The 57,671-nt window shown below is 55.6% G+C and carries 50 protein-coding genes and 5 pseudogenes (2 of these 55 running past the window's edge); 29 read left to right on the forward strand and 26 right to left on the reverse strand.

Going from position 1 to position 57,671, the window contains the following annotated elements; translation table 11 throughout:
• Together G6L01_RS23720 and G6L01_RS23725 are read left to right on the forward strand one after the other, a co-directional pair.
• Nucleotides 1-2,121 carry the 3' portion of a putative bifunctional diguanylate cyclase/phosphodiesterase gene (locus G6L01_RS23720; protein ID WP_071205523.1) on the forward strand. Its footprint begins 51 nt before the window's first position, so 2,121 of the gene's 2,172 nt are visible here — the last part of the coding sequence; its start codon lies off the left edge, out of view; its stop codon occupies nucleotides 2,119-2,121.
• Nucleotides 2,122-2,181: 60 nt separating this feature from the next.
• Nucleotides 2,182-2,355 carry an ArsR family transcriptional regulator gene (locus tag G6L01_RS23725; RefSeq protein WP_081088925.1) on the forward strand — a complete coding sequence of 58 codons (174 nt, stop codon included), beginning with the start codon at nucleotides 2,182-2,184 and terminating at the stop codon, nucleotides 2,353-2,355.
• Nucleotides 2,356-2,721: 366 nt separating this feature from the next.
• Here G6L01_RS23725 and G6L01_RS23730 read toward each other — a convergent pair.
• Nucleotides 2,722-4,492 (reverse strand): annotated as a pseudogene (locus G6L01_RS23730) (methyl-accepting chemotaxis protein).
• Nucleotides 4,493-4,575: 83 nt separating this feature from the next.
• On the opposite strand from G6L01_RS23730, the gene G6L01_RS23735 reads away from it, so the two are divergent.
• The gene (locus G6L01_RS23735) at nucleotides 4,576-5,466 is read left to right on the forward strand and encodes a LuxR C-terminal-related transcriptional regulator (protein WP_060716649.1); all 891 of its coding nucleotides are present in this window, start codon (nucleotides 4,576-4,578) and stop codon (nucleotides 5,464-5,466) included.
• 225 nt (nucleotides 5,467-5,691) lie between these two features.
• Here the strand turns inward: G6L01_RS23735 and G6L01_RS23740 are convergent.
• Nucleotides 5,692-5,804 (reverse strand): annotated as a pseudogene (locus tag G6L01_RS23740) (fatty acid desaturase); the annotation flags it as partial.
• Between the two features lie 221 nt (nucleotides 5,805-6,025).
• Here G6L01_RS23740 and G6L01_RS23745 point away from each other — a divergent pair.
• Nucleotides 6,026-6,220, forward strand: a pseudogene (locus G6L01_RS23745) (hypothetical protein); the annotation flags it as partial.
• Nucleotides 6,221-6,273: 53 nt separating this feature from the next.
• Here the strand turns inward: G6L01_RS23745 and G6L01_RS23750 are convergent.
• Nucleotides 6,274-6,855, reverse strand: coding sequence for a recombinase family protein (locus G6L01_RS23750; RefSeq protein WP_060716698.1), 582 nt, complete (start codon nucleotides 6,853-6,855; stop codon nucleotides 6,274-6,276).
• 137 nt (nucleotides 6,856-6,992) lie between these two features.
• On the opposite strand from G6L01_RS23750, the gene G6L01_RS23755 reads away from it, so the two are divergent.
• Together G6L01_RS23755 and G6L01_RS23760 are read left to right on the forward strand one after the other, a co-directional pair.
• On the forward strand, nucleotides 6,993-9,959 hold the full coding sequence (locus G6L01_RS23755) for a Tn3 family transposase (protein ID WP_070167330.1): 2,967 nt from the start codon (nucleotides 6,993-6,995) through the stop codon (nucleotides 9,957-9,959).
• Nucleotides 9,960-10,027: 68 nt separating this feature from the next.
• Nucleotides 10,028-10,612 carry a hypothetical protein gene (locus tag G6L01_RS23760; protein ID WP_070167331.1) on the forward strand — a complete coding sequence of 195 codons (585 nt, stop codon included), beginning with the start codon at nucleotides 10,028-10,030 and terminating at the stop codon, nucleotides 10,610-10,612.
• Nucleotides 10,613-10,707: 95 nt separating this feature from the next.
• On the opposite strand, the gene G6L01_RS23765 is transcribed toward G6L01_RS23760, so the two are convergent.
• Nucleotides 10,708-11,535 carry an oxidoreductase gene (locus G6L01_RS23765; protein ID WP_070167332.1) on the reverse strand — a complete coding sequence of 276 codons (828 nt, stop codon included), beginning with the start codon at nucleotides 11,533-11,535 and terminating at the stop codon, nucleotides 10,708-10,710.
• An 81-nt stretch (nucleotides 11,536-11,616) separates the two neighbouring features.
• Between G6L01_RS23765 and G6L01_RS23770 the strand changes: the two genes are divergently transcribed.
• Nucleotides 11,617-12,543: an AraC family transcriptional regulator gene (locus G6L01_RS23770; RefSeq protein WP_070167337.1), complete on the forward strand. Its 927-nt coding sequence runs from the start codon at nucleotides 11,617-11,619 to the stop codon at nucleotides 12,541-12,543.
• Between the two features lie 544 nt (nucleotides 12,544-13,087).
• Here the strand turns inward: G6L01_RS23770 and G6L01_RS23775 are convergent.
• The gene (locus G6L01_RS23775; RefSeq protein ID WP_060718548.1) at nucleotides 13,088-14,116 is read right to left on the reverse strand and encodes an IS110 family RNA-guided transposase; all 1,029 of its coding nucleotides are present in this window, start codon (nucleotides 14,114-14,116) and stop codon (nucleotides 13,088-13,090) included.
• 205 nt (nucleotides 14,117-14,321) lie between these two features.
• Between G6L01_RS23775 and G6L01_RS23780 the strand changes: the two genes are divergently transcribed.
• Nucleotides 14,322-14,633: a DUF736 domain-containing protein gene (locus tag G6L01_RS23780; protein WP_041699667.1), complete on the forward strand. Its 312-nt coding sequence runs from the start codon at nucleotides 14,322-14,324 to the stop codon at nucleotides 14,631-14,633.
• Nucleotides 14,634-14,678: 45 nt separating this feature from the next.
• Here G6L01_RS23780 and G6L01_RS23785 read toward each other — a convergent pair whose 3' ends face one another.
• Nucleotides 14,679-14,957, reverse strand: a complete 279-nt coding sequence (locus G6L01_RS23785) for an HU family DNA-binding protein (protein ID WP_012648969.1) — start codon at nucleotides 14,955-14,957, stop codon at nucleotides 14,679-14,681.
• 83 nt (nucleotides 14,958-15,040) lie between these two features.
• A complete protein-coding gene (locus G6L01_RS23790) occupies nucleotides 15,041-15,253 on the reverse strand; it encodes a WGR domain-containing protein (protein WP_070166150.1) in 213 nt (70 codons plus the stop codon).
• Nucleotides 15,254-15,368: 115 nt separating this feature from the next.
• Here G6L01_RS23790 and G6L01_RS23795 point away from each other — a divergent pair.
• Nucleotides 15,369-15,502: pseudogene (locus tag G6L01_RS23795) on the forward strand (IS5/IS1182 family transposase); the annotation flags it as partial.
• Between the two features lie 378 nt (nucleotides 15,503-15,880).
• On the opposite strand, the gene G6L01_RS23800 reads toward G6L01_RS23795, so the two are convergent.
• The 8 genes from G6L01_RS23800 to G6L01_RS23835 all read right to left on the reverse strand — a co-directional run bounded on the left by G6L01_RS23800 (nucleotide 15,881) and on the right by G6L01_RS23835 (nucleotide 24,464).
• Nucleotides 15,881-16,468, reverse strand: coding sequence for an AP2 domain-containing protein (locus G6L01_RS23800; RefSeq protein WP_234892440.1), 588 nt, complete (start codon nucleotides 16,466-16,468; stop codon nucleotides 15,881-15,883).
• Nucleotides 16,469-16,510: 42 nt separating this feature from the next.
• Nucleotides 16,511-16,984 (reverse strand): hypothetical protein, encoded by a 474-nt coding sequence (locus tag G6L01_RS23805; protein ID WP_070165767.1) that lies wholly within the window; start codon nucleotides 16,982-16,984, stop codon nucleotides 16,511-16,513.
• A gap of 4 nt (nucleotides 16,985-16,988) precedes the next feature.
• Nucleotides 16,989-18,041: a hypothetical protein gene (locus tag G6L01_RS23810; RefSeq protein WP_070165769.1), complete on the reverse strand. Its 1,053-nt coding sequence runs from the start codon at nucleotides 18,039-18,041 to the stop codon at nucleotides 16,989-16,991.
• 4 nt (nucleotides 18,042-18,045) lie between these two features.
• Entirely contained in the window at nucleotides 18,046-19,107 is a 1,062-nt protein-coding gene (locus G6L01_RS23815) for a hypothetical protein (RefSeq protein WP_081344102.1), read from the reverse strand.
• Nucleotides 19,108-19,118: 11 nt separating this feature from the next.
• Nucleotides 19,119-20,513: a DUF4150 domain-containing protein gene (locus G6L01_RS23820; RefSeq protein ID WP_070165777.1), complete on the reverse strand. Its 1,395-nt coding sequence runs from the start codon at nucleotides 20,511-20,513 to the stop codon at nucleotides 19,119-19,121.
• Entirely contained in the window at nucleotides 20,510-21,580 is a 1,071-nt protein-coding gene (locus G6L01_RS23825; RefSeq protein WP_070165779.1) for a DUF2169 family type VI secretion system accessory protein, read from the reverse strand. The genes G6L01_RS23820 and G6L01_RS23825 overlap by 4 nt, the downstream gene beginning before the upstream one ends.
• 10 nt (nucleotides 21,581-21,590) lie before the next feature.
• Entirely contained in the window at nucleotides 21,591-23,816 is a 2,226-nt protein-coding gene (gene tssI / locus G6L01_RS23830; RefSeq protein WP_070165781.1) for a type VI secretion system tip protein TssI/VgrG, read from the reverse strand.
• A 390-nt stretch (nucleotides 23,817-24,206) separates the two neighbouring features.
• Nucleotides 24,207-24,464 carry a WGR domain-containing protein gene (locus G6L01_RS23835; protein WP_070165783.1) on the reverse strand — a complete coding sequence of 86 codons (258 nt, stop codon included), beginning with the start codon at nucleotides 24,462-24,464 and terminating at the stop codon, nucleotides 24,207-24,209.
• 357 nt (nucleotides 24,465-24,821) lie between these two features.
• Between G6L01_RS23835 and G6L01_RS23840 the strand changes: the two genes are divergently transcribed.
• Complete coding sequence (locus G6L01_RS23840) at nucleotides 24,822-25,031, forward strand: hypothetical protein (RefSeq protein ID WP_070165788.1); 210 nt, start codon at nucleotides 24,822-24,824, stop codon at nucleotides 25,029-25,031.
• Nucleotides 25,032-25,333: 302 nt separating this feature from the next.
• Here the strand turns inward: G6L01_RS23840 and traG are convergent, their stop codons facing one another.
• Genes traG through traC form a run of 3 tightly spaced genes read right to left on the reverse strand, consistent with a single transcriptional unit; the run spans nucleotide 25,334 to nucleotide 27,783 of the window.
• Nucleotides 25,334-27,280 carry a Ti-type conjugative transfer system protein TraG gene (traG, locus tag G6L01_RS23845; protein WP_070165791.1) on the reverse strand — a complete coding sequence of 649 codons (1,947 nt, stop codon included), beginning with the start codon at nucleotides 27,278-27,280 and terminating at the stop codon, nucleotides 25,334-25,336.
• Entirely contained in the window at nucleotides 27,267-27,482 is a 216-nt protein-coding gene (gene traD, locus G6L01_RS23850; protein ID WP_070165793.1) for a type IV conjugative transfer system coupling protein TraD, read from the reverse strand. Before traD ends, traG begins: the two co-directional genes overlap by 14 nt.
• A gap of 4 nt (nucleotides 27,483-27,486) precedes the next feature.
• Nucleotides 27,487-27,783: a conjugal transfer protein TraC gene (gene traC, locus G6L01_RS23855; RefSeq protein ID WP_070165795.1), complete on the reverse strand. Its 297-nt coding sequence runs from the start codon at nucleotides 27,781-27,783 to the stop codon at nucleotides 27,487-27,489.
• Nucleotides 27,784-28,038: 255 nt separating this feature from the next.
• Here traC and traA point away from each other — a divergent pair, with 255 nt between their 5' ends.
• The 8 genes from traA to G6L01_RS23895 all read left to right on the forward strand — a co-directional run bounded on the left by traA (nucleotide 28,039) and on the right by G6L01_RS23895 (nucleotide 37,825).
• Nucleotides 28,039-31,341 carry a Ti-type conjugative transfer relaxase TraA gene (gene traA / locus G6L01_RS23860; protein WP_070165797.1) on the forward strand — a complete coding sequence of 1,101 codons (3,303 nt, stop codon included), beginning with the start codon at nucleotides 28,039-28,041 and terminating at the stop codon, nucleotides 31,339-31,341.
• On the forward strand, nucleotides 31,338-31,868 hold the full coding sequence (gene traF / locus G6L01_RS23865; RefSeq protein WP_070165799.1) for a conjugative transfer signal peptidase TraF: 531 nt from the start codon (nucleotides 31,338-31,340) through the stop codon (nucleotides 31,866-31,868). The genes traA and traF overlap by 4 nt, the downstream gene beginning before the upstream one ends.
• A 37-nt stretch (nucleotides 31,869-31,905) precedes the next feature.
• Nucleotides 31,906-33,024, forward strand: coding sequence for a conjugal transfer protein TraB (locus tag G6L01_RS23870; protein WP_070166151.1), 1,119 nt, complete (start codon nucleotides 31,906-31,908; stop codon nucleotides 33,022-33,024).
• Nucleotides 33,025-33,035: 11 nt separating this feature from the next.
• A complete protein-coding gene (locus G6L01_RS23875; RefSeq protein ID WP_070165801.1) occupies nucleotides 33,036-33,668 on the forward strand; it encodes a TraH family protein in 633 nt (210 codons plus the stop codon).
• Nucleotides 33,669-33,707: 39 nt separating this feature from the next.
• On the forward strand, nucleotides 33,708-34,448 hold the full coding sequence (locus G6L01_RS23880; protein ID WP_081344105.1) for a helix-turn-helix transcriptional regulator: 741 nt from the start codon (nucleotides 33,708-33,710) through the stop codon (nucleotides 34,446-34,448).
• Between the two features lie 224 nt (nucleotides 34,449-34,672).
• Nucleotides 34,673-35,752, forward strand: a complete 1,080-nt coding sequence (locus G6L01_RS23885) for a class I SAM-dependent methyltransferase (RefSeq protein WP_070165803.1) — start codon at nucleotides 34,673-34,675, stop codon at nucleotides 35,750-35,752.
• A complete protein-coding gene (locus G6L01_RS23890; protein ID WP_070165805.1) occupies nucleotides 35,749-37,161 on the forward strand; it encodes a hypothetical protein in 1,413 nt (470 codons plus the stop codon). Before G6L01_RS23885 ends, G6L01_RS23890 begins: the two co-directional genes overlap by 4 nt.
• Before the next feature lie 121 nt (nucleotides 37,162-37,282).
• Complete coding sequence (locus G6L01_RS23895; RefSeq protein ID WP_070165807.1) at nucleotides 37,283-37,825, forward strand: GNAT family N-acetyltransferase; 543 nt, start codon at nucleotides 37,283-37,285, stop codon at nucleotides 37,823-37,825.
• 80 nt (nucleotides 37,826-37,905) lie between these two features.
• On the opposite strand, the gene fic is transcribed toward G6L01_RS23895, so the two are convergent.
• The 4 genes from fic to G6L01_RS23915 form a co-directional block, all read right to left on the reverse strand.
• The gene (gene fic / locus G6L01_RS23900; protein ID WP_070166153.1) at nucleotides 37,906-39,006 is read right to left on the reverse strand and encodes a protein adenylyltransferase Fic; all 1,101 of its coding nucleotides are present in this window, start codon (nucleotides 39,004-39,006) and stop codon (nucleotides 37,906-37,908) included.
• Between the two features lie 465 nt (nucleotides 39,007-39,471).
• Nucleotides 39,472-40,551 (reverse strand): nucleotidyltransferase family protein, encoded by a 1,080-nt coding sequence (locus G6L01_RS23905; RefSeq protein WP_070165809.1) that lies wholly within the window; start codon nucleotides 40,549-40,551, stop codon nucleotides 39,472-39,474.
• A gap of 122 nt (nucleotides 40,552-40,673) precedes the next feature.
• Entirely contained in the window at nucleotides 40,674-40,889 is a 216-nt protein-coding gene (locus tag G6L01_RS23910; protein WP_337692744.1) for a type II toxin-antitoxin system ParD family antitoxin, read from the reverse strand.
• 187 nt (nucleotides 40,890-41,076) lie between these two features.
• A complete protein-coding gene (locus G6L01_RS23915) occupies nucleotides 41,077-41,319 on the reverse strand; it encodes a helix-turn-helix transcriptional regulator (protein WP_272951069.1) in 243 nt (80 codons plus the stop codon).
• A 116-nt stretch (nucleotides 41,320-41,435) separates the two neighbouring features.
• Between G6L01_RS23915 and G6L01_RS23920 the strand changes: the two genes are divergently transcribed.
• The 8 genes from G6L01_RS23920 to G6L01_RS23955 all read left to right on the forward strand — a co-directional run bounded on the left by G6L01_RS23920 (nucleotide 41,436) and on the right by G6L01_RS23955 (nucleotide 50,433).
• Nucleotides 41,436-41,669, forward strand: a complete 234-nt coding sequence (locus tag G6L01_RS23920; protein WP_139190377.1) for a hypothetical protein — start codon at nucleotides 41,436-41,438, stop codon at nucleotides 41,667-41,669.
• A 183-nt stretch (nucleotides 41,670-41,852) separates the two neighbouring features.
• Complete coding sequence (locus tag G6L01_RS23925) at nucleotides 41,853-43,448, forward strand: ABC transporter substrate-binding protein (RefSeq protein WP_070166154.1); 1,596 nt, start codon at nucleotides 41,853-41,855, stop codon at nucleotides 43,446-43,448.
• Nucleotides 43,449-43,453: 5 nt separating this feature from the next.
• A complete protein-coding gene (locus tag G6L01_RS23930; RefSeq protein ID WP_070165817.1) occupies nucleotides 43,454-44,431 on the forward strand; it encodes an ABC transporter permease in 978 nt (325 codons plus the stop codon).
• A 12-nt stretch (nucleotides 44,432-44,443) separates the two neighbouring features.
• Complete coding sequence (locus tag G6L01_RS23935) at nucleotides 44,444-45,331, forward strand: ABC transporter permease (RefSeq protein ID WP_070165818.1); 888 nt, start codon at nucleotides 44,444-44,446, stop codon at nucleotides 45,329-45,331.
• Complete coding sequence (locus tag G6L01_RS23940) at nucleotides 45,328-46,992, forward strand: dipeptide ABC transporter ATP-binding protein (RefSeq protein ID WP_070165820.1); 1,665 nt, start codon at nucleotides 45,328-45,330, stop codon at nucleotides 46,990-46,992. The genes G6L01_RS23935 and G6L01_RS23940 overlap by 4 nt, the downstream gene beginning before the upstream one ends.
• An 89-nt stretch (nucleotides 46,993-47,081) precedes the next feature.
• Entirely contained in the window at nucleotides 47,082-48,314 is a 1,233-nt protein-coding gene (locus G6L01_RS23945) for a CapA family protein (protein ID WP_070165823.1), read from the forward strand.
• Nucleotides 48,315-48,431: 117 nt separating this feature from the next.
• Nucleotides 48,432-49,676 (forward strand): peptidase T, encoded by a 1,245-nt coding sequence (gene pepT / locus G6L01_RS23950; RefSeq protein ID WP_174376627.1) that lies wholly within the window; start codon nucleotides 48,432-48,434, stop codon nucleotides 49,674-49,676.
• Between the two features lie 448 nt (nucleotides 49,677-50,124).
• Complete coding sequence (locus G6L01_RS23955; RefSeq protein ID WP_070165825.1) at nucleotides 50,125-50,433, forward strand: transcriptional repressor TraM; 309 nt, start codon at nucleotides 50,125-50,127, stop codon at nucleotides 50,431-50,433.
• A 3-nt stretch (nucleotides 50,434-50,436) separates the two neighbouring features.
• On the opposite strand, the gene traR is transcribed toward G6L01_RS23955, so the two are convergent.
• Entirely contained in the window at nucleotides 50,437-51,141 is a 705-nt protein-coding gene (gene traR, locus G6L01_RS23960; RefSeq protein ID WP_070165827.1) for an autoinducer-binding transcriptional regulator TraR, read from the reverse strand.
• Between the two features lie 675 nt (nucleotides 51,142-51,816).
• On the opposite strand from traR, the pseudogene G6L01_RS23970 reads away from it, so the two are divergent.
• Nucleotides 51,817-52,770 (forward strand): annotated as a pseudogene (locus tag G6L01_RS23970) (IS30 family transposase).
• Nucleotides 52,771-53,265: 495 nt separating this feature from the next.
• Here G6L01_RS23970 and G6L01_RS23975 read toward each other — a convergent pair.
• The 3 genes from G6L01_RS23975 to dsbD are packed head-to-tail and all read right to left on the reverse strand — an operon-like array spanning nucleotide 53,266 to nucleotide 56,378.
• Nucleotides 53,266-53,949, reverse strand: coding sequence for a L,D-transpeptidase (locus tag G6L01_RS23975; RefSeq protein ID WP_070165831.1), 684 nt, complete (start codon nucleotides 53,947-53,949; stop codon nucleotides 53,266-53,268).
• On the reverse strand, nucleotides 53,946-54,590 hold the full coding sequence (locus G6L01_RS23980; RefSeq protein WP_070165833.1) for a DsbA family protein: 645 nt from the start codon (nucleotides 54,588-54,590) through the stop codon (nucleotides 53,946-53,948). Before G6L01_RS23980 ends, G6L01_RS23975 begins: the two co-directional genes overlap by 4 nt.
• Before the next feature lie 24 nt (nucleotides 54,591-54,614).
• Nucleotides 54,615-56,378: a protein-disulfide reductase DsbD gene (dsbD, locus tag G6L01_RS23985; protein ID WP_070165834.1), complete on the reverse strand. Its 1,764-nt coding sequence runs from the start codon at nucleotides 56,376-56,378 to the stop codon at nucleotides 54,615-54,617.
• A gap of 113 nt (nucleotides 56,379-56,491) precedes the next feature.
• Here dsbD and G6L01_RS23990 point away from each other — a divergent pair, with 113 nt between their 5' ends.
• On the forward strand, nucleotides 56,492-57,154 hold the full coding sequence (locus tag G6L01_RS23990) for a response regulator (RefSeq protein ID WP_070150107.1): 663 nt from the start codon (nucleotides 56,492-56,494) through the stop codon (nucleotides 57,152-57,154).
• Nucleotides 57,151-57,671, forward strand: partial view of an ATP-binding protein gene (locus G6L01_RS23995; protein ID WP_070165836.1) — the start only. 805 nt of this gene lie beyond the right edge of the window; the window shows 521 of its 1,326 coding nt (coding positions 1-521); it begins with the start codon at nucleotides 57,151-57,153; the stop codon falls past the right edge of the window. Before G6L01_RS23990 ends, G6L01_RS23995 begins: the two co-directional genes overlap by 4 nt.

Below are 57,671 nucleotides of genomic sequence, written 5' to 3' on the forward strand. Positions count from 1 at the left end.
TCCATTCTCAGCATGCCCATCGCGCTGATTTGCCTTTTGGATGCGGAACAGGTCTGGTTCAAAGCCAAGCATGGGCTCGATTTCGACCGCGCGGCTCGCAAGCATTCGTTCTGCGACTATGTCGTCACCTATCAAGAGCCACTCATTTTGTCCGACACCCTCCAGGACCGGCGGTTCAGAAACAATGCCATCATGAAGGGGGCTCTCGGAATTCGCTTTTATGCCGGCGTTCCCTTGATCGAAAACGGCATTTGTCTCGGCAGTCTTTGCGTCATGGACCGGGAAGTGCGCGGATTTGAGGATGAGGATTTGAGGCGACTTGAGGGCTTTGCCACCATCGTTCTCGGGCTCCTGCGGGAACCCCGTCAGGCATCGATCCTAAGGGAACAACAGCGCGAACTGCGTATCCGTCAAGCCCGGTTCGAGCAGACGGAACGATCGGCCAAAGTCGGAGGCTTCGAAATGGATTTGCTGACAGGCAAGTTCATCTGGTCCGATCAGATCTATCGAACCGTTGGGCTTCCCATTGGCATGCCTTTGACACGGAAAAAGGTGCTTGGCTGTTATGCGCCGGAAGAACGCGAGCACGTCGAGCGCCGGATCAAGGCTGCGATGGACGGAAACGGCGATGGCACCGATCGGGACTACCGAATCCTGACACCTGAGGGAGAGGAGCGTTGGGTTCATATCGTTAGCGACGTCGAGATGATCGATGGCGCGCCACGCCGCCTCTTTGGCATTTTGCAGGATGTCACCGAAAGATATCGGCAGGAACGCGGTCTCGTCCAAGCGGCGAACAGCGATGCCTTGACCGGCCTTGCCAATCGCGCCTGCTTTAAGGCGGCAATCGATCGTCAGATTAGTCAGGATCGTGCTGAGTTCGGGCTGTTACTGATTGATGTCGATCATCTCAAGGTCACCAACGACACGCTTGGCCATGGGGCAGGAGACGTTCTTCTCAAGGAGATCGCCAACCGTCTGGTTTCGCAAATGGGCAAAAAGGGAACTGTGTTTCGGGTTGGAGGAGATGAATTCGCGGCGGTGATCGAAAAGCCTGTCAGCAACCGCGGCATGACCATGATCGCGCGCGGATTGATTCGGGCCGTCTCCGAACCGATGACCTTCAACGGTGTGACCATCAATCCCAAAATCACTTTGGGAGGAGCGATCTGCGACGGTTGTACCGATGCGGAGGTTCTCTGCCAGAATGCCGATTTCGCGCTCTATCACGCAAAGCAGACAGCCAAAGGCACATATGTTCATTTCGAACTCGGTCTGAGAACGAAGATTTCCCGCCGACTCGCTGTCACCAATGAAGTTGAGGAAGCACTGGCAGAAAATCGCCTGTTTCCTTACTACCAGCCCATCGTCCGAATTCAGACCGGCGAGATCGTCGGTGTCGAAGCGCTGGTGCGCATGCGTCTTGCCGACGGTAGTGTGAGGGCTGCGGGCGATTTCCACGAAGCCCTGAAAGACGCCAGCATTTCGCATCGAGTCACCAGCCTGATGCTGGAAAAAGTCGCAAATGATCTGCGCAATTGGTATGATAGCGGCCTCAAACCTCTCCGCGTCGGCATCAATATCAGCTCATCCGACTTCTCACGGGGCGATCTCGAAAGCCGTATCGCATCGGCATTCGCGCGCTATGCTTTGTCGCTCGACAGCTTGCGGCTCGAGGTGACCGAAAGCGTGTTCATGGAAGGAACAGAAGAGGCTGTCGCCGCTACGCTTCAGCGCCTGCGCAAGAAGGGGGCTTCGGTCGCACTTGATGATTTCGGCACGGGCTACGCCTCGCTGACGCATCTACAGCGCCTGCCAGTCGATGTTATCAAGATCGACAAGAGCTTTATAGACACCATGCTGACAGATGCGTCTAGCGATGCAATCGTCGAACTCATGCTTGAACTGTCGAGGAAAATGGACTTGCGGGTTACGGCCGAAGGCGTCGAAACGATAGAACAGGCTATCCGGCTCGATGAACTGGGCTGTGCTTCCGGACAGGGATATCTTTATGCCCGACCAATGGATGCGTCTGCCATATACACTCTGGTTGCGACGACCGCCGGCAAGGAACATCAAGAGAGGCCGGCACTGCAAAAAGTTCGATGCTCGGTCTTTTAAAACAATAATTGGGTATTTCCGGACAAAGGGGTCGCCTCAACCTTTTGAAGGAGCCTTCAGATGGGTGAAAGCTGGAAAGGTGTGGCCATTCCGAAACGACTGCAGATGCTGAGGTTTGTGTCGCAGAGTGAAACGAGTGCAGGCGATCTCACCAAGAATGTGCCGCTGGATCAATCAGCGTCATCGCAGCATCTCGAAGCTGCACGCGGCCAACCTCATCGAAACGCGACGTGAGGCCCAGCAAATGTTCTACATATCCGCTAGGACAAGGTAAGGCGGCGACTGGCTACGATCAGCAATTTGCGTGACCCCTTCATACCCGAGACCAACGGAGTCTGCAGAGCCGCCATCTGCCTGTCACTTGCTGACGGCGCGCCATTTCACAGCCTCGTTTCCTATGTTTCCAACGGAAAGATGACTGAGCAAAGCGACATCTGATCGAGCAGCCGTTATTTTCGGCTGTGTAAGGCCATCGGATTGCTCGGCTTCCGATAACTGATCCAGTAATTCAGGGAATGAAACGTGTAAGGCGTTGTAGACTCTCGTATTGGATGACAGCGAATCTCATGCGCAATGCACTCCGCGTGCTCCTATCGGCGGCTAAAATTCCTCCCAGCTGGCTTCGACGGCGAGTGCGCCGCCTCCGCGGCTTGACACCCGCACGACCGACGGCCGCGTCGCAGGTTTGATGACAGCTGGAGCGCTTTTTTTCTTAGGTGGCGAGTCAACGCCGTCGAAACGGAACTGCTCAAGCAGGTCGAACAGCGCTTGCGCCTCTCCAGCCAACCCATGACTTGCCGCCGTCTGTTGCTCGACCATCGCAGCATTCTGCTGCGTCCCTTGATCCACGGTATTGACGGCCTGGTTGATTTCACCAAGGGCAATCGCCTGTTCTTTTGAGGCATCGACGATGGCGGAGATATCGGTATTGATATCGGCCACGTGCGATGCAATCTCCTGTAAGGCGGATCCTGCTTTAGTAACAAGCGAAACACCATTTGCGACATGTGCGCTGGATGCGGTGATCAGGACTTTGATCTCCTTGGCCGCCTTAGCCGAGCGTTGTGCAAGCTCCCGCACTTCCTGCGCAACAACGGCAAAGCCTTTGCCGGCGTCGCCGGCACGAGCGGCCTCGACGCCAGCATTCAGCGCCAGAAGATTGGTCTGAAAGGCAATTTCATCGATAACGCCGATGATGTTTGAAATTGCACGAGACGATTCCTCGATCTGGTCCATCGCCTGGATGGCTTCGGTTACCACCTGTCCGGAACGCTGGGCGTGAGTTTTTGTCCGATCGACCAGACGGCCAGCTTCTTCGGCGCGGCGACTGGAATCCTTCACCGTTGTTGTGATTTCTTCGAGGGCTGCGGCGGTCTCTTCAACCGAGGCAGCCTGCTGCTCGGTACGCTTGGCAAGGTCGTCCGCAGAGGTCTTGATCTCATTCGATCCGGCCGTTATGGCACGAGCGTTGTCGGCCACACTCGCCATTGCCATACGCAGTTTGCGCGAGGCACTGTTGAAGTCTAGCCGCAACCGATCCAGAGCCGGGATGAACGGTGAGGGCAGTTCGCGGGAAAGATCGCCCTCCGACAGCGCATTGAGATTGGCAGCTAAATCCTCGACATTGTTCACGCGGCCTGTGACGTCAGTCGCAAACTTGACCACCTTGAAGATTTTACCATCGGGATCGAAGATAGGATTGTAGGATGCCTGAATGAAGACACTTTGACCAGACTTGCCGATGCGCCTGAATTCGTCAGTGACAAATTCTCCGGTAGACAGCCTTTTCCAAAAGTCGACGTAGTCGGCCGAGGCGGCGTAGCTCTTTTCGACGAATATCCTGTGGTGCCGGCCGACAATCTCCGAAAGCGCATATCCGAGCGTCTGCAAAAAAATTCTCGTTCGCGGTAAGGATGGTTCCGTCAGGTGCGAATTCAATGGTGGCCTGGGCACGGGAGATGGCATCGAGTTTTGCGGCACTTTCAATCGCATTCAGTTTGCTCTGTGTAATATCACTGGCGACCTTGACGATGCGCACCACTTTACCGCTTCGGTCTTTGATCGGATTATAGTTTCCGCGGATGTAGATCTCTTTGCCGGATTTGCTGATCCGTTTGAAATCGCTGATCTGGAAGTCGCCACCGCGCAACGTTTCCCAGAATGCGACGTAAGCTGAGGATTTGGCATATCCCGCATCGACAAAGATCTGATGATGTTTGCCGATGAGCTCCGCTTCCGAATACCCCATCAAATCGCAGAAGTTTTTGTTGGCTTTGAGGACACTTCCAGTGGGGTCGAATTCAATAATCGCCATCGAACTATCAAGCGCGCGTACGAGCTGGCCAGCTTTGCCTGAGAGAAACGACAGCATAACGACACTCCCCAATCCAGCACAAACCGCGCCTTAATCCGAATCTAGGGGAGAAAGATTAATTTTATCGAAACTCTTAGAGAATGAACAATATCACGCAATCCAACGGTGGGGCGAAACGGTTCTCGCGCGAGATCGACGGGCACGGGTGGGCAAGGCACATAAACCTACCGAATCGTTTTGAGAAGACATATCTAAGAGAACGCGCCGATTCCGGCAGCTATAATTGGATCAGTCGTCTCATGCGTTCTAGTCGAAGTAATAACCGGGACAATGCCGATGACATCATCGACTTGCGCTCGCTGCCGCAGTTTCGGCCAATCCGCGACAACGCGTTCGTGGATCGACTGCGCAATGCAGTGCCCTTTGACCATGTCAGCGTCAGCGGGCTCGATCTCGACGGGTACCGTCTGGGAGAAACCACCTTTCACCTCGAGTCGGACGTGCCGCCCGCACTGGCTGAGACGTATCTTTCCGACAAGCTCTACGAAGCTGATCCGCTTTTGCGCTATGTTATAGAAACTCAATGCGTCGCGTTAGAGAGCCTCGTTTACCCAAAGCGGAAAGTGCCCGTGCGATTCAGACAATTGGCCGAAAACTTTTCGATCCGAAACCGGACAGTGTTTCCAGTCAAACGAAACGGTTTGGTGTGCGCGTCAGTTGGGTTCATGCGCCGCGAGCCTTTCACAGAAGACGAAATCGAGTTTCTTCGGCAGATTGCGCGTCCTCTGTACACGTCGGTCGTTGGCCCCCTGGTGGAACGGTTCGCAGCCGAGAGTTCAAAGTTAACGGAAGGGGAGATCATCTGCTTGCGCTTGGCCGCCGAAGGAATGACGACAGCAGAAATTGCTGAGGGCAGTAAATTCCAGGCGGCGACTGTCGATAGCTACCTGAAGTTAGCTACAAAAAAACTTGGTTGCAAAAATCGGGCTCATGCTCTTGTAGAAGCTGTCCGGCGCGAACTCATAGATTGAGCATGGGAAAGTCGTTCGATAAGAGCGAATTTTGCTGAGGTGCATGCTCCATGGCGGCTCTTCGATGGTTCGGCGTTCTGAAATCGCTTTCGTCACCGCTGAAGTCCTTCCGACCCCGCCGACACTGGTTCGCTCCTGTTAAGTTGGATCGCTTCGGTGAAGCTCGAAAGCTGACGCTGAAAAAAGCCTCGCTCCGGACGCACTTACGTTGCCGACGCCTTGACCGCGATAGTAAGGAGCCTTGCTCCAGAAATGGTGCAAAAGTGGATGCCGATGTTGCCGGTCACCCAGCGCAGGACGAGCGGCAGATTGTAGTACGAGGCGCCGTGCACGGGGGCTTTTAAGTGCGGACCATTTGTCCCTGCTTTTAACCGCTGCGGACAGATCGAGCTCGACAGAGGGTTGGCCCACCTCTTGCTTTCGCATGACAGCCATGCCTCTTTCCAATAAGACTTTCTGCAAATATTTTAGGGCAACTGGGCCGCTGCTGACGAGGAAAACGCAATTGAATGAGGGTTCAGACTATCCCGACGACTTGAAGTTTCTTGGAGTGGATAGCCTCCGGTTTCTCGACCGGCTTGGGACAGAGACATCGTCGCTGTCCGATGCCGACGCGATCCTGGCCACCACGACGCGTCTGGTCGGGAAATATCTCAGCCTTTCGGTGTGCGCGTATGCCGACATGGACGAGGACGCGGATGGTTTCACGATCCGCGGGGACTGGGCCGCTCCGGGATCGACTAGCATAGTAGGCTTCACGACACGAAAGTGGCGAATCTGTCCGACTTTTAAGAACGTATCCGGAACTCAGGTTGGTTTGACCGTGGATGTCGTTGCTTTTTCGGCCTTGAGAGCTTCGTAGAGGGCGGTTTTCCCGATTTTCACGCGGGCCGCGGCTTCCCGGACGTTCAAACCGGCCGCCAGATGCTGGCGGGCTTTGGCAAGTTTGTCCGGGGTTACGACGACTTGTCGGCCACCGCGTCGGCCGCGTTCCTCTGCGGCTTGCAGACCGGCACGTGTTCGTTCCCGGATCAGATCGCGCTCGAACTGTGCCAGCGCGCCGAACAGGTGGAAGACCAGGCGACCGCCGGATGTCGTGGTGTCGATGTTTTCGGTGATGGATCGGAAGCCGACGCCTTTGGCCTCCAGTTCGGTGATGATCTCGATGAGGTGCTTCATCAACCGGCCGAGGCGGTCGAGCTTCCAGACTGTGAGCGTGTCGCCGTCGCGAACGTAGCGGATCGCCTCCGCCAATCCGAGTCGGTCAGTCTTCGTGCCGGATGCCTTATCCTCGAACAGCCTTTCACAACCTGCTTTGCGCAAAGCGTCGAGTTGCAGGGCGGTGTCCTGGTCGCCGGTGGAGACCCTTGCATAGCCGATAGCGGTCATGAGACGTGGTTTGTCCGATTTGCCGTTTCATGACAAGGTTTGCGGACAAGAACTGTGGATGCCGCGAAACGTTCGTTTGTCGGACACGCATTTTCCGTTTCGCTGCACTCTCCGCGGCGAAACGGGAAGATCAGAGAATGGTGCGAAGAGCATTACTGAGCGAGGCATGGTGGCAACAGGCGACGATCATCCCGGATAACGAAAGGGAGATCGCCAAACATTACACGCTGGATCGATCGGATCTCGACCTGATCATGCGACAGAACAAGGCCTCGAACAGACTGGGCCTCGCCTGTGTTCTGGCCACGCTACGATACCCTGGCCGACCGCTTGCGGATGGCGAGGTCCTGCCGGCTGGCGTCTTACGATTTCTGGCGCGGCAGATCGGCGTCGATCACCATGAGATCGAACGTTATTTCGAGCGCCCACAGACGCGGCGCGAGCATCTGGCCCTGCTTTTCGACAGAATGCAGATGCGTCCGTTTGTGCCTTCGGACGTGCGGGCACTCACAGGCTGGCTGACACCTGCCGCACAAACCCTGCGCCACGCCGATGTATTGGCGGATATGGTCGTGGAAGAACTGCGACGCAGGAGAATTCTCTTGCCAGCGCGGCCAGCGCTCGAAGCCATCATTCATGTGGCGATCAGGCGCGGCATTCGTATTGCTCATCGGGCCTTGGCCGGCGGGATCTCAGAAGGCCAAAAGCTCGATCTGGACAAGCTTCTCGATCCGCGTGAGGGGACAAGCGTGACTATTCTTGCCTGGGCGAGAACGCCAGCATTGTCGCCAGCCGCCGTCAACCTCGACAGAATTGCCGAGCGCATTCGCTTTCTCCGGTCTCTGAACCTGCCGACGACGTTGATGGATCGCATTCCGGCCAAGGTCTTTGACGAATTTGCTGCAGAGGGGACGCGAATGAGCGCGCAGCATCTGCGCGACCTTAACACCGAACGCCGACATGCTGTCCTGGCTGCAACAGTGCTCCACCTTTCCCGCCATCTCACCGATTGCGCGATCGACATGTTCAAGAAACTCATGGGCATCCTGACGCGGCGAGCCAATAACCAGGCGGCTGCTCGCGTCACCCGATCCGTTCGGGAAGTGCAGACGCCGTTGAAGGACGTTTCAAAAGTCTGCCATGCGATCATCAAGGCCAGAGAGAAGGGTGAGGACATGGCCAAAGCGCTTGATCTGGTCATCCAATGGCCAGCTTTTACAACCAGTGTCCAGGCGGTCGATACGCTGATCGCGCCGGATGTTATCGACGGTAAAATCGAAATGCTCCAGCGCTATCCGACGATCAGGAAACTGGCGCCACAGTTTCTCTCCACTCTCGTGTTCCGCGGTCACGCAGTGGCGGCGAACCTCTTGCGGGCGCTATCCGTGGTCGCGGGTCTATATCGTACGGGCAAAAGGACCATACCCGACAAGGCACCGATCTCCTTTGCGCCGAAGGGCTGGATGCCTCTCATACTCAAAGATGGAAAGATTGATCGCAGGGCTTATGAGCTTTGCCTGTTCAGCGAATTGAAGCGCCGGCTCGATGCGGGCGATGTCTGGGTGGAAGGAGCCAAACGCTTCCAGTCTTTCGAAAGCTTTCTCATTCCCACGCCGACATTCGAGCTGATGCGTGAGGAAGGACCGCTTCCAATCGCCGTTGATACCGATGTCGAGACGTATCTTCGCCAACAGCGCCAGCTGCTGAACGATGGACTGGCTGACCTCTCGCGTCTGGCCGCAGCCGGCGAGCTCGACGATGTAGAACTGACCGGGGCGGGGTTTAGCGTCACGCCGCACAAGGCTATGTTTCCGGACATCGCCAAGTCGCTGAAGCTAAAGGTGGAAAGCCGTCTGCCTGCGATCCGCATCACTGACCTTTTGCTCGAGGTTGACGCCCGAACGGAATTTTCGAACGCCTTTACCCATTTGCGCAGCGGTCGGACGGCCGACAACAAGCTTGCGCTCCTCACCGCCATCCTGGCGGACGGGATCAATCTCGGTCTCACGAGAATGGCGGACGTTTCCCCCGGCATTACGATGCGCCAACTCGCCTGGGCGCACGACTGGCATATTCGCGAGGAAGGTTACACGGCCGCGCACGCCATTCTCGTCAACGCCCAGAGGCAATTGCCTCTGGCAAGCTTGTGGGGCGATGGAACAACGTCATCCTCCGATGGCCAGTATTTTCCGGCGGGCGGACACGCCGAGGCGATCGGCGACCTCAACGGCCGCTATGGTCCCAACCCCGGCGCCAAATTCTACCGGTTCACCTCTGACCAGTACGGCGCTTTCTACATCATCGCCATGAATGCCAATGCGAGCGAAGCCATCTATGTCCTCGATGGACTGCTCTATCATGGCAGCGATCTCGCCATCGGAACCCACTATGTCGATACCGGCGGGGTAAGCGATATGAGCTTCGCCCTTTGCCATCTCGTTGGTTTCCAGATTGTGCCTCGGCTGCGCGGTCTCAAGGATCGCAAGCTCTATCTTTTCCCGCGCGACGCGCCTCCCGAAAACCTGGCGCCGCTCGTTGGCGAGCACATCAACGTCGAGCGGATCAAGGCAAACTGGAACGACATCCTGCGGCTGGTCACGACGATCCGTTCCGGGCAGGTTCGGCCTTCGACCCTGTTGGCAAAGCTGTCCGCATTCCCACGCCAGAACGGACTGGCGTTGGCGCTACGCGATCTCGGTCGCATCAATCGGTCCATCTTTCTGCCCCAGTGGTGGCAGAACCCCGAAATGCGCAGGAACGCGACGGCCGGCCTCAACAAGAGCGAATCCCAGAACACCTTGGCCCGCGCACTGTTCTTCAATCGCCTCGGAGAATTGCGCGACCGGACTTTCGAGAGCCAGTTCTACCGAGCATCTGGACTGAACCTGCTAATCAACGCCATCGTCTACTGGAACACACTCTATCTTGAACCGGCGTTCGCCGAGCTCAACCGAGATGGCATTCCCACGCCGCTTGACATCATCAAACACATTACCCCACTCGGCTGGCAGCACATCAGTCTCACCGGCGATTACATCTGGACCCCAACAGACGGCGTTGATCTCAGGCCATTGCGGCGCGAAACATCTATCCTCGCAGCGTGATCACCATACGTTCTCAAAAGTCGGACAGATCCAACACTTTCGTGTCGTGACGCCTAAAGGATCCGATCATGGCACCGCTCAACCGCTCCACCCAGAAGAACCGTCCCGCCAAATCCCAACGCGCCACCACCCTCGAAATGGTCAGGCACGCCTGCCCCGACACAGCCCAGGCACTGCGCATCTCCGAAAGCTTCGGCCTTGCCCTCATCGACAGCGATGGGATCCGCGACCTTCACCGCGGACAGTTGATCGAAAGCGCCGATGCCCTGAGGGACGGCCTCGCCGAAAAGGCAATGCAGATCCACATGCAGCGCATCGTCGGTTCGTTTGTCGGCTCCGCCTACGGCGCCGGGCAATTCTACTCCCGCGCGGTCACAGAGGCCCGCGATCTCACCACGAAGCTCTCTAACGATACCAGAGACGAGGACCTCGACGGGCCTGTCGGTTTCGACAGCCGCGCCCAGCGCAAGCGCGAGTTCGCAGCCGATATGGGCCTGCAGGCCCATGTGCTTCGCATGGCAGCCGAAGGTGCTGTCTCAGCTTACGAGGAAATCACAGGCGAAACCTGGAAGCCCTACGAGCGTACGGTCGAGCAGCCCGCCAACTCAGTAGACCAAAAGGCCGCAACGGCCCAGATGGCAGCATTTGAATAGGACAATCGCGGGGCTTCGGCCCCGCCTGAGGCCCCATTTCAGAAAATCATAAATGGGCAAATGCGCCGTAGGGTCCGAGCGCCCTCTTTCTCCGGTCAGCCGTCCGTCGATACCGTCACGGAGGTCCACGCATCGATCTCTTCTTGGAGACGCTTGAGTCTCGCCGATACATGCTTGAGAGCGTCGCTGCCAAGGAGAAGTTGCGGTGGCGGGTTATCGGTCTCGACTAGGATCAAGACGGCTGCAGCGAGTTTCTCTGGATCACCAAGCTGCTTGCCACTGACTGCCTCCCGGGCCTCGCGTATCGGATCAAAAAGGGAATCGTAATCCGCGATCGACCGTTCCGTGCGGATCATCGAACGTCCGGCCCAGTCTGTGCGGAAAGAGCCGGGGCATAACGTCGTCACATGCACACCGAACGGCGCCATTTCTGAACGCATCACTTCCGATATGCCTTGCAGCGCAAACTTGCTGCCACAGTAATACCCGATACCGGGCATGGTGATCATGCCGCCCATCGACGTGACATTGACGATGAAACCCTGGCGCCGTTCGCGGAACCTGGGAATAAACGCCTTGGCGACAGCTACAGCGCCAAAGACGTTCACGTCGAACTGTCTGCGCATCTCTTCGAGAGGTGATTCTTCGATGACGCCCTCGTGGCCGTAACCGGCATTGTTGATGAGCACATCGACCGGCCCGTACTTGTCTTCCGTATCACGGACGACATCCGGAATCTGGTCGAACGCGGTGACGTCGCAAAGGACGGGGTGAATGGCGGGCACGGCTGCGGCAAGCGCCGAGCGTGCCGTCTCGGAGCGGACGGTGCCGATAACCTGATGGCCCATCTGAGCAGCAGCCGTAGCGATGGCCAAGCCGAAGCCGGAATTTGCGCCGGTGATGAAAAAGGTCTTTCTCGACATGATGTACGAACTTCCTTGATTGAGGAGACGTTTGACAGATAGTATTAATCGTCCGGCTGAACGATTGCAGATCCGATGGAGTTGTTGCCAAATCCTATGATTGACGGACATCGCCAATCGATGCGAGGCCAGCTGGTCGAGTTGGCCGGCGGTCTAGCTCCGCGTCACGGATACAATCCGACCGGACTCGATCGCGTTCGTATTCTCCGCAGCGAGGCCGTGCTCCACGATGTCCCGGTCCTCTATAACCCAGGCGCGGTGTTCGTCCTGCAGGGCAGCAAGCAGGGCATGCTGGACGGAGAAATCTTCCGCTACGATGAAGACCACTATCTGGCTGTTTCTGTCCCCGTGCCTTTCCGGATGGAATCGACCGCCAGTCCGGAGAGGCCATTGCTTGCGGTCTATCTCGAATTCGATATGCAGTTGGCGGCTGAGATCGCCCTGCAGGTCGAAAAGCGCAACGAGCTTGCGGGTCATCCGCCACGCGGTTTGATGTCGAACAAGATGGATGCTGACATCGAGGACGTCCTGTTACGCCTGTTGAGGGCGCTTCGCAGTCCGGTCGAAAGTGCTGTTCTGGGTGCGGGCATTCTGCGCGAACTGCACTATCGGGTGCTGGTCGGTCCGCAAGGCGGCGCAATGATTGCCGCGCTTCAGCACAGTGGACCATACGGGAAAATCTTCCGGAGCCTGGCCTGGCTGCGGGAGCACTACGGCACTGAAATCTCAATCGCCGAGCTGGCCGGCAGGGTGGGCATGAGCGTGCCGTCCTACCATGTGCATTTCAAAAACCTGACTGGCACCAGTCCGATGCAATACGTGAAGGCCATGCGGCTGCAAGAAGCAAGATTGATCATCGCCCGCCAGGAAAAGACGATTGCGGTGGTCGCGAGGTCAGTCGGTTATGCAAGCCCGGCCCAGTTTAGCCGAGACTTTAAGCGACATTTCGGTCGCACAGCGTCGGAGGAGGCGAAATGGGTCAGACACCATCTTGGCGAACTCGTCTGAGCATAAGCGAGGAGGCATAATGCCCGTTCCGGCAATCTCTCATATGTGGGCGTTCGCTTCGATTATTCGATTGGGAGTTGTGGCCACTGTGCAACCCGCTCCAATTCGGCACCTCCCGATGATGCCATAGTCGTAACACTTGATCTGTCAGCCGGCACGTCCAATGCGGTCTCGATGCGGCATGTCTGACCAAAGACCACCTCGCGATGCTCGGCTCGATCGGCATCCGCAACGGCCGGATCGTTTTCTTCCCCTGTGCGCTGAAGCGCCCATTCCTCGCGAGGCATATGTGGACACCCCCTCGGTCAAGCCTTTCTTCTGATCTTTTTGAACCCGGCTGGCTGCTCGCATATGTCCGGCCTCTCTGATGATCGGCCGAACGGCCGCGGGCCTTGATGAAATCCGCGGATCATGGTCCCAATCAAAAAAGCGCATTCTGCAGATGCAGTCTCGCGAACGGGTTGTCCTGATCCCCGGCGGAACCGGTATTCATCACGATCGTCTGGCAGGCCCTCCGAACTCGGTGACGCTGGTGCGTCGGTTTCTATGCGATGGCGTTTGTGTATACCGTCTGCCGAGTCATCACGGCCCATGCGATCCGCGCCATCTTGTTCGCCAGCGCCACGGTCGTCAGGCGCGGGGGCTTCGTTAACAACAATTTCCTGACCCACTCGATGAGCGGCCCGTGCATCTTATGCCTGACATGCCTGAGGACGGCTGTCGCGCCGACGATCAGCAGCGTTCGCAGATATCGGTTCCCGGCCTTCGTGATCCTGCCGAGGCGCTCTTTTCCTCCAGACGAATTCGATCGTGGCGTCAGCCCGAGCCATGCGGCAAATTCTCGCCCCGACCTGAAGACTGACGCATCAGGCACCGTCGCCGCCAGTGCTGTGGCAGTGATGACGCCGACGCCCGGGATCGTCGCAAGCCTGCGGCCTGCTTCGCTCGTTCGTTGCCATTCGCGTATCTTGGCTTCAAGTGTCCTGACCTCGGCGGTCAGGGAGTCGATTTGCCTGGCCAAGGATACGACAATGTCAGTCACGAGCGGCGGAACGTCCAGCTCTGTCGGCTCGTGTGCGAGCACCCGCTCGACGAGCTCTGCCGTTCTTTCGATCCCGACCGGCGCCACGATGCCGATCTCGGTGAGATGGCCTCGTAAGGCGTTCACCAGCATGGTCCTCTGCCGGATGAGGAGAGCACGCGACTTGTGCACCATCAGGATCGACTGCTGCGACGCGGTTTTGATTGGAACGAACCGCATGGTCGGCCGGGTCACAGCCTCGCAGATCGCCTCGGCATCCACCATGTCGTTCTTCCCCCGCTTCACGTACGGCTTCACATAAGCCGGCGCCATCAGCTTGACCTCATGGCCCATGCCTGTCAGTTCGCGAGCCCAGTGATGCGCGGAGCCGCACGCCTCCATGCCGATCAGACTCGGCTCCAGCTTGGCAAAGAATGCAAGAAGGTGTGTGCGCCGGAGTTTCTGAGCGATCACGACACGACTGCTGTCATCAATGCCGTGAACCTGGAAGACATTCTTTGCAAGGTCGATTCCGATTGTCAGCCTGGACATCCCGTTTCCTTTCCAACGTTTGATTGGTCCCTGCCGATATTCTCGGCGGTAGTGGTGGGGGTGTCCACATCATCAAGAAAGCCTCTCCCTGGCCGTCCTCCACTGCGTTTCGGCCTTTCAGGTGCAGGCCGATCGTCCCCGGTCCTATCGACTGCCATCGAGGCCGCGATGGATGCGGCCCGAACAACCGAAAAGGATTACGACAATGGCAACCATCGGCTCTTTCACCGCTTCCGGCAACGGCTTCTCCGGCACCATCAAGACCCTTAACCTCAACGTCAAGGCAACCATCCGCGCCGTCGAGCGCACTTCCGAAAAGGGCCCGGACTACCGCATCCTCGCCGGGGCTACGGTCGAATTTGGCGCAGCCTGGAAGAAGACCTCGAACGAAGGCCGCGACTACCTCTCGGTCAAACTCGACGACCCGAGCTTCCCGGCCCCCATCTACGCAACGCTGATCGAGGTCGAGGGCGAGGAAGGCCTCTCCCTCATCTGGTCCCGGTCGAACCGGGACTGATACTGGATGCCCCGCCCGACAAGGCGGGGCTCTCCACGTCAAGGATCACTTGTTCAGTGCATCCTTGAGCGCCTTAGCAGGCGCGAAAGTCAGCTTCTTCGAAGCGGCAACAGTCATCTTTTCTCCGGTCGCGGGATTACGACCCTCGCGCTCAGGCGATGCCTTGACCTTAAACTTGCCGAAGCCGGGGATTGAGGTTTCAGCGTCGGAGCCTGCGGCATCGGCGATTGCCTGGAAGACAGCCTCGACAATGCCCTTGGCCTGAACCTTCGTCAGGCCGTTATCGGCTGCAATCTTGTCGGCGATTTCATTGGTGGTGGTCATGGAATTCCTCGCATCTTGTTGTCAAAGATAAAATCCGTGTCAGCTTATGGCCGGATTGTCATCGGCGACGATGGGGACGAGGGTCAGATCCGCTGGATGTCCACAGGTGGTTTCGGCCGGTAGCCCCGTTTACGCTTCTCGCGAAGCACGTCGAGCAACAGGATGATGGCCTGACTCTCATTGTCGAACAGACGCACCATCTGCTGTCCGCGCGTTCCGATCCGGCCCCAGGCGCGCGCAAGCGACACCTCTCCGAACAATGTCGGCTGAACAGCAAGCGCATAGAACCGCGCCATGTTCTGTTCCGGCGCGATACGCTCGACATAGATGTGGTAGGGCGTTGGGGCAGGGATCAAATTTCAATGTTCTGCGTCTATACGGCCGGATCAAAAACAGGTTGATTGATCCCGGATGCCACACAAACATAACGCCGCCCGCCGCCATGAGATCGGTAAGATGAAGTTCAAAGTGACGAACCGGGCGGAGTATGAAGCGGGCTTTGCCGCCGTGGCAGTTTAACCCTTTGGATAACGCCGGAAGCAATCCGTTCGTCGCCAAGCCTTGACGGGAGAAACCGAATAAGCAGGGCCATCAAAGACCAAGTTCTGCACGTTTACCGATCCCTGCACCAGCGCCACGTGCAATAAATGGTGATTTCGGTGCAAATTATTTGAGACAGAAGCGATCAAGCGACGCACATTCGTTGAGAGAAAGTTTACAATCTCGGAGACAGACGCAAAATCGTGATACTTCGGCGCAAATTGTCGGTGTCTTTAAACTCGCCAGAAAAGACCAAAGGGTGGATGTACCCTTGCGCTGATTTCCGCAACGGGTCTTCTCGTGATTTTCTAACGCCAATATCGGTCTATTCACTACTACCAAAAAACGGGCCGTTTTTCTGGTGGCGCTGATAACAATGCCTTCTAATCGTTGTTGTCGTCTTGGGTAAGCTTCTCATGAAGTTTCAAAGCTTGCGGGCTGCGTAAAGCCGGATCTTCGCCATTTTCGACAGCCAGGACCATGCGAATGCGTTCTTCTTCCGCCATGCGGCGGGCGGTCTCATAGCCGAATTTGCTGACGTTGAAGGTGCGCGTGAACTGTCGGCGGCGGCGCTTTCCTGCAGGGACCGGCGTGTTATCATCGAGGGCGATCTCAATACGAGCCATCCAGATACCGCTTTTATGCGCCCCGGTAGGTCCGATAAAATAGACGCCCGGCACGCTGCTGCCTTCTGAGCGATTTTTGCGCACCAACATGCGCATGTCATTGTTTGTCAATGGGGGGACGACCCTGAGAACGGCATCGCGATAGGCTTGCGCTATTTCCAGCGCCTGTTCCTTGCCGCCATAGGTGCTGTCACTGAAGGTCATGTGGATCGATTTTCCGCCACGGGAAAGATTGACCATCCAGGCATCTTGTCTGTGCTTGTCGATGTCCAGTCGATGAATCGCGTACATGGATTCGTCGTGAAAGCGCTCCTCTGGAGCATGTTTAGGTCGCGATCTGATCATTGTTATTGCCGTCCGATTTCGAGCATTTGACCAATAAAAGTCTCAGGCTGGCTGCCATTCTTGCGGCACCCCAAGGCGGGCCATAATGATCCGATCAAAACCAATCATGCCCTCATTAAACCGCAGCTCGATAAGGCGTCCCCCTTCCATGAAGAATGAAATCCGGCGCTCATCGGCATCGCCGCTCACATCGCCTGGTCCGGCTATATTACCGGACAGTTTCATGGTGGCGCTGGCCGGCGTCTCGTTTATCGGATCCAGGCCAAAGGGCATTGGCGAGGTGCTATCGCCTTCGGCGCTGACCAAGATGATTTCGTCTTGCCAGTTATCCAGCGATGTCCCAACTCGGCCGAATGTCAGGATGAGACCCCAGGATCGATCAGCCCTGGAAAATGCTCCGGGTTGCAAAGCAGGGTTCGGCATAGGCCGCCCAAGCTTCAGCATCGTCTCTTGAAGCCAATCGGCCATGTGATAGCAATTAATGCGTTCGAAAAATGCGTCCGCCAAACCCGCCATCGTCTCACCTCAACAGATCATTGCCAGGGAAATCGATGCGCTCCCAGTGCGTGCCGTCATAGCGCAGCAAGTCCTTGCGGCCCATGACCCATAGCACGCCGTCAACTGCCTCGACGGCGGAGACATCTTCGATGTCGGGCGTGAGGCCACAGCGCACTTGTTCGACATGGTGGCCGTCGAACACGAACAGCCCGCGAGGATCGGCATAGCTGGAGAGATAGAGACGTCCGTTGAACATGGTCATGCCATTGAAATCAGGCCAGCCATCAATTCCCCGCAGCGCGTCGAGATCCCGAAAGCCCGTCTTGTGATTGCCGACCAAGAAGTTTCCATCACGGCCAGCGACCCAGACGCGGTCCTCATTTTCCACCAGGATGGAGAGGAGGCCACGATCCGCCTCGGTCGGGATTTCGGTGATTTTCTCTCCGTCAAACCAGTAGACGGTTTTCTTTTCCCCGGCAAAGTAGATGCTGTCTTCGGAGAGGCCGAAAACGTCCCAGAGACTTTTTGATTCATTCTGTAATCTTAATTTTTCTTCTTTATCGTAATTTTCTTGCGTGCGATTCTCTTTAATTCTTAAGAAGGCACCCATCAATCTAAGCTCTGACTTAGGGTCCATAATTGCATCCGGTCCATCAAAGAAATCCAAGTCCAAGGCTTGCCATTGTCCTTCGGATGATCTCCGGTAGGTTTGCCCACCGTCGCCACAAACATAAAGGTGATCGCCGATCTGCCTGATCTTGACCAGATAACCAAGCCTATGTTTTGTGCAAGGAGCCTTGGGAAGATCCAAGATTGTCTCGCGGTCCTTCGTGTGGAAATTGACCACTGTGCCAGTCTCACCCAACACATAGAGGACGCGGTGAGGACTGCCCGGCTCGCGGTACAGCGTCAAACTCGCCAGCGCGAAATCGAATGTCTCATAAGACCACTCCCCCGCATTATACTGGCAGATAGCCGTGAACGGCGTAGCCAGTTCCTGATCGTCGGGCATGGTGCCGAGATAGACGATATCGCTGTTGACAGCACAAAGACGAGTGAAGCTGGCCTTTTTCATCAGCTCACCTTAGCGGATCATTGCCAGGAAAATCGATGCGCTCCCAGTGCGTGCCGTCATAGCGCAGCAAGTCCTTGCGGCCCATGACCCACAGTACGCCGTCAACTGCCTCGACGGCGGAGACATCCTCGATGTCGGGCGTAAGGCCAGAGCGCACCTGTTCAACATGGTGGCCATCGAACACGAACAGCCCGCGCGGATCGGCATAACTGGAGAGATAGAGGCGCCCGTTGAACATGGTCATACCGTTGAAGCTTGGCCAACCATCGATTCCCCGCAGCGCGTCGAGATCACGGAACCCTGTCTTGTGATTGCCGACCAGGAAGTTTCCGTCGCGGCCTGCGACCCAAACGCGGTCCTCATTTTCCACCAGGATGGAGAGGAGCCCACGATCCGCCTCGGTCGGGATTTCGGTGAACCGATGGCCGTCATACCAGTAAATATTTTTTTTCTCGCAACAGACATAAATACTTTCCTCTGAAAGGCCATATATGTCCCAGAAGAGCTTTGATGCATTTTCAGTACGTAATTTTTCAAATTTATCTAAGTTCTCTTGCGTTAATCCTTCCGCTGTTTTCAATAGGTTCATCATTGTCTTGATTTCAGATTTTTTATCTGAGATAGAATCGGGACCATCAAGTAAAGTCTTGTCCAAAATATTCCATTTACCCGATGGTGCTCGGGTATGTACTTGGCCTCCGTTGCCACAGGCATATAGCTTTTCACCAATTTGCCTAATTTTATGCAAATACCCAAGTCGATAATCTTCCTGTAAAGCGAACCTATTGGGCAGAATTTCTTCTCGCGTCTTCGTCGCAAAATTCAGCACAATGCCAGTTTCCGATAGCAGATAGAGAACACGATATTCAGCATCTGGAGCCTTATAAAGCGTCATATCCGCCAACGCGAAATCGAAAGTTTCGTATGACCAATCACCCGCATTGAATTGACAAACTGCTGTAAAGGGTGCGCCAAGTTCTTGATCGTCCGGCATGGTGCCCAAATAGACGATATCTCGATTGACCGCTCTTAACCGTGTAAAGCTGACTTGGCTCTTAGTTTCCATTTAAAAATCTCTTAGTGGTGTGTAGCACGGGTACCATTTGACAGAATGTTGTAGGTTTCAGTACCCTCAACTGGTGGCATTATCGTTGTCCTCCCTAATATGTCCGAAAACAACGACGGCTGTTTTCTTAGAGCCTGAAATATCTCCAAGGTGCATTCACCCTGTGTAGCACTAATAGCTGTGAGAGCGGAGATGTCCGTTATGCTGTCTATATCCAAAGTCCCCTGCGGCGTGCTGCCTCCTGAACCTCTCAGAGCTATCTCGTCATCCGCCTGATGCGCCAGTCCATGTTCACTCCCCGCGTCTGCCTTATATCCCTTCAAACAAATCGACGGTCCCTGTCCGAACGTTGGCAATCCAGGAATTCGTTTCTGCCCTTTCTCGGCCTCTGCACGATTACCGTAACGCAGTGTGTAATCCGGCACGATATGGTGCGCCTGATAATCAGAACCACATTCGACACCGCAGACATTCTTGATATCATCATAGGCGCCTGTAACGCATCGGCACTCCCTTTTGCGCTTCTGTTGCCCCGTGATCTTGGTGTTTCCGTCCGTCCGCCCATTGGCCGGCGCCGTCGTTTGCTTTTCCTCAAGTTCCTGCTTCTTTCCAGGTTCGGTCGGGGCCGTGTCGGTTGGGACACCATTATCGATAGGAGTATTCGTGTGAGTCGGTTGTGTCTTTAGAAAGCCATGACTCAACCAGTCCGTCGGCTCATTGACGTTCTGCTTCAGATAATAGTCAGCCGCCCCCATCAGCTCCATAGCGCCTGCACCGCTCGGATTGATCGCTCGGATGTTTTTAAGCCCGTTGATGATGGTCCACCATCGCGATCCATCCGACGCTGTCTGCTTCGTATCGGTCGGCTGGGTTTGGGCGGGTTTTGTAAATTGTCCGGTCGTATCGTTGAAGGCGTATTCCTTGCCAGGTTCGAAGGTCATGGGCGTCGCATCGCTCATGACCAGACCTTCCTGGCTCCGGCTAGCGGACGGTTGTTCTAAAGGAGGCGTTGGCTTAAAATCCTTCGACCCCGTGTACCAAACAAGTTTACCGACGGTATTCTTGTTGTTCATATACCATTCGTCGGTGTCGCGGGTGGCCCATTGGCCTTCGATACGGACATTGCGCGAATGAGTTTTGCGATGGCACACAGAGCCAACAGTGTTCGATTTGACGCCAAGACCCACGCCCGGCTCGTCGCCGAAGCATTTCGTGACAACCGAATTTTGCTTGTGGGCGCGCTGCCCAGTCATATGCACTGTTGCGGCCGTGCCGGCTGCGTCGGATTGGTAGGCTATAATATTGTATGGCACGCAGGCATGCGGCGAGCGGCAAACATCAGGATATTTCGAGATGATCAGACCCAATCGCGTCTCGCGGCTTGCCTCTTGCGATGGATAGCTCATGCCGCAGCCTCCGTCAGTCCATGCAGGCTGGCGCGTGGCAGGCTGGCCGCTTCCTGATCCGCAAACGGCCTGTCTGACAGGTTGATACATAGAAAATTCGGGCAGATCGGCAGCCAGGCGCGCCAGGTCAAATCGACGTTCCGGGCGCCATTGCGAAAGTCGATATGCACGCCGTCGAGGTTGAGCTGCACCACAACCTGGCGGCCGTCGCGCCACCGATAGCTCGCAACAGGGCGCAGCGCAGGGAGCGCGAACTTGAACGTCCCGCCGCCAGGCGTCAGTCTCGCCATCTCCACCATCTCGTCGCCCGCCAGAAAACCTGGATAGATCATCGACGGATGGGCCGAATGATAAAACCGATAGTCGAAATCGACGGGAAGCTGCGGATGTCGATGCGCCTGCCAAGCGTCGTCATAAGTGCCCGCATATCTCTGGCGAAAATACCAGAATGGCGCCACCGGTCCGAGGCCTAGCGGCTTGCGTGCAAAAAATGGATCTGAATAGTCTTCTTCGGCGTCATCGATGCGTGGTGCTGGCACTGATGCGGATGACAACGCCTGTTCGGGCGTCGGCCTCGATACGCCTATCGGATTGCCGGGAACGCTGGGTGAACCCAGTCCTTCGATGTGGCCATCGCCGGCTGCCAATCGGTAATCAATCGGAACCTCGGTCGCCTCCTGTGGATCTGACAAGCGCCATTTGCCTGCGGTGCAGACCCAGGACCGTGTTCCTGTCACCCGAATGGCATGAGAAAGCTGTCCAACCTTAACGGCAACGAGCCAGTCCTGTTTGGCGCGCCCGTCCGGCGCATAGGCTGCACCGAGAAACGTGATGTCGCTTGCCGGTTTGAATGGAATGAGATCAGCAGCTTTGATCAGAGGCGAGGTATGGGGATTGCCGTCATACTCATCCACCAGCACGATATCCTGCCGGTCACTGAGCTGAAGAGAGCCGTCCGCGTTGACCTGATAACGTCCTCGCACCGCGATCACGCCCATATCCTCGCCATCGCGATGGGCTTGCTCGAAACCGATGGCAGCAAGGCGCGTGAGATTTTTTCCCAGCATGCACGCGCCCTCAGTTCAGATCGATGACTTCGCCGTTGATCTGGACATGTCCCGATGCGGCGAAGTTAAACTTGGTGCCGACGATCGTGACATTGCCAGCCTTGTCCATCATCAGCTTGGATTCGCCACATTTGATGATGAATTCCTCGCCAGCGTTGATGGTCATGGTGTGACCGACGGTGGTGTTCTTGTAGAGACCGATTTGTTCGGTTCGGGCAATGCCAATGGTGTCGGAGCGAAATTTTTCGATCACCGTGTTCACGATGCCGCTGATCGGCAGAATTTTGCCCAACAGTCCGCCAAGGGTCGATCCCGTCGATGCCTGCTCCGTGCCGGCTGCCGTTCTGAAGTTGCCGGCGTTGGTGACATCCGCATTCGCCGATAGAGATGCAACCTCCGCCGTTACTCCCGTCGAAGCCATGGCCCCGGCGAATTCCTGCAACAGACCGTGACCGATAGCGGACGAACCATTCTTACTGTCTATGCCACCAGCCGCCGCGATACTGGCAAGAGAGGCGAACAGAGAAGAGCTTGCACCTCCGCCAACGGTGACATTTTTAGACCCGCCGATTTTTTCCTGATGATTCTGGCCGACGTCAATTGATTTATTCTGCCCGATACTCTCGACCTGATGAGCGTCGACCCGTTTGACGCGATTATTCAACACTTTGATCGTCTGATCCTTCTGAGCATGGAAGAACATATTCTCCTGGCCGTTCTCATCTTCGAAGGTCATTTCGTTGAAGCCGCTACCTTTATGGGTGTTGGAGCGCAGCACCATGCGGGTCTTGTTGGCGGGCAGGTCGTAGGGCACCGGGTTCTTTGGGTTCGGCACCACGCCAATAACCAGCGGCCGGTCCGGATCGCCATCCACGAAGGACACCATCACTTCCATGCCAATGCGGGGAATGACCTGCGCACCCCAGCTGCCACCGCCCCAAGCCTGGGCGACGCGCACCCAGCAGGTATCACTGCCGTCCTTCTGTGCTTTCCGATCCCAGGGGAACCATAATTTTAATCGCCCGTATTGATCCGTGTGGATCTCCTCGCCCGATGGTCCGGCGACAATCGCCACCTGTGTCCCCTCGATGCGCGGACGTTTGGTCTCTCGGTGCGGCGTTAGTGGAACGCGTGAGGGAATGGCCTCAAATGCGTTGGCATATTCCATCTCATTGCTGGCCGTCTCATAGGATCGGTCCACCACCCGATGCACAATGCGGGTAATCACATGCTCTTCGTATTTGTGTTCCGGATGCGGTTCCTCATAGGGCGTGAACCGGCGTCCTGCTTCCAGAAAGCGCACATTGGACTGGCCCGTCACCCTCTCATGATCAGCCTCCACGGCCTGCATCCGAAAGGTTTCGGCCACTTCGGCTTCTTTGACATCGCTGATGCGGGCCGGATATTCGTAAAGCTCGCGCTGCTTGGCGCCCGGCATCTGAATCAATGACGGCGTGACATTCAGCGGCACAGTGCTGGGCGTCTCGAAATTCCAATCCGCACCGGCGCGCTGGCCAGGGACATAGGAGAATTGCCGCATCCATTCGTTGATATGGTTGCGATCCGAGGAGCCTTGGGCAAGACGCACATTCTGCTCGCCTTCTGCCGCAGCCGATGGCGAGCCCCAGGCTACCTTGCTGTCGCTGACCTTCAGGCGGTGAACGCCTGTCTCGTGTTCAAACCAGTAGAATAACCCTTCTTGTTCGAACCGGCGCAGAAGATAATCAAGATCGGTCTCGTTCCATTGCGTTGAATATTCCCGCAACGGCGGCGTTCTATGCAGAGGAGCATATGCGGGGGCCGGAATGCCATGCTCGGAAAACAGGGTTTCCATCACCTGGATGGCCGTCATATTCTGCCAAATCCGGCAATCTGAGCGGCGCGACAGCAGCCACAGTTGCGGGCGGATGGTCAGCGTGTAGGAGCGCAACCCCCGAGTGACTGGCGGGCCTTCGGAAAGGTTCGTCACCAAGCCGTTGAAAGGCCGCCGCACGCCCTCGCCATCCAGTTCGCCCTGACGGATTTCCAGGGAGACATCGACCAGCTTGCCGATCAGCTCTTCAGGCTTCACCGCCTCGCGCTTAGCCCGCACCGACACAGTAATCTCGAACAGACGATTGACGCCTTCATCCACCGTCATCCGCTCAGGCAGCAACTGGTCTTCGCCCAAGGGCGACGAGACCTTCAGCACACGGCTCGCTTGAATGAAATCGGTGGGTGACAGAACGTCGTCCATGGAAGCCCCCAAATGTCGTTTTCAAAATCAACAGATCGTATTGCTGGCCACGCAATGGCTATTCTAATATTCTCTCATCAAGTGTCGCAATCACGACATCAAATCTGGAACCTAGATCACCCTACCAAAAGGTCAAGGTCTCGGTTGTAGATTTTTGTCTGGTTGTGCTTTCGCAGCAATTCGCTTTAAACAGTCGCTTTTTGTTGAGCAACAGGCCAAAATCCAAGCATCCTGAGCCATCAGTGCCATCAGTGCCATCAAAAGCTGCACACCCCTGCCGGAGTAAGTTCGAGGATCAATCAGCATGATCTTCGAAATCAATCATGTGCGTTCATCGCAACGAATATGATTTCATTCTCATTTATTGCGCGCCACGACAATAAGGGGCAGCTATTCAGGGCGATTGACCTCGCAATAACCCCGTCGTTTCTTTGTGCGCTCGAGGTGGGAAACGGCCCAATCCGCGTCTTCCTGGCGATCGAAGGTTTCAATCATCGTCTGGCCGCCTGAGCCGATCCGGCCCCAGTTGCGAATGACTGATGCGCCACCAAACAACGTTGGCTGGATTGCAAGCAAGTAGAAGCGTCGCATGTTCTGCGTCGTGTCAATGCGGTGAAGATGAACCAGGTCTTTCGCGTCTTTTTCCATGACCGCATTGTTGTTTCCTCTTGGAGCTGCGTCCAACGACTTTTCTGAATCGATACGGCTTGATTGATTCAAAGCCTTTATGAACCGCCGCTGTTGGACAATACCGAAATGGGCCAGGTGATTTTGTCCCATTCGGGTTGCAGCGCGATCCCGCTGACAAATTCGCAATGACGGCCAATGTGCTCTTTTGCGGGCGCAAGATCATCCGTCGAAGATGGCACCAAACGCGCGGTGTCCCGGAATCTCTTGATAAGATGCACGTCGAACATGCAATGGGGATCTTCGATATGTCGTGTTGAGGCTTGACGTTTTCTATCGATAATGAGAACATAAAGTGAACATTGATCGGAGGCCACCATGAACACAGCCGACATTGCAATTCAAAACGCCAGGCAGGAAATATCCAAGATACGAGCCGCCCGTGAGGTACACATGGCTCAACGCTTGGAAATGCAACGCAAGGCAGAGGCCATGATACGTCGTCCTCCGACATATATGGTAAGGAAATACGGCGGCCAGCAACTCACTCTCAACATCGGGGCGGGCCATGCAAACAAAGCCAATTGAACCCCAGGTTCATGATGAGGCGGCTCATCTCATCGCTTGGCACGATGGAGACGCGACGGCTGCCATCCGGACTTTGCTCAAAGATTGTCGCCATCTTCATGAACAGTTGCGGCTGGCGGCGGTTGCAATGGGCTGCGGATATACACGAGGCTGGATGCCGACAGCCGAGCCGAAACACCTCGACGTCGAAGCGGCCTCGACTGGTTGCAAAGAAACGTAGCCGCGCCCAATGTGAACAAAACGTATAGGTATGGATCGCCCTGTTGACAGGAGCGTACCACGTCAGTCTTCATCCGACTTCGTCACTTTGGGTGTGGCAATGGACGTTGTTGTCGTATGGGGGGGTGGAACCTATTCTCTCCAACGCAGGCTTTCATGTCTTCGCGTCGAAACCAGATGGCGCGCCCGCAGCGTAGCGGTGCATTGCCAGCAGTAAAGACGATTTGCTCGTCGCTGCGCATGCGCAGAACCTCATGCGGCAGGATCAACGGCCGGCGGCTGAGCTGCTTTGATCGCGACCGTGACGATCCCTTCATTCCGGAAGTGCGATTGGTTTGGTCGATCTCAACCGTGGTGTCACCACATCGCTTCGAGATGTAGTCTGCGGTGTCAGGATCGTTGATCGCCGCAAATGATATCCAGGATGCAGACTCGAACCATTTCGATGTTGCGTCCCGACCCCCATAAGCCTCGCGCATCTGGCCTAACGACTGGAAGATCAGCGTCAGCGTGATGCCATATTTGCGACCTGCATCGCGGGCGGTTTCAAGGATGCGCAGGTATCCGAGACGGGCGACCTCATCAAGCAGGAAGAGGGTTCGTCCCCTCACATCGCCATTGCGATTATAGATGGCGTTGAGCAGCGAGCCAATCACGACGCGCGCCAAGCCGGGATGCGCTTCCAGCACCTTGAGATCAAGTGCGATGAAGATGTCCGTTCCGCCCTCGGCGAGATCGTCGGTGGAGAAACTTTCGCCCGACACAAGACCAGCATAGTTCGGATAGGACAGCCAATGTGTTTCCTTCACGGCGTTTGCATAGACACCGGAAAACGTTTCCGGCGTCATATTGACGAAGACAGCGACGTTCTCCTTGACGAAGTCGGATTCCGACTGCTCATAGATATCGGTCAACCGTCCACGCAGCTTGGGCTCTGGTTCGGAGAGATTGGCCCGGACACGGCGCAGCGTCTGCTCCTTTTCGTCGGTATGGCCGGACAGACAAACGTCGGCGATAAGTGCGGTCAGAAGCTGCATGGCCGAGGCTCGAAAGAAATCGTCGCGGGCGGACGCTGTGCGTGCATTGTCGGTCATGATCCAGGTGGCGACGGCGACAATATCCTCTTCCTTCGTATTGCCGTGACGGCCGATCCAGTCGAGCGCGTTGAAACCCACTCCCTGAAGGGTGGGATCCAGCACAATCACCCTCCGGCCAGCCTTGCGTCTGTGCTCAATGACCATCGGCGCGACCTCGCTGGACGGATCAAGCACCACCAGCCCGCCGCCCCATTTGAGCGCTGTCGGGATCGTCACCGACGTCGTCTTGAAGCCACCGGAGCCGGCAAAAACGATACCGTGCGAGGAGCCAAACGACCCATCGAAGCAGAGCAGCGGCGACTTGCCTCCGGCACCCCAGCTCTGCAGATCATCGGCACGAAAAGGCATGGTGGCCACGCTGTCCTTGTCGACCCGATACCGCTCGCCAATAACAATGCCGCCGGGTTCGGGAAAGAGCTTTGCCGCCTCCTGCAACTTCATCCAGTCGGCTTCGCCATGCACCGCTCGCTTTCCGCCGACCCGCTTAGGTCCGGTTTGAGCAAAAGCGGCGTTGCCCTTGATCGCGACGCGCAGCGCAAACATTGCACTGACGAAGGCGACGCCTGCACCGACCATCGTCACTGGATCGGCATAGGTGAGAACCGATTGTCCTGCCGGTAAGTTGCCCGCGATGCCGGTCAGACGGATCGTCTCGCGTATGATCGCGATAATGATCGCCGTACTGTTTGCGGCTAGGACGCTCACACCTGCCGTCTTGATGTTGGCTGATCCATTTGCCGCGAACAACGCAACGACACCAGTTGCGGCGACCGCGATGTAGGGGAGGGCAAGGCCTGTTCGTCCCAGCATCAGCTTCGCCTGGGCGGATGAGCCGAGCTCCGCAAGCCGATGTTCCATTCCGGATGTCATGACCACCGCGGCAAGCATGATTGCCGCTGGCAAGACGAACAGCAAAAGCCTATTCACCGTCATTGCCAAACGCCTCCACGCCGATGGACGTCAGGCGCGATCGCTCCGCCTCATTGCCCTTGATCCTTTTGCTCGCATCGATCAGAACACCGAGCAGCAGCGCCCGTTTCTCGTATCGCAAGCCTGCTTTGACGATCAGGCCGCCGAGCTCGATCTTTTCGCGCGTGTCCTTTTTGCGCGCCTCTGTCGTCATTCCCTTTGCCATCCGATCAAGCCTCACCAGGCCCGCCCGCATCCGCGCCAGACGCGAGCGACGGGCGGGTGTCGCGATCTGGCTTTTCACCACGCCCATTCTCTTTTCCGGTCGTCGGTCCTTTGCCTCCGTGAAACCGCCCGGCAATTTCCTCGAAGGCAGCTTGAAGCTCTGCCTCGTCAATCTCGATCTCACCAATCCCGGCCTTCAGCGCGATCCGGCCGATGCGTTCGGCCTCGCGTGTTTCAGCCGCTCTCAGCTGGTCCTGTAATCTGGCGATTTCTTCCCTGATCTTCGATGACGGCTTCTTCATTCCGGTTGCTCTCCTTGGCGTCGTGGCGTTGCACTTGCGACGCCAAGTCTCCCCCGGATGCTCGAAAAATGGAATCTGCAGATCTGCAGATCGCCAAGGGCGATGCTTTCGTGAATGATCCCGCCGTTCCGAAGGAATGGCTCCAAGGGCGCAATTATACGTCGCTGATGCGACGTGCTTGCTCACGGCCCTGGTGGGCCGTCGTGGGGTCGTCGACCCCAACGAACGAGATTCGAACCGGGAGTGCTTTTAGCTGTGGCCATAGCCCATTTCTCAGCCAGCATCATCAGCCGCGGCGACGGCCGCAGTGCCGTGCTGTCTGCGGCCTACCGGCATTGTGCGAAAATGGACTATGAGCGCGAGGCCCGCACCATTGATTATACCCGTAAACATGGCCTCGTGCATGAGGAGTTCGTCCTCCCCGTAGATGCCCCGAAATGGGTCCGCTCCCTTATTGCTGATCGCTCTGTATCGGGTGCAGTGGAAGCTTTCTGGAACAAGGTCGAGGCCTTCGAGAAGCGCTCCGATGCCCAGCTCGCGCGGGACCTGACCATCGCACTTCCGCTGGAGCTGACGGCCCAGCAGAACATCGCACTGGTACGCGACTTCGTGGAAAAGCACATCCTTGCCAAGGGCATGGTGGCCGATTGGGTCTACCACGACAATCCCGGCAATCCGCACATCCATCTGATGACCACATTGCGCCCGCTCACCGAAGATGGGTTTGGAGCAAAGAAGGTCGCGGTCATAGGTGAGGATGGCCAGCAGGTCCGCACCAAGTCCGGCAAGATCCTTTACGAACTCTGGGCCGGCTCCACCGAAGATTTCAATGTCCTGCGCGATGGATGGTTCGAACGCCAGAACCATCACTTGGCGCTCAGTGGTATAGATCTTCGTGTCGATGGCCGCTCCTACGAGAAGCAGGGCATAGACCTGGAGCCGACCATCCATCTCGGCGTCGGCGCAAAAGCGGTCGAGCGCAAGGCCGAAAGCCATGGCGTGCGTCCGCAGCTCGAGCGGATCGAGCTGAATGAGCAGCGTCGAAGCGAGAACACCCGTCGAATTCTGCGACGCCCAGAGATCGTCCTCGACCTGATCACTCGGGAGAAGAGCGTCTTTGATGAGCGAGATGTCGCCAAGGTGCTGCATCGCTATATCGACGATCCCGGCATGTTTCAGCAGTTGATGGCGCGCATCATCCAGAGCCCGGATGTGCTCCGGTTGCAGCGCGATACGATCGACTTCACTACTGGCGACAACGTGACGGCCCGCTACACCACCCGGGGGATGATCACGCTGGAGGCAACGATGGCGCGGCAGGCCATTTGGTTGTCAAACCGAGAGGGTCGTGCCGTCTCTGGCACTGTGCTGGATGCGACGTTTAGGCGGCATGAGCGTCTGTCGGACGAGCAACGCACTGCAATTGAACACATTGCCGGTCCGGCCCGGATCGCTGCCGTGGTTGGCCGTGCGGGCGCTGGCAAGACCACGATGATGAAGGCAGCGCGGGAGGCTGGGGAACTGGCCGGATATCGTGTGGTCGGCGGGGCACTGGCTGGCAAAGCGGCTGAGGGTCTGGAGAAGGAGGCTGGCATTCAGAGCCGCACGCTTGCGTCCTGGGAGCTGCGTTGGGGCCGAGGCCGTGATGTACTTGACGACAGATGCGTGTTCGTGATGGATGAGGCTGGCATGGTCGCCTCAAGGCAGATGGCGGGCTTTGTCGATGCCGTGGTCAAGGCAGGGGCAAAGATCGTGCTGGTCGGCGATCCAGAGCAGCTTCAGCCGATCGAGGCGGGGGCCGCCTTTCGGGCCATCGTCGACCGCGTCGGATACGCCGAGCTGGAGACGATCTATCGCCAGCGCGAAGACTGGATGCGGCATGCCTCGCTTGATTTCGCGCGTGGCAATGTCGCTCGGGCGCTGTCTGCCTACCAGAGCGAAGGCAAGGTGCTTGGGTCGACGCTGAAAGCCGAAGCCGCCGACCATCTGATTTCCGACTGGTACCGTGATTACGACCCTGCGAAGTCCACGTTAATCCTCGCTCACCTGCGCCGTGACGTGGGCATGTTAAACGGCATGGCGCGTGACAAGCTGGTCGAAAGCGGCTTCATCGGTGAAGGCCATGCCTTTAGAACTGCCGACGGCATCCGCCATTTTGACGTAGGTGATCAGATCGTCTTTCTGAAGAACGAAGGATCGCTCGGCGTCAAGAATGGCATGATCGGTCATGTCATCGAAGCGGCGCCGAACCGGATCGTCGCTGTCGTTGGAGAAGGCGATCAGCGCCGCCAGGTGACGGTCGAACAGCGCTTCTACAGCAATATCGATCATGGCTACGCGACAACGATCCACAAAAGCCAGGGAGCGACCGTCGACCGGGTGAAGGTGCTGGCTTCGCTGTCGCTCGATCGTCATCTGACCTATGTGGCGATGACCCGCCACCGCGAGGATTTGCAGCTTTATTACGGGACGCGATCCTTTGCCTTCAATGGTGGTCTCGCCAAGGTTCTTTCTCGCAAAAACGCCAAGGAAACCACACTCGATTACGAGCGTGGAAACCTCTATCGCGAGGCACTGCGGTATGCAGAAAACCGTGGTCTCAACATCGTCCAGGTAGCGCGTACGCTGCTGCGCGACCAACTCGACTGGACACTACGCCAAAAAACCAGACTTGCCGATCTTGCTCAGAGGCTTCGTGCAATCGGTGAGCGCTTTGGCCTCCAACAATCCCCGAAAACCCAAGCGATGAAGGAGACAGCACCTATGGTCGCAGGCATCAAGACATTTTCCAGTTCCGTCGCCGATACGGCGGAGCAAAAGCTCGACACTGATCCAGCGCTCAAGAAACAATGGGAAGAGGTCTCGACCCGCTTTGTTTACGTCTATGCCGATCCCGAGACTGCCTTCCGGGCGATGAACTTCGATGCAGCGCTGGCCGATAAAGATAGCGCCCGCCAAGTGCTTCAAAAGCTTGAAGCAGAGCCGGCATTCATCGGACCATTGAAGGGTAAGACCGGCATTGTCGCCAGTAAGGCCGACCGCGAGGACCGTCGCGTCGCAGAACTGAACGTCCCCGCCCTGAAGCGCGATCTTGAGCACTATCTGATGATGCGCGAGACTGCCGTGCAGCGGCTACAGGCTGACGAGCAGGTATTGCGCCAGCGCATATCGATCGACATTCCAGCGTTGTCGCAGGCGGCACATGTGGTGCTGGAGCGCGTGCGCGATGCGATTGACCGTAACGATCTGCCAGCGGCCATGGCGTATGCGCTCAGCAATCATGAAACCAAGCTGGAAATCGACGGGTTCAACCAGGCCGTCACCCAGCGATTTGGGGAACGCACGCTGCTGACAAATGCCGCGCGCGAACCGTCCGGCAAGATTTTCGACACGCTCTCAAACGGAATGGAGCCAGAGCAGAAAGAGCGTCTGAAGGAAGCCTGGCCGGTGATGCGCACAGCCCAACAGCTTAGCGCTCATGAGCGTACCGTGCAGTCGTTGAAGCAATCCGAAGACCTGCGTCTCATCCAGCGCCAGAACCCGGTGCTGAAGCAATGAGGCGGCGGCAGCTACTCTTGTCTCTGGCGGGTGTCGGCGTGGTCATCTCCAGTCTTGTCGCGACCGGGTGGATTGGCGGCTATCGACTGAACCTGACGCCAAGCGAGCCACTCGGGCTGTGGCGCATCCAGGCGCTTTACCGCGACGTCGCGGTCGGAGATCTCGTGTTCGTCTGCCCGCCGGCTACAGCCACATTCGAAGAGGCATGGCAGCGCGGCTATCTCCGGCGCGGACTGTGTGCCAGCGGCTTTGCACCGCTCATCAAGACTGTTGCAGCACTCCCCGGCCAGCACGTCGTCATTGGCGAAACGATCGAAGTCGATGGCGTGCCGCTCGGCGCATCCCGCCTCCGAAAAAGTGATGGGCAACGGCGGGCGATCGTCCCGTATTCCGGTGGTGTCGTGCCGCGGGGGTACCTGTTTCTCCACTCATCCCTTGAGAGCTCCTATGACTCACGATATTTTGGACCGATCCCCGATAGCGGGCTCCTCGGGCTTGCCAAGCCGATCCTCACGTTTGATCCCTGACAGCTGGCGCGGACCGGTCCTGGTCGGGCTGTCGATCATGGTGGGGACGGTCGGCTGGAGCGGAAACATCATGACCTTGCCGGTCGGGATGCTGTTCCCGCTACTCTGGGGGCAATCGCCGTCACGTTTGGTCGCTGCTGCCGTCTCAGCTGGTTACTTCCTCGCCGCTTCCCGCGGCTTGCCCCAGGGCGTCGCCAATTTCTACGCCGCTGATCTTTGGCCCGGCCTGCTACTTTGGGCGGTTGCCTCGCTTGCTTTCGTCGTCGTGCATGCCGTCCTATGGGCAAGGCAAACGGAAAGGGTACGGGCGGTACGTTATGTGGTGGCCATGGTGCTGATGGCTCTGCCGCCATTTGGGATCATTGGCTGGGCGCATCCATTGACCGCGGCCGGCATCCTGTTTCCAGGATGGGGATGGTTTGGTCTCTGCGCAACCGCGATCCTGTTGGTCGTCATGACCGGTCGAAGGTGGAAAATCGGGGTCGCTGCCCTGGTGGGACTGTACGCCTGGTCCGCCACGAACTGGACGCAGCTCAAGGTACCAGACAGATGGAAAGGGGTCGATCTCGCGCTCGGGCAAAAACTCGGTCGTGACAACTCGCTCACCTACCAACGCAGTCTGATCGTAACCGCACGTGCGATGGCGGGCGAGAAGGCTCGTTTCGTCGTTTTGCCGGAGAGTGCGCTCGGCTTTTGGACGCCGACCGTAGCACGTCTCTGGCAGGATGGCTTGCAGGAATCCGGCGTCACCGTGATCGCCGGTGCAGCGGTCATCGATGCGACCGGTTATGACAACGTCATGGTGGCTATCTCTGCCAGCGACGCCCGTGTTCTCTATCGAGAGCGGATGCCGGTCCCGGTCTCCATGTGGCAGCCGTGGCTCGATTGGACAGGGCAGGGTGGAGGCGCACGCGCTGACCTTTTACGAAATCCGACCGTCGATATCGACGGCCAGAAGATCGCTCCGCTGATCTGTTACGAACAACTCATCCTCTGGCCGGTTCTGCAATCGATGCTGCATTCGCCTGATATCATCGTCGCCACAGGCAACGGATGGTGGACTGACGGCACCTCGATCGTTGCCATCCAGAAAGCAGGCGTGACTGCCTGGGGCAGGCTGTTCGGCGTGCCCGTCATCATGGCATTCAACACATAGGAGATTTCCCGATGGTCGATGCTGCCCTTATCCAGCAATGCGCCGATCCTGCTCTAAAACCCGCAATCGTCGAGCAGTTCATCGAACGGGCAGGGTCCCAGGATCCACTCTTTATTACGGTTCGCTCTGGGAGCCGAGCCATTCTGGCACCTAAGCCCGCGACACCGGATGATGCCCTGACGCTGATCCGTAACAACCTCGGCCGCAACACCGTGCGCGTTGGGCTAACTCAATATCCCGCCGGCCTCGGCATCCTGGAGGCCGGGCAACTGAAGCCCGACCTCGTCGATGCATGTACGAACATCAGCATGGGCACGGCGCTGTTTGCCAAGGTCTACCGGATCGTCACCAAATGGTATGGCAATCCAACCAACAACGATGTGCTGCCGCAGGTACTCGACGATGCCATCATGGCTTGGGAGACGGGGTATTTCGAGGGGGTGGCGGTGTTTCGGGCACCCGATCCCAAAGACATAAAATTGCTAGAGCCAATCCAAAATTGGCCGCCGGAGCAGGCGACGGATGATGTCAATCATCAACGCCAGGGTCATGAACAATCGCAAATGTCAGACGCCGATGCCGAAAACGACCCCAATAGAGCAGAAATCCGCGTCGACCTTTCCGGAATTGGTCGTTCCAGATGATCCAGCATCTGTGCTGATTTCAATCAGAGGAGGAAATCAATGGAACTTAAGCAACAGATGCTTTTGCTTTCTTCGTTGAAGACTGTGCGAAGGGCTGGCAGCGTCAATGACTTGAACGCAGCTATTTCTGAGGTGCGTGATCGGTACGGTTTCGCCCATTTGGTGTTTTTGCTGGTGAAGCCCGCAAACCACCCAAACATCGAGCCTCTGTTTTGTGCAACATATCCAGAGGAATGGACTTCTCTTTATCTTCGGAACAATTACCTGGAGAGTGACCCCGTCATTCAATTCTCACAGAAAGGCTTCCTTCCCTACGATTGGTCCGGCATCGAACGGACCTCTGAAACAGCGCGTGCGTTTTTCAAGGAGGCGAACGCGTTCGGTGTTGGTGTCAATGGATTGACAGTCCCCATCAGAGGTCCCGGTGGTGAGCGCAGTCTTTTTTCAGCGACTTCGAATCTTCTGGGAAGAGAATGGCGCGCATTACGGACATCGAGCAAAAACGATCTTCTGGTCCTTTCCCATTTCTTTCACGAGAAAGTTCTCACGGTGTCGAGGTTACGAAAAACGAACGCATACCGCACGCTGTCCAAACGTGAGCAACAGTGCCTCCAACTGCTGGCCAGCGGCATCGTGCCCAAGCGCATTGCATCGCAGTTGCAGCTCTCGGAGAGTGCTGTCCGCCTTTATCTCAGATCAGGTCGAGGCAAACTCAATGCTCGGACAATGTATCAGGCGATCGCCAGAGCAAGCTTTCTGGAAATAATCCAGACGCGATAGTCTGAGCAGACTTTTCACTGTCGTTCAATTTCGTCGTCCCGGAAATGCTGCGTTGTCCGTCAATCTATCGAAATCGATAGATTGCGCTGAGCCCTATTGTTGCGGACCTTGATCGCTCTGAATTGCCCCCTAGAGCCACGCAATTGGCGAGGTGGTCATGCATCGAATTCGGCAACCGAATTGCTGTTGGCCCCTGCATTTGGCTCAGTATCAAGGAGCATGCAATGGCTGACAGCCTGACCATAGAGGCGTGGAAAAAAGCGCCGCGTCTCAACGCATTTGCGTCCTTTTTCGAAAGAACGGCGAGTGGCAAGGGAGGGTCACCCGGTCTGGGTGTACCAGAGCCTGCGATGAATCTGCTGTGTTACGATCTGGATTGTATGACATTCTGGGACACTCATCGGCGGTTATGGGGTCATTTCGACAGTCATTATTTTGCGAGCATCCCGTATAGATTGGAGGAAGAGTGCCGCCTTGCCGTTGCGATTCTGTCGTTTGGCCACAAGGCATGGGCGCGCAGTGGGCGTGCTGCGACAGTTTACACATTGGGTGCTGGTGCTGGCACCCTTGCCAGAGCGCTGGCAAGGCTTGGGGACGGACGCCTGAAAACGCTCAATTGCAGCCCGACGAACGGTAATCGTGTTTGCTTTTTTGCCAAGCGAGGAAGCGATGATGCCAGCTTCTATCATGGTCCATTCTTTGAGCTGGATGATGAGCGCTATGCGTCGGATGAGGCTCTTCGTCCCTTCCGGGATGGATATGATATCCTGCTCGAGGACACGACGTTTCAGATGTATGGGCGCGACAGAGAAAATCAAACCGCCTTTATCGCACCAAGGCTTCGCGAAGGCGGGGTGTTGGTACAGGTGCAGAAGCTTAAGAACCCAAAACCAGACGTCTATCTTGCGCGTGAGATTCAAAAGGATGAGATCTTCAAATCGAAGTTTTTTTCTACCGCGCAGATTATCGAAAAGCAGCGCGATGTGCTTGAGACGATGGTAGATTTTCAGGTCGATCTCGAAACCTCGGGATCTGCTCTCCAATCATACTTTCGGTACAGCGTTGTCACCTGGAACAGTGGGAATTTCTACACGATTGTCTCATCCAATTCCTTGGGCTCGATCCGCGATTTTTGCGCGTCGATGCTAAGGCCGGCGATACCAGAAGAGTTTTGCTATGAGCCGCTACCACGCATCATCATCAATGATGAAAAAGATCCCATCCGGGCAGACTGGACCTGGCGCACACCGCATTCAATTCGTGGCGAGGCCACAACGGGAACGTCCTCAGGTGTAAGTGAATGACACAGGAAGAAAAGCCATCCCACGTCAATTGCGATCACGCGACGCTGGATGAGGTCATGCGGGCATTAACGTTTCTGATGCCCGATCTTACGCGATTCTGGGCGCTTCCGCTTAAACACTACGCATACACTGTTTATGATACAGTCATCAGAGGCGACGGTTCCGTGCGCAAGGATGCCATGGTGCGGCTACAAAGATGTATTGTGCGGGCTGCGTTGAGGTCTGGAGCAAGCGATGAGGATGTAGAGCGTGTCAGCCACCAAATAGCACAATCGCCCATTATACAAACCGGACCTCACTGTCATTTGCTGGTCGAGCCTGATGCATTCTACACACATCTGTTCAGCGCGCTTGGCCTCGCAGCCCATGGTCTCCGATGGCACATATGGTACAGCGCCTCGACGGTGAAGTTTATTGAGCGCGCGAAAAAAGGTCCCGGATGGCTTTCGCTCAATGGAAATGCGGTGAATGTCTTCGGGTTGCCCCGCAGGCGTATGGATTCTTACAGCATTTGCGGACAAAATGGACCGTATCGGTTCGAATTGGCAGCACAGAAAGGCGATGAAGCCACCAATGCTCTGGCTTCGCAATTGAAGGCAATCTTGCCTGATCGCGCATTTCCATCTGCCGCAGAGGCAATCAAGACCGCCAATCAGATCCTCTGGCGGAGCTCATTTCCTCCGTCAATACGACTGTTGCAAGTTGATGATCTCGACGTTGCCGATCTGGTCGCCGACCATCTCGAAGACAGCGGATCATGGCTTTCGGCTCGTTTGAATGAGCATGACCCTTTCGCAAATAATATAATGCGGACGATGGATCATCTGAATGCGGGGGCATGGGCAGGATGGGTCCGCCCAACGACTGATTTCTTCTGGGGGCTACAGGATGGGCGGATATTCCCTCTGCATCTGGAACGAGGTGTCTGTTCAGGTGGGCCTTCGTCCACGTTTAAGGTCCGTTTTGAGCCTGAACACCTTGCGGCCGCGCTGCGCGAGCGCAAACTGGTGCCGAATCTTCTGACAACCTTTTTGATCACCTCAATCCTCCCCGGCACCCGTGTGCTCGGCGGCTGTCGTCAGACTGTATATTACCCTCTTATGCGGTATCTGGTCGCGACGGCACTCCAATTCTCAGGTGATTGGCAACTCCTCGACACAATGCGTGCCGACAAGTGCTTGGGCGTATGGGGGCACCGCGTTTTGCGCCCAACCGTAGGCGATCCCTTGCTTGAAATCGAAAAACATGGATCAGTGATGCAGATTGCGGCCCAATACAGTGCTCGCACGCTTAAGGATTGCGCTGGAGACATGGCGAGTTTCACCAAGGATCCGATTTGGGCGCAGATGTCAGCGCATATCCGGGATCAGGCCGTCAACCTGCAGTCTGCGGAGTGGCAATGGGTATAGGTTGCGCGCAAAGGCGAATTGTTGCCGATTGAGAAGGTTACGAAAATGTCTCCGACGGGTGGGTATCCCAATGGCCGGAAATGTCTTCGGGAGAGGCTCATTGAATATTAGGAGGCCGGTCATGGAAGCCAAAACGCTGCTAATCCGATGCATTTCCCACGAAGACATTGCCGTTTTTCGACGTATTCGTCTGGAAGCTCTTGCATGCGAGCCTGCATCTTTTGCCAGCCGGTTTGAAGATTGGGAAAAGCTCTCAGATGACGATTGGCACCAAAGATTACAGGATCACATCTTTATCGCATTCAGCGATGATGAACCGGTTGGCATTATGGGGCTGTCGCGACTTCGTCCAAAAAAGATGGCGCATCGCGCTACCCTTGTGATGGTATATATTCGAAAGCGCTTTCGTGGCACTGGTCTTTCCAGAAAACTCCTTGGTGCAGTTATCGATTTTGCCAAAGCCAAGGGAATTTTACAGATTGAGCTCGGCGCAAGTGCTGACAACCTGGAGGCGTTGCGCTTTTACCGGCGCAATGGATTCACAGACATCGGCCTCAATCCGCGTGGGTTTCTCGATGAGGGCAGGGCTGTCGATGAAGTGCGCATGGCGCGTCTGTTCAATGAATATCCCAGTCATTGCCAGAGCGGTTCCTTGAGCAGGTGATGCGATGGTGCGACATGTGGCATCGTAGATGTCGATAAAGCGGAATTTTATCGACATGTTGTAGGGGCCAAGAGGTTCTACTATTCGGACCGAGCCGATGTCCGGTCGCGCAGAAGGGCGAGCAATGCCGGATTGATGTAAAGGTTCTCTCGTCCCGCCTTCACTTCTTTGAGCAGGCCGTTGTCAGCGAGCGCTTTCAGGTAGACGGATGCCGCCTGACGCTTGGCAATGCCAGCATCTACGACGTCGCTGATCCGGCAATAAGGATTGACAAAGATCACTTCAGCCAGTTCACGCGTGTAGATTTTCGGGAGATCACGACGGATGCGTTCAGCTGTTTGGTCAAGCAAATCGCGAATGGCTCGAATCCGTGATGTTGACCAATCGGCTGTGTCACGGACAGCTTCTAGCATGTAGAGGATCCAGTCTTCCCAGGCCCCCTTGGTGGTGACTGCCAGAAGTCGCTCATAGTAGTCGCGCTTGTTGCCTATGATGTATCGACTTAGGTAGAGCACAGGGATATCCAGCAGGCCTTTATCAACGAGGTAGAGAAGGTTTAGCACGCGCCCAGTACGGCCGTTGCCGTCTATGAAAGGATGTATGGCCTCAAATTGGTAGTGCATCACGGCAAGTCGGATCAACGGATCTATATCTTCTGCTTCGTGAATGTATCGCTCCCAGTTGGCCAGCTTGTTTCGTAGCAGGTCCTGTCCTTCCGGCGGGGTGTAGATCACCGTACCTGTCGCCTCATTCATCAGTGCCGTGCCGGGTGTCGAGCGGATATCCAGATCAACGCCCTTGATCCTGCGGCAGACAGCGACCGCAGTGGACGTCGATACCGGGCGCTCTTTGAGCGATTGAAATCCTTCATTGAGGGCTGTCCGATACCGCAGTGCCTCCTTCGTTGCAGGATCGGCCTGGTCTCCAGTTTCGTTGGCGAAGCGGAACAGTCGATCAGTCGTGGTGACGATATTCTCTATTTCCGAACTCGCCTGAGCCTCAAGCAACGGGATCGAGTTGATAAGGACGGACTGATTGGGGATGAGTTGTCCTGATATGCGGAGTTCGGCAAGTGACGCCCTCGCCGCAATGCAGGCTTTGAGGACTGCCTTCGTTTCGACGTCGTCTTTCGGGGGCAGCGCAGGGAGATCATTATAGGGGAACTCCGGGCGAAATATCATGTCGATCAATCCTGGTTTTATCGACATGTGGCATCGCACATGTCGTCAGCATCGACATATCAGAAAATCGTGTCGATCAAATTGGTTTTTAACGACATATTGTGGCGGGTACAAGGGGTGCCACAAATGTAGAAGATGCGGATAAACGGACTAAGCGTACCGCTGCGAAGTCAGGATCCGTGGTTGAGCCTCTGGTTCAGGCGGCTTGAATGCAAGCGATTATACTCACAATAATCACTGAGACGTGACGCCTGGGGTTGCAATTACCACGATTTTCGGCGGCCCACATGCCCAATCAACCCCCCAAAAAATCGGAATAGACGTAAGCCTACGGCGAAGGCAGCAGGCATGGGCGTTGTTATTCAACCGGAATCCGATCGATTCAACAACGCCATTTTGAGGGCGGTGCGTTGGTGTTGCCGCTACGGTATCAGCGACCCTGCTATGCAAACGAGGCCCGCCGGATCAGCGGGCCTTTTCTATTTCATCGGTGGGTAGAATGCCGAAGGCTTGATGGACTGACGGTTGATATTGCTTGGCGACCGCATCAACGCCAGCCATGATCGAGCTGCGCCATGACGGACCTTGATCCCACGCCTCGCGAAGAGCTTCAGCCAGGCTTGTCCCTTCGCCCGTTTCCTGCAATGCCTCGAACAGCATTCCAGCTTGCCGCAAATCCTTATCCTTCTTTGCTTTACCCCCGGCATCATTCTGGCGACGACCGGCGACGATCAGCTTGTGGACGGCATACCGGCATGGATCGGGCACCACGACCGAAACTCCGGCACCATGCAGCAGGATCGTCCGAACGGGATCACGCAGCAGGAAATCCATGAACCGCAGGGGTTCGGCCGCGGCCCCACCAAGAGCGGGCATCTGAGCCGGTTGATCCGAATATTCTTCAGCTCCCCGATTTGTCGTCAGGAACTTGACCCGATAACCAGACGAATTGCGGAAAGCATTAGAGTTGGGGGAACCGGAAATTTTGGGTAGTGCTCGGAAGGACGGATCGACGCCCTGAAGGAGATCAAGGATTGGCGGAATCGAATCTTCGACCTCGCTTGAGATCGCATAATCTTGAGCGAGGTCCGCATCACCTGTGAGGATCGCTGCCATTGGCAATCTGATACCGAGATGAGCGGCGTAGCACTGGAATGCGACCGTGCCGACAAGGACACCTCGAAGCCGGAAGAGCCCGGCCGCAGCAAGGGTTTCAACGACCGCGCCAGTGAGGCGATCAGGAGCAACCAAACCAGCCTCACGAGTGAGAGCCGCCACCATCTTTCGGCGGTTTTGGTAATCGTCCTTTTCGCCTCGGAAGGTCTCGACCCGCGCTGTGATTTCCTCATCATCGACCGGCCCGACATATCGGCGTTTCTGACCGCCTTCTCCGTTCGGTTGATCAAAATACCAGTATGCGTGATTGTCGACCGTCACCTTGACGAAACGTCCTGTTGGCGGGAAGTCGGCCGACCATTGCGCATCGAAAGTCCGCTGCTGCAACTCCGCAACCATCGTCCTGAACATGAGATCGATTTGCTTCATGTGAGGCGTCCTATAACATTTCCTCAAATCTAGTATAGTTCGTTGATTTTGGCAAATCGGATGAAATGTTATCGGTCTCAATTTTAAAACGAGGCACGGGGATGTTCTCTATTCAGGTCGGCTCATCTACCTTCCGCCATTTTTTGATATTTGGTGGTCAACCGTTTGCCGATGTCATGGATTGGCTTGCTCCGGCCAGCATCGGCATCTGCAACGCCTCGCGCAATTGCAATATCGAGCGCCGCAAGCCGTTTTTCCCGTTCCTCAATCATACGAATTCCCTTGCGCGGAAATTCACTGCATGATTTGTAACAACCCGCTTTTATGAGGTTGGACACATATGCTTAAAGGTGTTGTCCGAGATTTGCGCTGCATGCCATGCCAATACCTCTCTATGGCTTTTTATCGCCTGGGTTGAGGGTAGTTAGCGACTATCGCTTATACGCGGCGGTAATTTGGCGAGGGAGCACCCAATTTCTGCATTTTTTGGAGCGGCAGCGCGATGTCTTCGAGCATTCTCAACCCTCACGATTTTGACTTCTTGAAATAAATTCCAACTCCCTCGTCATTGAAGAATTCAATCCCCACTGTTTGAAAAGCCGAAATTATGCTCGTCAGATTGTTGCTTATGGGCATGTGCGCCCCACGTTCGAAGTCAGCAATTGTCTGACGAGACACGTTAGCTGCCTTAGCAAGCTCCGCTTGACTCCAGCCCAGCATGGCCCGTGCACCACGGCATTGCTCAATTGTAATATTCTTGCTAGCCAAGACAAACTTTCTGATTGACTTCTATCATTATGTAGGGAACATTGCACTCATCGACCGAGTAAGTGCGGCAACACTTACTCGGCCTAACCACGCCCTAGCTGTATGGAGCTCGGATCATGGCTGATTCCGATAATAGCAGAACTTTGCCTTCGGTCACGCGGCAGCATTTTCAATCCTTGCATGGAACAACGTTTCCCACAGAACGCGTCGCCAAGGTGGCGATCATTGCGTCGTCAAATGATGAATGCCGGTTAATCCCCACGGTGTTTAAACAGTCTGTAGCGGTGCGACAGATTTGGCACCGGCCTGGAGGGCAGCAGACTTCTCAGGATCCCGCAGCAGTGGGCTGATTTCCCCACACACGATACAGCCGAGGTCAGTGCAGTGCGCAATCGCGCGGGACATTGCCTTTGACCATTCCTTGTATCGCGCCTCGAGTTTTGCTGGACATTGTCCAGAGCATTGAAACGTCGCCGGTAGTTTTCCAGCGCGATGCTGTCGGCTGCGTCAAAACCAAAAAAGGGAACATAATGATGAAATTGCAAAATCCGCTTCGCCGGGTTGTTCTAAAAGCTTCGTTGATCTCAGTTGCATCTTCGTGCTTGCCATGGCGACCCGCATGGGCACAGCAGCCTCTTCGGATCGCAACGTCCTATAAGCTGATGACGCTCGATCCGCATTACGCAAACCTCAACGAAAATACTGCATTGCTTTCCCATATCTATGACCGGCTGGTCTATCAGGACGAGCGTTTGGATTTGAAGCCAGGTCTTGCGGTCTCCTGGCGTGCCCCGACTGAGACGCAATGGGAATTCACGCTAAGGCCGAATGTCCGTTTTCATGATCACTCGCCCTTCACCGCAGATGATGTCGTCTATACGATTGAGCGGATAAGGGATTTTGTAAAATCACCCAGTGGAGGTTTTCGTTCCTATGTGAGCTGGATCAAGGCAGTTTCAGCATCTGACCCTCTCACTGTCGTCATTGATACGAATGGCAATATTCCCAATTTACCACTGTTGTTGTCTTCGATTTTTATAATGCATCGGGCGGGGCAGGGGTTCCAGACAACGGATGAACTCAACACAGCGCGCGCTTCAGTCGGGACGGGGCCTTACAGGTTTCAGAACTGGAGTTCCGGCGAGGCATTGCACCTTGCCAGAAATGACGATTACTGGGGTGACAAGCCAGTTTGGGCGGCTGTTTCCTTCCGGATCATTGAAAGCCCTGCCGCACGTGTTGCCGCTCTCTCGACGGGTGAGGTTGATGTGGCGGATGCGATCCCTGCGCGTGATGTCGCCTCCCTGAAACAGCGTGGTGCCAAAATTGCCAACATTGGTGCCGCCCGCGTCAATTTTTTGCAATTTGACGTGGCCCGCGAGACCTTACCCGGCGTCACGAGCAAATCAGGCGGGACAATCGCTAATCCTTTTCAAAATCCGTTGATACGGCGTGCTCTAGCATTGGCAACAGATCGCGGCATTCTGGTTGAGAAGATTCTCGCAGGCTACGGCACACCCGCATCGCAGATTTTCCCCAATGGTCTGCCCGGCACGTCGGCACATCTGCAACCAGAAGCGCCAAATTATGTTGAAGCCAAAGCGCTGCTCGCCAAGGCGGGCTTTCCAGATGGCTTTAATCTCGTTCTTGCAGGACCCGCTGGTCGCTATCCGGGAGATAGCGAGAGTCTGCAGGCAATTGCTCAAAGCTGGGCACGTATCGGCGTGTCGGCTCAGCCAGCGGTGTCGCCGTTCTCGGTCTTCAACACCAAGCGATCTGCAGGTGAATATGCCGTCTGGTATGGCGGAGCCTCTGGCGAGGCGGTCGACATCATTCTCGATGCGCTGCTTGCATCACCCGATCCTGAGCGGGGTACCGGAGCGTTGAACTTTGGACATTATCGGAACAAGACTTTTGATGAGATGCTTTTGAAGGCAGAGGGTCTACAGGAAGGCCCTGAGCGCAACAAAGCTCTGGCGGAGGCGACCGACTTTGTCATGGCTGACCAGCCGATCATTCCCCTCTATCACTTCCATCACATCATCGGTTACGGTCCGCGCGTCGCGTCTTATGTGGCCCATCCTCGCGGCTGGACCACCGCAATGCAAACACTTGCGGCGACGGAGTAGGGACCATGGCTTTGCTTTCCGTTGCATCCGCCAGGCTCTCTCAAGCCTGCCTTCTTCTGTTTGTCATGTCGTTGATTGGTTTCATTGGCGTTCATAGCATTGGCAATCCGGTCTTCAACATTGTCAACATCGAAACCGCCACGCCAGAGGATATCCGGCGTGCGACAATCGCACTGGGATTGGATCAACCTATCTGGCACCAGTATCTTGTCTTTATGAGCAACGTTCTGCGCGGAAATTACGGAACGTCGTATATTTATCATCTTCCCGCTTTTGATCTGGTCATGAGCAAGTTGCCGGCGACGCTGGAGCTGGCGTGCATGGCAATGTTTATCGCAGCCCCCGTCGGGATTGGCCTCGGACTGCTGGCTGGACGGCAAAAAGGCACAACTTTTGATCGGACAGTTTTGAAAGCCTGCATCTTTGCTCTCAGCCTCCCATCCTTCTGGCTGAGCATGATGTTGATCTTGGGCGGAGCCATCCTGACAGGTTGGTTTCCTGCCGGAGGACGCGGTGCGACGGTGAGTGCTTTGGGGAGTGATTGGAGTGTCCTGAGTTTTGACGGCCTTCGACATATGGTTCTGCCCGTACTTGCACTTGCAATCCCGAACATTGCCTTGATCGCGCGGCTTTCCCGATCCGGCACCATCGAAGTCGAGAACCAGGATTTTACGCGATTTTGCCGCGCCAAAGGGCTCTCGCCACAACGGGTCCTGATGCGGCACACGCTTCCAAACATCAGTGTTCCGATCGTCACGATCATTGGCCTGCAATTTGGTGGCATGCTGGCTTTTGCCGTGGTGGTTGAAACGATTTTCGCATGGCCGGGAGTTGGCAAGTTGTTGATCGACTCTATCCAGCTTCTCGACCGGCCTGTGGTTATGGCGACCCTGTCCTTCATCTCCGTGGCGTTCGTCGGACTGAATGCCATGGTCGATCTCTACCAAGCCGTGCTCGATCCGCGCGTGCGCCTCGCCTCTTAAAGGAAATCCGCCATGAAAACTGATATTCTCAGGGCACTCAAAAGGCCAATTAGCGGGCTTCCGTGGCGGCAGGTGATGACTGCATCCAAAATCCTGCTTGCAATTTATGTGCTGCTTGCGCTTGCCGCACCGCTGATCGCTCCGCAAAACCCCTATGATCCATTGCAGATTTTTGGATGGGAGGCTTCTTCTTCTCCCGGCACGCGGGGGAGTGGCGGTTATCTCTACATGCTTGGAACGGACGGGCTCGGGCGTGATATCGCCAGCACGATCCTATATGGCTTGCGCATCAGCTTGGTGGTGTCCGTCACAAGCGCTGCCATTGCTGCTGTGATCGGGCTGACGGCCGGTGTCAGTGCTGCCTATTTTGGCCGTTGGGTGGACGTGACCATCATGCGTCTCGTCGATCTTCAACTCAGCCTTCCTACAATCCTTGTTGCTCTCATCGCCATCGTCACGCTCGGACCTGGTGTGGACCGCATCATTCTGGCGTTGGTCATTGTGCAATGGGCGACGTATGCAAGGTTGGCGCGCGGCGTCGCACTCAGTGAGACACGCAAGCCTTATATGGATGCAGCCAGATTGATGCGCCTGCCAACGTTCCGGATTATCTTCCGCCATCTTCTGCCCAACAGCATAGCGCCTGCGGTGACATTGTTCCCCATTGAAGTAGGGCATGCCATCGCACTGGAAGCAACCTTATCCTTTTTGGGTTTGGGTGTTCCAATCGACAAACCCTCTCTCGGGTCCGCCGTCGCCAATGGCTTTCAATACCTCTTGACCGGCCAATACTGGATCAGCGTGTTTCCAGGTCTTGCCCTCTTTGGTCTGATCGCCAGCATTAATTTTGTCGGTGAAGATATTCGTCACCGTCTCGATCCAAGGAGCCTTTCCGTATGATACGTGATCTGGAAAAGCCACCTCTTCTTAAGGTGGAGAACCTGACTCTGTGCCGAGACTCTCATGCCAACTCCGCGACGATTCTCAGTGGTGTGAGTTTCGAGCTTGGTCGCGGTGAAATCCTCGGTATCATTGGGGAGTCAGGTGCCGGTAAGTCGACATTGGGATATGCTGTCCTTGGACTGCTGCCACCAGAATTGCGGCAGGTCTCAGGCAAAATCGAATTGGATGGCATATCGCTCTCATCAGTTGATGGGCAATGGAAGACCATTCGAGGACGGCGGATATCTGCGGTTTTCCAAGATCACACTGCATCACTCGACCCCCTTATGTCCGTTGGTACGCAGATCGAAGAAACGGTCATGGCCAACGACAGTTCAGCGACGAGATGGCAGGCGCGTGCCCGTGCTATCGAGCTTCTGGACCGCGTCGGGATTACAGATCCACGGCAGCGTTTTGGAAATTATCCGCATCAATTTTCGGGTGGGCAAAGACAACGTGTGGTTGTCGCCATCGCCCTTGCCGGATCGCCAGATATCATCGTGGCCGATGAACCAACCTCTGCTTTGGATGCGAGTGTCCAAAAGCAAATCCTCAAACTCCTTCGAACTCTTGTCGATGAGACGGGCGTGTCCATCCTCCTCGTTACCCATGATATGGGGGTCGTTTCCGAAATAACCGACAGGGTTCTGGTCATGAGAGCAGGGCAGGTGGTGGAACAGGGTCTGACGGCAGTCATTCTCGATGCGCCCCGAAAAGACTATACGCGCAGCCTGCTTGCTGCGGTTCCGCGGCTGCGGGTTTCCGCGCCTTCGCCAAATGTCGATGGGAATGGAGCAATATCCAGCGCTGAAGGGCATGGGGGCGACACGTCTCTCACGGTGCAGGGTGTCTCCAAATCATTCTCGCGGCACGGTTTCTCTCTTCGCCTTGGTCAACAGACGGCAAGGTTTGCCTTAAGCGACGTCAGCATACAACTTCCGTATGGCGTTATCACCGGCATTGTCGGCGAAAGCGGGAGCGGCAAGACCACTCTGGGCCGGATTGTCGCCGGGCTAGACATCGCGACAACAGGAACGGTGACAATCGGAAACAACAATTTCGACGTCTCAAAAAGTGGCTATCGAACCGGGCTCCTCGGGCGTGTGCAGATGGTCTTTCAGGACCCTGCCATGTCGCTAAACCCGAGAATGACCATCAATGAGATATTGCATGAGAGTCTTGGTTTTGGTGCGCAAATGCGTGCTGATCAGACTTCTGCCAATGTCCAAGGAATGATGGATCGGCTTGGTCTCGCGAGGAGCCTTCTCAGCCGCTATCCGCATCAACTGTCGGGCGGTCAGAAGCAGCGTATTTGTATCGCCCGGGCACTTTTGGCGCGACCGCAAGTCATCGTTGCCGATGAGCCGACGTCGGCGCTCGACGTATCCGTACAGGCGGAAATCATCAAGCTTCTTAAAGAGAGCATCACCGAGCATGAAATTACGATGCTCTTCATTTCTCATGACCTTGCGGTGGTGCAGCAGCTTTGCCGTGACGTCTACATCTTGAAAAACGGTCGAGTTGAAGATTACGGCGCTTGTGATTTTGTCTTCTCGAACTCGAGCAATCTTTACACACGCACTCTTATTGATGCCCGGCCGCGCCTGTTCGCGCACTGAGGGGCGTTTGACCACTCCAGGTCCGCCAGCCTGCCTACCATAACCACGTTCCAGAGATCAGCGGCGACTGCTGCTTCGATAGGTGACATATGACCGAAAGTTTCACATTGGCGATGACAGGCCAATCCCTCATAAAACACGATATCCGTAGCATTCGAAGCCAAGGATTTCAGCAGGTCTGCAATCTACTCATGAAAGCAGATTTGGCGTTTACCAATTTCGAGGGAACGATCCGAGGAGCTCATGGCGGGTGGCCTCTCAAAGGATCTTTTTTTGGCTGCAGTGAACCGATTGTTCTCGATGCACTCAAGGCCATCGGTTTCGGGGCCTTGTCTCTTTCCAACAACCACGCTTTCGATCTTGGTCCTTCTGGCGTTTTGTCGACGTTGGAAGAGGTCGAAAAGCGGAGCTTTCTTCACGCAGGCCTTGGACGTAACCATGCAGAGGCTTCGCTTGCCACAAAACGACTAATCGGTCAGAAACGCGTTGCACTCGTTGCGATGGACGGTGGCCCTGGTCCGGATTTTATGTACGCTTCAAACGCTGGCCAAGATCGTCCTGCTCGGCCCGGCGTGAACAGACTTCGATTGTCTCAGGTCATCGAAGTCGACGATACGGCATTCGAGCAGCTTTGCTCCCTCCGCCAGCAGGTAGGCTACACAGCTATCGATCTTACTAATGACAGTCAGCCGGATGATCCGCCCTCCGGTGATCCGAATGAAGTGAATCTGGCACGTGCGGCTTTCAGGCGATCCCACCGGTTCGGGAAGAGCGTGAAAATCGACGAAAAAGATATGACATGCAATCTAAATGCGATTGCATCTGCCGCAGCAGACGGTTGCCTTGTCATTGCGTATTTGCACCATCATCATTGGGCAACGAATTGGTATGAGGTACCTGATTGGGTTGGTGGGGTTGCAAGACGGTGCATTGATGCGGGTGCAGCTATGTTTGTCAGCCACGGAGCGCCCGTGCTTCAGCCGGTGGAGATCTATCGTCGCCGTCCGATCTTTTACAGTCTTGGTAATTTCATCTTCCATGTGAAGTCGGAAGCCTCGTCATGGCGTGCTCCAGAAGTTTGGGAAAGTGTTGTAGCTCTCTGCGATTTTGGACAAGATAATTGCCTTAACGACATTACTTTTCATCCGGTTATAATTGGCGGTGAGGATGCGTTGGGGCATAAAGTCCTCGAAGGCAGACTGGTTCCGCATCGCGCAAGTGGTGTAAGCGCTGAGAGGATTTTGGGGCGATTCAAGGCGCAGTCGGCAAAACTGGGCGCGCAAATTACTCTGGTTGATAATGCCGGTATCTTACGTGTGTAGATCTCATTTTGAGCCGTGAGATTAAGCATTGACACAATTGTAAAAGAAAATATTCCTACAATGCGCCACTCCCACAGGCATCGAGGTTTTTGAATGTATATTCCTGAATATGAGGAGATAGGCCTTCGAAGTGAACTTGTTGAACGGTTTTTCCGGTATGTTGGCATAGAAAGCCAGAGTGACGCTGCTTCAACGCAGTTGCCGTCTTCAAAGGGTCAGCGAGCACTCGCAGAGTTGCTGGCACAGGAGATGAGAGGCCTTGGTCTTGATAACGTTGTTATCGATAAAAATGCTATCGTCACGGGCGTCAAACGGGGCAGCGTTGTGGATGTACCGAGGATAGGATTCATCGCACATCTCGATACTGTAGATGTCGGTTTGTCATCGAGTATTCGGCCCCAGATCAAGTTTTTCGATGGCCATGATGTGTGCCTTAATACCCAAAGAGACATCTGGTTGCGGCTCAAAGAGCATCCCGAGATCCTTCCGTGGCAAGGAGAGGACATTATCTTTGGTGATGGAACCAGCGTGCTCGGAGCGGATAATAAAGCAGCGATATCGGTCATTATGACACTGCTTGCACGGATCGGCCGAGTACAGGCTCATGGCGATATTGTTGTCGCTTTCGTTCCAGATGAAGAGATCGGTTTGCGAGGCGCAAAGGCGCTCGACCTCAGCCGGTTTCCTTGTGACTTCGCTTACACTATCGATTGTTGCGAACTTGGCGAAGTCGTGATTGAGAATTTTAACGCAGCGTCGGCTGAAGTCATCTTTACTGGCGTCAGCGCACATCCGATGTCTGCAAAGGGCGTGCTGGTTAATCCCTTACGAATGGCGTTTGATTTCATCTCCCATTTTGATCGTAATGACTCGCCTGAAGGTAGCTGTGGTCGGGAAGGATATTTCTGGTTCAAGGAGCTGTCAGCCAACGAAAGCGAAGCGCACCTCAAAATTATGGTCCGCGATTTTGACAAGGCTCGATTTGACCAACGGAAACGGGATGTCCAAGAGGTTGCTGCCCATATCAGGTCACAATATCTCACGGGATCCCTCATATGCGACCTATCTGATACCTATCATAATATTGCTGACTATTTTTCCAAAGATAACCGATCAGTGGAATTGCTGTTTGGCGCTCTCGGAAAACTTGGCATCGAAAAAAAACTCATTGCTATGCGTGGGGGAACAGACGGATCAGTCCTGTCGGCTCGTGGTTTACCCACTCCGAATTTTTTCACAGGCGCGTACAATTTCCATTCGCGGTTTGAGTTCCTGCCGGTTGCAGCATTCGAAAAGTCTTACGAAACGGCCCTTACAATCTGCATTCTTGCGGCAGAGCAGGGCTGGACGACGCATCCGTGAATGAGTCACGCTGTAATCGGTACTGGCCCATGTGGCAAAACTGTTGCGAGCATGGTCTTTCGCTAGATACAGGAAATTCATGAAATGGAGAGCTGACTTGAATATGCTCACTATCCATCTACCTGACTGAGAAGGACGGCGCGTGTTCAGATGCTCTAGGTATGATTTATGGTGTACAACGTTCATTTGGGAGCTGGCACGGTCAGCCATCGAATAACTATTTCATCAACGCGACCTGTCGAAAAGGCTTCCTCGCTTTTCCGAACCCACTGGTGTCGCATTCGAATGTTTCACATAAGGAACACTTAATGGTATGACGGCATTTGAGAGCTAATGCTTTAGCTCATGGACCAACATCGGCTCGAATTGCATCGGTTTGTTATGATGCCGTGGAATAAATCTTTCCTACGGACAAAGCAAACACTTATATAGGTAAAGTGGAAACCTGATGGAACCGAAACAATTTAAATCGATTGAAGGCGTGGAGATTCGGTCTTTGCTAGGGCTGACACGGGGGTTATCCGACGCAGATTTAGAAGCCCTTACAGTCAAGGCCATTTTCAATCATCGGCGCTTGGTTGAAGATGCCGACAGACTGTACCACGATCTGCCTGAGGAATATAAAATTGGTAAGATCGCGGGTGGAGCACAGCATCTCAACTACATTGAAGCCAGCATTGAAATGCATGCCCAAATGAGCGTCGTGAACACGCTAATCAGTATTTTGGGGTACATACCTAAGGTCAATGCCAATTAAAAGTCAGATTAGATTTTTTCGAACCGCGATTGCGGTCAAGTGGGCTACGGTATGCACGTCGAAACGTTTCATAGCTTCGGCAATTTTAACGCGTACTGTATTATATTTAACGCCTTCAATGACCGCCACTTCCTCCATTGTTTTACCGACCGCTATCCATCGCAGATATGTTGCTTCTTTCGGATCCAGATAGGCAGGATCTTCGATTTGAGGTCTTGCGCGCAGAAAAGTAAATCGGGTGTGGAGCTGCCCGACTGCAGATGCAGCGGAAACAGCATCAATCTCGCGACGAAGATTGATTTCGCGCTTTTCCGAAGCGACGGTAAACATGGAAATCGAGCCGTTCGCTGTTTTTACAGGAATGGTAATGCCAGAACGGATTCCAAATTCGGCCGCGTGGGCATAGAATTTACGTTCGTCCTTTGAAATGCGCGTTCGTTCCAATTCTCCCGCCCATACGAAGACCCGTTTAATTGCTTTCGCACGCTTAACGACAGGATCAAGCGACGGATAATTTAGCTGAAAATATATGGATCGCCATTCTCGATTGTAGTTCGTGATTGCTAGCGTACGTCCAGGCTGAAGGTTAAGGTACGCATAGCTGTGAAAGCCCATCTGATTGGTAAGGTCGGCCAGCGCATCCTCAATCTTGTTTTGAGTACCTTCAATTGCGCTAATATCAATGAGTTTATCCAACCAGCGCTGCATTCGCTTGCTCCGTGTACTTATGAGTTTCCTTTGTCGCTCGACACTTGGAGAAAAATCTACACGCCAGAGTATAATCGCCGTTGAAGTTCGTCAAATCCATTGTGCGGCGCACCTTCGATGGCAGCATTTGTGAGATGAAATTTGCCCTTTTTTTCAGCCGCCTACTATCCGCTTTGCTGAAGAAGACGATGATAACGACTGCGGTCGTCGACAGTTTAAGGCTGCTGCTACCGGCGAAAGCTGGCCTTGGATCCAACTCGGCTGTGCGCCAATTTCAATCCATTGAAACGATGCCCACGTTTTGCTTGAAGACATTCTGGAAGCTAATGCGGTCTTGACCAAAGCTGATTAGCTCATCTCGATTGTGGTCCGTATGCCGATGACAAGCACATCGACATGGGCCGGATGCTGTGGGAGACGGCGACGTCAACCGTAACTGCGGGCGATTTAACAAGGCAGTCACTACGTGTGAGCCGAATTCGTCGGATCTTGCCGCTTCAAAGTTCATCAGAAAACCGTCCGTACCAGTTAAGATCAGGATTTTGCAGAACGGCTAGAAGTTTTTTATGTAAAAAGTTCCATAATTATGCTTATTAAATTTTTAACCGTCAGAGGGGTACATTCCATTTTCAAATGCAACGAAGACAATAATGGCCATAATTTTAGGAGGATGGAATGGCCCGTTCCTTTGCGCAGTTGAGTTTGGATGAACGGCGCATCATTGCGCAAATGAATGAGAGGAAGATCAGCCAGGCCGAGATTGCGCGCAGGCTTGGACGTGATCGCTCGACGATCTGCCGGGAATTGTGACGCAATTTCTGGCATGACCAAGAGGTCCCGATTGCTGAAGGCTACTGGCATGTGACGGCGCACCGCTTGGCTGCGGCTCGCCGTCGTCAGTATCGCAAGCTGATGCGTGATCCACTTCTGTGCGCGGCGGTCATCGAGCGTCTGCAGGAGGGTTGGTCGCCGGAGCGGATTTCGGGACGGATCAGGCTGTCGAGTGGCGCGCAGACAAGGCTTAGCCATGAGACGATCTATCAGTATGTCTATTCCAAAGAAGGTCAGGATCAGCAGCTGGCTCGCTATTTGCCGGAAAGACGCAGAAAGCGCCGTCCTCGATATGCCCGCAAACCAAGAAGTCTTGTCTTTCCAACGGAATGCGCCATACGAAATAGACCCGAAGGCATTAACTCTCGCCATGAATTCGGCCATTGGGAAGCGGATTTGATGATCTTCAGAAAGGAGCACGGCTCCGCCAACATAGCGACCGTTGTTGAACGAAAAAGCCGTTATACAGTGCTGTTTCGCAACAATGACCGGCGTTCGAAGCCAATCATGAATCAACTGATCAATCATCTGGCTCCCCTGCCCGTCAACGCTCGGTAAAGCCTGACATTCGACAGAGGACTGGAGTTCACGTCATGGCGCGAACTCCAGACTGGCATGGGAACAGCGGCATGGTTCTGCGACCCCCAGGCACCCTGGCAAAAAGGCACAGTCGAGAACACCAACAAACGTGTCCGGCGCTATCTGCCCTCGGAAACCATTGTGCTGAATGTCACCGACCAGGATATCCGCGCCCCGTGCGAACGTCTCAACGACACGCCGAGTGTGAAACAGCACTGAAGGCTGACCTTGTTCAAAAAGGTGGCAAGTGCCTGACTTTACATGCAAAATTGCAACGAGAGCGGGGCATCATCGGCGTATATCTCGACTCCATCTAGTTTCAATTTCATCTCAGTAAATCAATACCTTGCTGGACCTATCACAGGGGTCAACCTTCCGTGCTGATTCACAACGTCAAAGGCGAGTTCAGCCTGACGGCGCTGGCCTACAATATCAAAAGGGCCATCACCCTTGTCGGCGTTGCGGGTCTGATCGCTGCTGTCAGGGCATGACATCCCCACTGTGCGCACCTTTTGAACCAAATGTGGATGCCAAAGTGCTCAACAGTGCCTTAACGGGCTCGTTGGACATCGAAATCAGGAAAATCTCGATGCCTGCAGAGTTCCGGCACTGAACAGCGCAGGCCATCATTCATCCAAAGAGTTTTCGGACGGTATGCCGAAAATTTGCGACAAGCCTCTTTATAACCTTCAGTTTACTTAAGGGTCTTCTCTGTCACGCTCCAGCCCGCTGACCGACTGGAAGAACAACGACCTTTGCGCCATCAGGAACGCGTCCGTAGAGATCGATGACGTCCTGGTTCATCATGCGAATACAGCCTGACGACATAGCTTTGCCGATCGACTGCGGCTCGGTCGTCCCATGGATCCGATAGAGCGTATCCTTGCCGCCTTCGAACAGGTAGAGGGCGCGGGCGCCGAGAGGATTTCGGGCGCCGCCATCCATGCCATTCGCCCATTTCTGATATTTGTCCGGCTCGCGTGCAATCATGTCCTGGGTCGGCGTCCATCGCGGCCATTGCCGTTTGTAAGCCACATTGGCGGTTCCGGACCAGGCCATTCCTTCACGACCAACGCCGACGCCGTACCGCAATGCCTTGCCGCCAGACTGAACGAGATAGAGATAGCGATTTTGTGGATCGACGACGATCGTTCCCGGCGACTGCCCGGTAGGATCGTCTACCAGTTGGCGCCTGTATTGTGCCTTTATCTGCGAAGAGGGAATGGCTGCGACCGGGAACGGCTCGTCCGCCAGCGCCGCATATCGGTTGCGATCAGGCTGAATCGGGGCCGCAGTCGGAGTGACTGCAGCAGTTTCCGCAGTTGTTGCGCAAGCGGCCAAAAGGGTTGGAATCGCGATTACAATGCAGAGCAGTTTGATCCCGGACTTCGTGCTCATTCCGCGATCCCTTGGCCTGCAGCCTGGCGGCGGCGTGCTTCTGCCAAAGCCTGTTTGAACCCGTCATAATCGAGTGTTGACGTGCGAAACGGCCCGATCAGGTAAGTCGGCGTACCTTGCATTCCGAGGGCTTCTGCTTGATCCATATTGCGCTTCAGGATCGCTGCAATGTCATTGCCGTGGGTTTTCAGGTCGGCATTCAGGCGGTTCATATCGACACCAGATCGCTTCACGGCGTCCAGCATTTCGCCTTCGGGGATCTGCTTTCCCGGAATGGTCATCAGAGCATCATGCACCAGTTCGTATTTACCCTGATATTTGGCGGCCAGCGCCAGTTTGGCACCGTAAACGGATGCCTTGGTCAGGATAGGCCAGTCCTTGTAAACGAGCCTCACCTTGCCGTCTTCGGCAACGATCCGCTTGAGGTCGGGGGCGGATGCCTTGCAAAAGGGGCAGTTGTAATCGGTGAAAGCGACAATGGTGACATCACCCTTCGGGTTTCCGCTTTCCGGCGTGTCGGGATCGTGGAGTACCATCTTCACGTCGATAGTCTGCGCCATCACCGGCGTTGAAAAAAGCGGACTGAGCAACGTCATCGATGATGTTGCAGCCATCAGTCCGAGCAAGCTTCTTCGGTTCATGAAGTGTCTCCGGTCAGGTGTCGTTCAAGCGCCGGCATTCGCCAGACGTTTCGAAATTTCTTCTGGGGTGATCGGCCCGACGAGCCTCGAGCCGGGCTGCTCGGCGCCATTGCCGTCTACGATGAACATCGTTGGCGGACCGACGATACCAAAGCGTGTCATCAGCGTGCGTTCCGGATTGCCCTGATCCGTGACGTCAGCGACAATCATCGGGATATCAGCCATGAGCTTGCGGATGCCTGGGCTGGCAAAGACCACTTCGTTGGACTTGCAGACAGTGCACCAATCGGCAGTGAACGACACGAGGATCGGTTTTCCCGTCTGACCAAGAAGTGCCACCGCGCGATCGAACGCATCCGATGATGTGATGCGATGGTCCGGGTTCGATGCCGGCAGTTCCACGGATGGCGATGACCCCAGAAAAGCAAGAGGCCTCAACGGATCGGTTCCGCCTCCGGCGAACCCGACAATGAGGATCGCGCCATAGAATGCGGCGACAAGGCCGACCATTTTTTTCAAACGGCTGGTCAAAGGGTTGGCGGAATCCATTCTATCAAAAGCGCCGACAAACACTCCGAGCCCTATGGCAACTATGCCCCATAGGGCGATCGAAGCAGTCTCCGACACCAGGCGCGTCACGAGCATTACCGCGACGCCGAGGAACACGAACCCGAAAGCGCTTCTGACCTGTTCGAGCCAGACACCGGACTTGGGAAGGAAGCGCGGGCCAAACGTCCCGAACGCAATCAGAGGCAAGCCCATCCCAAGCCCCAGGAAGAAAAGAGCGACGGCCCCTTTCCATGCGTCGCCGCTCTGCATGCTGTAGAGAACAGCCGCTGCAAGCGGAGGCGTCACACAGGGGCTGACAATCAGGGCCGAGCCAAACCCCAGCGCCGCCGCGCCGACGACCGAACCTCCTGAACGCTGCCCCTGGAGCTTTGCTGCCAGAGCAGACGGCAATGCGAGATTGAAGACCCCGAACATCGAGAGTGCCAGGATCGCGAACAAGGCGGCAGATATGGCGAGCGCCCATGGTGTCTGGAGTATAGCCTGAAGGTTTGCCCCGGACATCCCGGCAACCAAGCCGACAAGCCCGTAGGCGGCTGCCATTGCTGCAACATAAGCCGCTGACAAGATGAAGCCGCGCGCTGCAGAAAGGCGCGCTCCTGTGCCCGCAAGCATGGCGGAGAGAATGGGGATCATCGGAAAGACACAAGGCGTGAAGGCCAGAAGCATGCCCAAGCTGAGGAACGTTGCTGCCATTGTCAGCGCGCTGCCATTGAGGGCAGAAGCGGCTTCGTTGTCGGTTGAAGCCGCCGTCGACACGACCGCTGCGTCTTCGCTGGCCGTGGGCGGCATGGGAGTGACGGACAAGGTTGCAAGATCAATGCTTTTGGAGATGGGAGGATAGCAGATGCCGGCTTGCGCGCATCCCCGATAGGTGACCGTGAGGGTTCCGGTAAAAGGCGCTTTGACAACCACATCAAGGCTTTTGTGATAGACCTCCACGGTCCCAAAGTTCGGATCGTCCTTTCGATCACCCGCCGGGGTCTGCAAAGGAAGTGGCTTGTCGTCTAGCTTTGCTTCGATGCTGTCACGATAAAGATAGTTGCCGTCGCTGATCGCCCAGTGAAGCTTCAGGGCTTCTCCTGCCTCACGAACAACAGTGATCCTGAAAACCTCGTCGGCATCTGGCGGTTCCTCACCGAATATCGACTGACCGAGAGCCGACACAGGCAGCAGTATGATGATGACAAGATACTGCAACTGGCGCAGAAAAGACCGCATTGCGTAGAGGCTCCTGATTCAATTCATAAGGGCCAATCTCGACGCCCACCTTAAGGCAGGCTTAAGGTGGGCGTTGCACTGAACCACATGGCGAAAACGGCGGGCGGTAAAAAATGCGGATCTTGATCGTTGAAGACGACCCGATCCTGTCGGATGGATTGATCGCCGGCCTTGGCCTTTGCGGCTGGGCGGTGGACGACGTATCGACCTGCAGTGACGCCGAGGCCGCACTTGCCACCGCTGTCTTCGATGCCGTGGTTCTTGATGTCATGCTGCCGGACGGTTCCGGGATCGAACTGCTTGAAAGGCTTCGTGGCAAAGGACTTCAGACGCCCGTCATTCTGCTGACGGCGCTTGACGAAACCCATGACCGTATCAGAGGGTTGGATTCCGGGGCAGACGATTACCTGGGCAAACCTTTTGACCTGGATGAACTGAGCGCGCGCCTGCGGGCGCTCGCCAGGCGCCGCAATGGCAATGCCAGCGCTTCTTACCACGCCGGAGGCATCAGCGCGGACCCGAAGACAGCTACGGTCACGTCCAATGGACGAACCATTTCTCTGTCTCGACGCGAGCTCAGCATTCTGATTGCCCTTATGGAAAGGCCAGGTGTGATCCGCTCCCGCGGTGAACTGGAAGATCGCCTTTACGGTTGGCAGGAGGAGATCGAAAGCAACGCCGTTGAAGTCCATGTCCATCATTTGAGGAACAAGCTGGGGCGTGACATCATCGAGACGGTTCGCGGCCTTGGCTATCGATTGAAAGAGACGGGATGAGATCACTGCGCGGCAGACTGTTCTTACTGCTCATCGGAGCGACGGGCGTCATATGGATTTGTGCTGTCGCATGGATCGGACTTGGCAGCCGGTCAGAGCTGGAGCATGTCCTCGACACCCGGCTTCAGGAGGCTGCACGCATGGTTCATTCCATGGTTGAAAGCGGTAACGTCAAGGCCACCCCTACCCTACCCACCCTGGAACCCGATGCCTACGAGCGGCAGCTCTCCTGCCAAATCTGGTCGCTCGACGGTCATCTCGTGGCGCGCTCCAGTGGCGCGCCGGATCAAAGCCTCGCGGAAGATCAGGAAGGCTATGCTGACCGGACTTTGCAGGGAGAAGTCTGGCGCGTCTACACGATTGTCGATCACATCAAGGGTGTACGGGTTGCCGTCGGCGATCGCATAGGTTTGCGCGATCGCTTGGTGCGCGACATTCTTGCTGGTCTGATAGCACCCGCTTTGCTGATCGCCCCGATTCTCGGGCTTCTGATCTGGCTGGCGCTGACACGTGGGCT

This window comes from Agrobacterium vitis, from assembly GCF_013337045.2.
In the GTDB taxonomy this organism is placed as follows: domain Bacteria; phylum Pseudomonadota; class Alphaproteobacteria; order Rhizobiales; family Rhizobiaceae; genus Allorhizobium; species Allorhizobium vitis_B.

Coding starts and splice junctions, on each gene's coding strand:
- G6L01_RS23725 (WP_081088925.1), top strand. CDS start 2,182: ATGGGTGAAAGCTGGAAAGGTGTGGCCATTCCGAAACGACTGCAGATG.
- G6L01_RS23735 (WP_060716649.1), top strand. CDS start 4,576: ATGAACAATATCACGCAATCCAACGGTGGGGCGAAACGGTTCTCGCGC.
- G6L01_RS23750 (WP_060716698.1), bottom strand. CDS start 6,855: ATGACCGCTATCGGCTATGCAAGGGTCTCCACCGGCGACCAGGACACC.
- G6L01_RS23755 (WP_070167330.1), top strand. CDS start 6,993: ATGGTGCGAAGAGCATTACTGAGCGAGGCATGGTGGCAACAGGCGACG.
- G6L01_RS23760 (WP_070167331.1), top strand. CDS start 10,028: ATGGCACCGCTCAACCGCTCCACCCAGAAGAACCGTCCCGCCAAATCC.
- G6L01_RS23765 (WP_070167332.1), bottom strand. CDS start 11,535: ATGTCGAGAAAGACCTTTTTCATCACCGGCGCAAATTCCGGCTTCGGC.
- G6L01_RS23775 (WP_060718548.1), bottom strand. CDS start 14,116: ATGTCCAGGCTGACAATCGGAATCGACCTTGCAAAGAATGTCTTCCAG.
- G6L01_RS23780 (WP_041699667.1), top strand. CDS start 14,322: ATGGCAACCATCGGCTCTTTCACCGCTTCCGGCAACGGCTTCTCCGGC.
- G6L01_RS23785 (WP_012648969.1), bottom strand. CDS start 14,957: ATGACCACCACCAATGAAATCGCCGACAAGATTGCAGCCGATAACGGC.
- G6L01_RS23790 (WP_070166150.1), bottom strand. CDS start 15,253: ATGGCGCGGTTCTATGCGCTTGCTGTTCAGCCGACATTGTTCGGAGAG.
- G6L01_RS23800 (WP_234892440.1), bottom strand. CDS start 16,468: ATGATCAGATCGCGACCTAAACATGCTCCAGAGGAGCGCTTTCACGAC.
- G6L01_RS23805 (WP_070165767.1), bottom strand. CDS start 16,984: ATGGCGGGTTTGGCGGACGCATTTTTCGAACGCATTAATTGCTATCAC.
- G6L01_RS23810 (WP_070165769.1), bottom strand. CDS start 18,041: ATGAAAAAGGCCAGCTTCACTCGTCTTTGTGCTGTCAACAGCGATATC.
- G6L01_RS23815 (WP_081344102.1), bottom strand. CDS start 19,107: ATGGAAACTAAGAGCCAAGTCAGCTTTACACGGTTAAGAGCGGTCAAT.
- G6L01_RS23820 (WP_070165777.1), bottom strand. CDS start 20,513: ATGAGCTATCCATCGCAAGAGGCAAGCCGCGAGACGCGATTGGGTCTG.
- G6L01_RS23825 (WP_070165779.1), bottom strand. CDS start 21,580: ATGCTGGGAAAAAATCTCACGCGCCTTGCTGCCATCGGTTTCGAGCAA.
- tssI (WP_070165781.1), bottom strand. CDS start 23,816: ATGGACGACGTTCTGTCACCCACCGATTTCATTCAAGCGAGCCGTGTG.
- G6L01_RS23835 (WP_070165783.1), bottom strand. CDS start 24,464: ATGGAAAAAGACGCGAAAGACCTGGTTCATCTTCACCGCATTGACACG.
- G6L01_RS23840 (WP_070165788.1), top strand. CDS start 24,822: ATGAACACAGCCGACATTGCAATTCAAAACGCCAGGCAGGAAATATCC.
- traG (WP_070165791.1), bottom strand. CDS start 27,280: ATGACGGTGAATAGGCTTTTGCTGTTCGTCTTGCCAGCGGCAATCATG.
- traD (WP_070165793.1), bottom strand. CDS start 27,482: ATGGCAAAGGGAATGACGACAGAGGCGCGCAAAAAGGACACGCGCGAA.
- traC (WP_070165795.1), bottom strand. CDS start 27,783: ATGAAGAAGCCGTCATCGAAGATCAGGGAAGAAATCGCCAGATTACAG.
- traF (WP_070165799.1), top strand. CDS start 31,338: ATGAGGCGGCGGCAGCTACTCTTGTCTCTGGCGGGTGTCGGCGTGGTC.
- G6L01_RS23870 (WP_070166151.1), top strand. CDS start 31,906: ATGGTGGGGACGGTCGGCTGGAGCGGAAACATCATGACCTTGCCGGTC.
- G6L01_RS23875 (WP_070165801.1), top strand. CDS start 33,036: ATGGTCGATGCTGCCCTTATCCAGCAATGCGCCGATCCTGCTCTAAAA.
- G6L01_RS23880 (WP_081344105.1), top strand. CDS start 33,708: ATGGAACTTAAGCAACAGATGCTTTTGCTTTCTTCGTTGAAGACTGTG.
- G6L01_RS23885 (WP_070165803.1), top strand. CDS start 34,673: ATGGCTGACAGCCTGACCATAGAGGCGTGGAAAAAAGCGCCGCGTCTC.
- G6L01_RS23890 (WP_070165805.1), top strand. CDS start 35,749: ATGACACAGGAAGAAAAGCCATCCCACGTCAATTGCGATCACGCGACG.
- G6L01_RS23895 (WP_070165807.1), top strand. CDS start 37,283: ATGGAAGCCAAAACGCTGCTAATCCGATGCATTTCCCACGAAGACATT.
- fic (WP_070166153.1), bottom strand. CDS start 39,006: ATGATATTTCGCCCGGAGTTCCCCTATAATGATCTCCCTGCGCTGCCC.
- G6L01_RS23905 (WP_070165809.1), bottom strand. CDS start 40,551: ATGAAGCAAATCGATCTCATGTTCAGGACGATGGTTGCGGAGTTGCAG.
- G6L01_RS23920 (WP_139190377.1), top strand. CDS start 41,436: ATGGCTGATTCCGATAATAGCAGAACTTTGCCTTCGGTCACGCGGCAG.
- G6L01_RS23925 (WP_070166154.1), top strand. CDS start 41,853: ATGAAATTGCAAAATCCGCTTCGCCGGGTTGTTCTAAAAGCTTCGTTG.
- G6L01_RS23930 (WP_070165817.1), top strand. CDS start 43,454: ATGGCTTTGCTTTCCGTTGCATCCGCCAGGCTCTCTCAAGCCTGCCTT.
- G6L01_RS23935 (WP_070165818.1), top strand. CDS start 44,444: ATGAAAACTGATATTCTCAGGGCACTCAAAAGGCCAATTAGCGGGCTT.
- G6L01_RS23940 (WP_070165820.1), top strand. CDS start 45,328: ATGATACGTGATCTGGAAAAGCCACCTCTTCTTAAGGTGGAGAACCTG.
- G6L01_RS23945 (WP_070165823.1), top strand. CDS start 47,082: ATGACCGAAAGTTTCACATTGGCGATGACAGGCCAATCCCTCATAAAA.
- G6L01_RS23955 (WP_070165825.1), top strand. CDS start 50,125: ATGGAACCGAAACAATTTAAATCGATTGAAGGCGTGGAGATTCGGTCT.
- traR (WP_070165827.1), bottom strand. CDS start 51,141: ATGCAGCGCTGGTTGGATAAACTCATTGATATTAGCGCAATTGAAGGT.
- G6L01_RS23975 (WP_070165831.1), bottom strand. CDS start 53,949: ATGAGCACGAAGTCCGGGATCAAACTGCTCTGCATTGTAATCGCGATT.
- G6L01_RS23980 (WP_070165833.1), bottom strand. CDS start 54,590: ATGAACCGAAGAAGCTTGCTCGGACTGATGGCTGCAACATCATCGATG.
- dsbD (WP_070165834.1), bottom strand. CDS start 56,378: ATGCGGTCTTTTCTGCGCCAGTTGCAGTATCTTGTCATCATCATACTG.
- G6L01_RS23990 (WP_070150107.1), top strand. CDS start 56,492: ATGCGGATCTTGATCGTTGAAGACGACCCGATCCTGTCGGATGGATTG.